The organism is Vulcanisaeta sp. JCM 16161 (genome assembly GCF_001316285.1).
Map to the genome: position 1 here is coordinate 1 of NZ_BBDO01000007.1, position 53,084 is coordinate 53,084.

Genomic DNA, 53,084 nt, shown 5'->3' on the forward strand with positions numbered 1-53,084 from the left:
CAGTTAGCCAGGCAAAGACCTGCCAAAGCTGGTTGGTGGACATCTCTGGGTAGCCATCCTCATTAATTGCACCATCAGTAAGCATTAACCCGCACTGCATTGCCCTCAACTTACCATCGCCGAATAGCTTGGGTACAGCAACATGAACACCCTTGAGGCCAGTGAACGACATTCGCATTGTTATGTTCCCTACCTTGGCGACCCTGGCTATCTCAATCGCCAAGTGCTTCGTGTATAAATGAACCGTGAATGACTTATCCTTATTGAGCGGCTCGCCGCTTATGATTATCCTTATCTTACCGCTCCTCAACCTCTCAATCAACTCCTCGAGCTCTGGCTTGTAGCCTTGAGCCACCTCTCCCTTGCCCGCTTTAGTAGTCTAAGCATCCTCCTCCCGGCATCGAGCATTGCCCTCCTCAGGTTGGTTATGCCATCGTCATTGCTTTCCCCAATCCTAGTCTCGATATTTCTTAACCAATCATTCAATGCATTGGTTGCGTTGTCGAATGGAATGGCTGATTCGTTGAGTAATATGGCTCTGTGCCTCTCCACTCGGTCTAGGAACTCGCTGATTAGCCTCATTACCTCCTCAATGACTCTTTCGTCATTGACCTCCTCGCCGCACTTGAGTCGGTTGGAGCCCCTTACCTTCCTGCCCCAACAAATCTCTAGAGCCATGGAGACATCCATTGATTGACTCCCAACAGAACTAATAAGCCACTGCCGAATCAGTACTAAAATGTTCAAGCCGTTAATGGTCGGCGATTGAGCCGACAGGGCTGTGGATTCGCCAACCACGTCCACGGCAGACGGCGACGGGGCAATCACGTACTCAATCGAGGGGAGGAGAGCAATGAGGACGGCACCAAGCCCAAGGCACGCGTTAGGGAAGAACCACCCAACGAATGCCCATTCAACGACATAACCGCCTAAGGAGACAAGAATCCTAAATCAAGGCATAAAAACCACACCCTCAACCATTGTTCCCAAACCCAGGCGCTAGATTTATAAGCTTGTACCTGCCTTAACGAAGAAGCTCAGGGAGTTACTTAAGAGGTGAGGGATTAATTTATGGAGCAATGGGTGGAGGTCAGGGAGGGCTTAGCTTCAATAATTGTTCCAGACCTATCTAAGTACGTCGTTGGTAATAGGCCTGAGCCAGCTCACGCGCCGGTGTTTTATAACCCTAGGATGGAGGTTAATAGGTCATTATCAACGGCAATAATCAACGGATACGTAAGTTATACAAGTAAGACCGGCATTACCGTTTGCGAACCCTTGTCAGGGACTGGGGTTAGGGCTGTTAGGTATGCCAAGGAGGTTAATGGGGTCTCCAGGGTAATAGCCAATGACATTTCCGAGAAGGCCTATGAGTTAATAAGGCTGAATGTGGATAGGAATGGGCTTAATGACGTAGTTAGTGTATATAGGGATGACGCCAATAACCTATTATTAAGGATCGCGCGTGAGGGTGGTTGTGACGTAATTGACATAGATCCATTTGGATCTCCACAACCGTTTATAGAGAATAGCCTTAGGGCGATTAAGGATGAGGGACTACTTTGCGTAACGGCGACCGACGTGGGTGTCCTATCGGGTAAGTACCCAATTAAGTGCGTTAGGCGTTATGGGGCGTTGCCACAGAAGTTTCCATATAGGTTTGAGGTTGGTATTAGAATATTGATATCGCTAATTGCACGTCACGCATTATCAATGGACTATGGAATACAGCCGCTAATATCATTCCTCGATGGCCATTACTACAGGGTGTGCGCATTAATTCTTAAGGATAGGGCGTATGCCCTGGAAACGCTCAAGAACCTTGGCTATGCTTACTACAGGCCAGGCACACTGCAGAGAGGCTTCATTCCTGGATATCCAATACCAACGAGTGCTAGGTATAGGTTAGCGGGTCCATTATGGATTGGCAATCTGTGGGATGCGGAGTTCCTGATGGGTCACTTCATGAGGAATATTAGGGATTACTTCAGTGATAGGGCTAAGGAAATTAGTAGGTTAATTATTGAGGAGTCACTCGGCCCCAATATACCCTATGCATTAACCACGGAGATTAGTAAGGACCTGGGCCGTGAATTACCCATTAATGACGTGATAGGTGTGATAAAGGGGCTTGGTTATCAAGCCGTGAGGTCCCACTTCCATATTAAGGGGTTTAGAACAAACGCGGATTTACTTAGGGTTAGGGAGGTCATTATGGGTAAATAAAATAAGCCTAGATAATCCACAGCACACGTGCTGGTAATAGTAATAACGGGCCTACCTGGTTCGGGAAAGACAATAGCGTCTGACGTGGCGAGGGAGTTGGGGCTTCCAGTGGTGACTATGGGTGACGTGATTAGGGATGAGGCAGTGAGGAGTGGTATTTCCTCGTCAATGGCATCCGTAACCCTGAGATTGAGAGGAGGCACTAGGCAATTGCCTACAGAACCCTTGAGAAGATACCCAAGCAGTCAAATGTGGTCGTTATTGACGGGGCCAGGAGTATTAGGGAGATTGAAGCCATTGAGGAGGCGCTATCAACAAAGGTTGTGCTAATTTACGTGGTGGCGCCGTGGAGGGCAAGATTCGAGAGATTATTAAGGAGGGGTAGGCCTGATGACCCAAAGACAATCGAGGACTTCCTGATGAGGGATCTTAGGGAATTAAGGTATGGGTTGGGCGATTTAATAGCCAGGGCGGATTACATACTCGTTAATGAGTCATCAATTGAGGAGTTCAGGGAGGGTGTTCGAAGAATACTCACTTCATTAATATCCCAGGCCAAGTAATGGCATTACTTAGTGACCACTCTCTGTCGCTCAGCCAGATTCCTTAAGGCTGTTAATAACTCCTCAATTGTATTATTAACAATAGCCAATGGTATGCGCTCCCTCCTGGCAATCTCGATACCCAGGTAATCAGGCCTATCGACACCGTGCATAACGACTATGGCTGGTCTCAGACTCGTGAATGCCAGCATTGACTTTATGGCTATTAATGGTGACCTACCATACCTAACATTAGTGAATATGGCGGCCCTCTGCGTGGTACTTCCATAGAGCTTTAAGTATTCATGAGATGGAACGTCAAGGACGAGCTTCAAGCTATCAACCACGGTATAGCCGTGAATATCAACGTAACCCTCAGGGCTAACGGCTAACGTGGCGCCTATTGACTTAACAAAGTCGTTGATCTCAATTGGCGTGTCGAAATCCCTCATATCGAGAATCGCCTCCCAAAACCTCTCACCGCCGAGTTGCCTACTCAGTATGTATAGTTTTTGACCACCCCTCTCAAGTTCATAATCAACTAATGCCTTAACAACCCTCTTAATGAATTGGGAGCCCGGTGACTTCCTACGCCCAGACTCATAATCACTAATCACGCTTGGTGACGTGCCAAGCCTGGCGGCAAGCTCTGCCTGAGACATCTCAAAGAACTCACGCCACTTCCTAATCCCCTTACCAGGGTTATCGGAAAGCACTATATCGCCGGCTATCCTAATCATAATGTCCGTTATAAAACCCTCATACTCAACCATTAAGAAATAGACAAAAGTCTAGTATTTATGCATTTTATCGTAATGATGCTCCGTATAACCACGTTAGAGTGCTCATTAACTATTTCATTTTATTCTTTTCCAAGGAAGAACTTATAAAGACGTCATTATCAATAGCTAAGCGTGTCTTCTCAACAGACCGGCACTGCATTACAGACAGCGGTTGCCGCGGAGAAAATAGTGATTACAAAACCACCGCTTGGCTCACCCATTAAGCGTACTTATGTATTTAGGGTCAAGAGGTATGACAGAAAAGGGGAGGTATTATTGGCATGAGTATAAGGTTGAGCTTACAAACCACGAAACCGTGCTTGACGGGTTAATAAAAATCAAGTGGCATCAGGATGCGACATTATCCTTCAGGTACAGCTGTAGAATGGGTATTTGCGGTTCATGCGGCATGATAATAAATGGAGTACCAAGGCTTGCCTGTGAAACGAAGCCCTATGACTTGGGTACTGAGGTGATAACCGTTGAACCACTTAGTAATTTTGAGCCAATAAAGGACTTAGCGGCTGACTTCTCCGACCTCTTTAGGAAGCATAGGAGTGTTAAACCCTGGTTAATTAGGAAGGATGAGACTGAACAATTTGAGAAGTTAGACTCTTATTACCCACAGACAGAGGAGCAATTAAATGAGTACTTGGAATTTGCCTATTGCATTAAATGCGGTCTTTGTTACTCGGCCTGCCCAATGGTCTTTCTGAATAGGGATTACCTCGGTCCTCAGGCCCTTGCCCAGGCGTATAGGTGGAGTGCGGATAGTAGGGATGAGGGTGCCGTGCTTAGGCTCAGGATCGTTGATAGCGAGAACGGCGTCTGGTCATGCCACTACAGCGGCACCTGCAGTAAGGTCTGCCCTAAGGATGTTGATCCAGCCCTGGCAATAAACCTTTTGAAGAACTGGTTACTAACAGGTAGGCGTAGGAGGTGATGGGGATGGCACAGCAGAGGCAGGTCAAGAGGGTTCCACCAAAGTGGTCTCTTTGGCTTAGTGGTCTTGATGAGTGGTTACTGATTTTCCAGAAGGTCAGTGGCGCAATACTGGTGATATACCTAATCGCGCACACCCTGGTAATATCCACCGCACTTGGGTTTGGGCACCCATCAGAGCTGACGTGGAATACCGTAATAGGCTTTGTGGAGGGGCCTCACGTAGCCGGGCCTGCGCATGTTGGTACAATAATTGAGTACTTAATAGCATTGTTAGCTGCTGTTCACGGGGCCAACGGATTTAGGCTAATACTGACGCAGTACTTCGGCGTTGGATTACCAAGGCCCGAGAGACACACATTCCCAAGGGCAGTGCCTCGGTTAAGAAGACAGGCCAGGCATGGCTTAAGTACATAGCAGTGATTGTAGTCATTATATTCCTCATATTAGCAACACTGGTGGCCTTCGTGTGGTGATGGGTATGGTGAGCGCATCAACATTAAGAAGGTGGCAATACATCCTTGGAATAGTGCTAATCGTGGTCCTAGGCATACACCTAGCCTTTAGGTGGCCGAGTTATGAGCAATCAATCTCCTACCCAGTCGTTGTTAATCAAATACTTAATTACGGATATATAGCCGCAATATACGTACTACTCTACGCAGCGTTGGCGCACGGCCTAATAGGCTTTAGGACATTACTCCTTGAGTTGTGGCATTGGAAGTATGCGAGGATAACTGTTGACGTGGTATTAATAATAATAGCGTTGCCGTAGCCGTGATAGGCACAATAGCATTAACAGGCGCAATACTAACCCTCGCCCACTGATAACTGTTCAGGTTCCCAGTAATTTAAAACCTCCCTGAATGCATCCCCTATTGCAGTATTATTGGCATTACCACCGTTGATTAGTGAAACGGCTATCACACTCGAAACGAGCGTAAGCACATCCCTCCTAGTTAAATACCCCATATTGCCCACCCTGAACACCTTACCCTTGACCTCATCCATGCCGTCCGAGATGGATACACCAAGCCTATAAATAGTCCTCCTAAACTCGTCAGGGTTAACACCAGGTGGATACCTAAATGAGAGTACTGTGGTCGATCTATGATAGTCATTCCTTATGAACGGCTCTAGGCCAGCCCTGGTGAACGCGTTAAGTATTGCCCTACCCCTCTCAATGTGCCACTTAATCCAGTTCTCAAGGCCGATCTCCCTAATTATGCCCAGGGCCTCCCTAACCGCGAATAGGTAATTAACGGCTGGCGTGAATGGCGTCTCGAACTTCTCACCGAACTTCCTCATCAACTTAATGTCGAAGTAAATACTTGGGTGATTTATGGATTCTGCCTTGCGGTAAGCCTCGCCTGAGGCCACGGCAATGAATGACATGACGGGTGGAGCCGCAAGGCACTTCTGGCTGCTTGATACGGCAACGTCGATCCCCCAGGAATCAACCTCAAAGTAATCACCGCCGAGCTGATACATTGTCAACAAGCACCAGGGCACCATAGGACTTGATCCACCTGGCGACCTTTGGCAAGTCCCTAAATACTATGCCTGGGCTTGTGTCATTATAGACCGTGGCAAATACATCAACTTGCTTAATACCCATGGACTCAACCTTAGCCCTTAAATCATCATAGGTGGGCGCCCTATCCCACCCATAGTCAATCTCGATAACCTCAGCACCAATCCTCCTGAGGTGATTAACCAATCTCCTACTGAAACTACCGAATACAGGCACGAGAACAGTATCCCTAGGCTTAACGAAGTTCAACACCATGGTCTCAACGGCGCCAGTACCGCTTGCGGTTATTGGGTATACGTCGCCGTTAGTCCGAAAGACGTACCTCAAGCCCTCAACCACGTCCCTATATAGCCTATGGAAATGGGGCGACCTATGATCGACGGTTCTCATCAACGCCCTCATAACCCTAGGTGGTATTTGTGAGGGTCCCGGAACAACAAGTAGCGGGTCTGGTGCTAGGTCTAGGTCCACGCCTCCGTGGTTACTAATCCTTATTTAAGCTTTATTTATTAAATATATAAACCACACTATACTCCAATATACTTAATATATCGTAATACACATTAACCATGAAACTCAACATTAATAAATAACGCCTCAGCGCAATGTCGTGTTAATAACAAGGCTGGGCATTAAGGGGTTCTATGGAGTAAATACTAGTATTGAGCTTGGGCCTTAACGGTGATTACCGGGTCGCCTGGTTCGGGTAAGTCGATGATTATTGAATTAATATGGAGGGTCTTCAGGGGTATTAGGGATAGGTTATTCCTTGAGGATTTGCCCAGGATTGGTGATGCTAGGTTGATATCACGATATTGCTGGATGACAGGGTTAAGAAGAGACTTGAAGAGTTGGGTTATTCAGGTGATTCTGTGACGATCAGCGTTGGATTTGACGATGGTTATACCAGCGTAATTAAGGTTGGCGAGAGGGAGGTTATGGTTACTGAGTTCAGGAATGGTGTTAGTAGGGTTAAGTATCCACTGGATGTTGAGGTTGTTGATGCATCAATACTTCTAAACCCAGATGGGCTATCACCCAAGGAGCAGGCACTACAACTCGTGGGTAGCGCCTCGGAGGACTATGAGGCAGCGCTGTCAGTAATTAAGGCTCTTAGGGAGTACCTATCCTCGGTTGGTATTTATAAGGTGGGGCCGTACATAGACTTTAGGGGTCGTATTAAGAATGCGGATACCTCACAGGCAGACTTCATCGGCGAGCATGGTGAGCACATAATTGAGATCCTATCCCAATTATTCACCGACCGAGGAGGGATACGGACGTTAGGTTCCTTAGGAAGCTCCTTGGTGAGCTTGGCTTTAGGAATTTCAGGGCTGGCTGGTATGGCGGCGAGCTAGTCCTGTCCTACGTGGATAGGAGGGGCCTTGTTCATATTGGTGATGAATTACCGTGCCACATGAAGACAATACTCGCATTAACAACTCAGTTAATAGTGGCTAAGAAGCCATCATTAATACTCCTAGAGAATGCTGATTACTGCCTTAGTGAGGGTCTTGGTAACGCGATGACTAAATTATTGAGTAATTACATTGATAGTAAGCAGTTAATAATGGAGGTTAGGAATAAGTGGTTTATTGATGAGTTGAAGATGCCTCACGTGGTTCTCTACAACATGGATTAGCATTGAATGCCTGCCGTCTTAATGAGGTCCCTAATCACATCCCTAATCCTATTCCTATCAACCTCATTAAGTACGTCCCAATTATCAATTATGTACCTGGCCAGCGATACGAAGTCGTTAACTGCGGCCGTAGTCTTATCAATACTCGGAAGGCCTATGAAGGCCTTACCGCTGTCTGTTATCTCATAGTACTTCTTGGTACCCTCAACCCTTGCCACCTTAATCAAGCCGTCAGCCTCAAGCTCCTCAAGCTGGGTAGACAGATCCTGGGCTTGGTCTCCAGAAGCCCATCGATAGTCTCTCGATCTCATCAATAATCTGGGCACCGGTCATCGGGCCCCTACTACTGAGTAAGTAAAGTATCAAGTACTTCAGGCCCCTCCTCTTTATGAACCACTGTGGCGGCGGCCCGAAGCGGCCCTGTTCGTGGTGCATTAATTATCGAATTCAATAATAGCAGGGATTTATTTAACTTATCTCACAAAATCCTGAACTGAATTATGGGTGCCAGGGGGCATGGCGGGTATGGGTGGAGGTATGGATTAATCGACATGAGTTCGAATATGAATCCACTGGGGACTCCAAAGGAACTGATTGAGTTGATTAGGGAGGGTGTAGATAAGGGTCATTACTCACACTACCCAACGGAGCTTGGTGATGAATTAAGGGATTCATTGGCCGGGTTTGAGGGTGTTGGGCCTGGGTTTACATACGTATTTAATGGAGCCACTGAGGCCCTGCAACTACTATTCATGCATTTGAGGCCCCGCCGAGTATTAATACCCATACCAAACTACGGTGATTACCTGCGACTTGGTAAGCTTGTGAATGCCGACATCAGGTTAATTGAGTATTGGGGACGTGGAGACCTAGTGAGACTGCTAATTAATGATGCAACGCCAGGCGTCATCGTCGTCCTCTCAAACCCAAACTCACCAATGGGTTACCTAATCAAGCGTGAGCAACTACTTGACTTAACCGAGGAGCTGGGTAGGCGTAATGGCGTGTTAATCATTGATGAGTCCTTCATGGACTTCGTGAGGACCGACGAATCATTAATTAGGGATGCATTAAGGTATGACAATGTGTTTATTGTAAAGTCATACACCAAGTTCCTAGCAATACCGGGGCTCAGGGTCGGTGCAGTATTCACCAAAATCGAAATCGAGGACCTAGTGCCCACGTGGCCTGTAAACTCAATAACCGAGTACGCAGTGTCCAGGTACATGAAGCACGCCCACGGGTTTAAGGAATTAACGATCAAGTACGTTGAGGAGGAGAGGGTAGGGTACTGAATTCATTAAGGGGGCTTGGCATTAATTACTATGAATCAACAACCCACTACTTCGTGATAAGGCATGAACCATGGCTCGGCGAGGAGCTTGTAAAACATGGATTTTTAATACGGGATTTATCAAACATACCACCACTAATGAAGGGCTACTTCAGAATTAGCATTAAGACGAAGGAGATTAATGACTTGTTCCTCAATATATTATCAAAATTAAGATAAAATATTCTTATTTTTAATGTATTGCAAATCTCTCATAGCAATTCTTGTGGTGTTAATTTACTCGAGATCTTTATTTTAAGGGCTTTAATTATTGCATATCCTATTAACATCACTATTAGGTTCAACACTAATCCTAGGAATCCTACGTAGATGTTGTAAAACCAGGGTAGTAATGACGATGAAAACTTCACAGTTGCTAAGCCGTAAGTTACAAATGCTGTACCAACGGCCCAGCCAGCCGCAACGCTGTACTTATCTAGGTCGTACCAGTACATTGATAGTATTATTGCGGGTAATGTCTGTAGTAACCATGCGTAGGAGAACGTTAATAAATAAAATATTAACCCACTGGCTGCTGGTGTTATTGCAAATATTAACGATGCTATTATCATTATAAATACCGAAACCCTTCCCCAAAGCACTTGTTGTTTCTCTGTTGCCTTTCTATTTATGAAGTCCACATATATATTCCTAGTTATTAAGTTTGCAGCTCCAAGACTTTGCAAACCGGCAGGTACCATACTACCTATTACTATACCTGCAAATGCAAGTGCCACGAAGTAAGATGGGAAGTAAGTGCTGATTACTGATGGAAATGCAAGGCTTGATATGCCATGCGGCACCAAGTTCTTAGCCAATGCTATTAAGCCCATAATTGCCAGTAGTATTAGCCATACTTGATAAAGCGGTAGAAAGACTGAGTTCTTTCTAATTATATCCTCACTTTTAGAACCAAGCAAGCCAACCAATAAGTTTGGGAATAATAACCATGATATACCACTAGCAAATGCCAATGTTATATAACCAATCATTAACTTGCTTGGTATTAAATAATGACTAGGCCCCACCTCACTAAATATAGACCCAAACCCAGCGAACCTTATGCCCAGGGTGATCACGATCGTTAAGATAACGGCCCAAAGTAGCGCATCTTTAATTAATGAACTCAAGGCCGGTCCCCTAAGCCCGCTTATCGCTACGAATGCTGCAACAATTATGTAAGCTATTACGAAACTTGGAATTACTGGGAACCCCATAGCATCGAGAACATATCTAATACCAACTATCTGAAGGGCTATGTAGGGCAGCATCGCAATTATACCTGTCAATGATATCAGTAACGATAAAACCCTACTATCAAACCTATCTCTTACGTAATCCCCAGCCGTTATGTAACCCTTACGCTTAGCTATTCTATAAAACTTCGTAGCTACAATATATAAGAATGGATACGATATTGAACCATAAACTACAGCATATAGTATAAAACCGCCTAATGCATATGCACTACCTGGTATCGCAATAAGAGAGTACGCTGTGTATATATCAGCACCCATTAGGAACCAGACGATAAATGTGCCAAACTTCATACCACCAATACTCCATTCAGAGATCTTTGAGAAATCGGGCGCTCTCCACTTTGCGCCAAGAAAGCCAACGATTATTGTTAAACCAACTAACGTGAAGAATATCGCGTAATCAATGAATGCAAACATCATGACTTACCACCCTTATCAATGAACTTATATACTATATACGTTATGATAGGTTGAATGAAAACCCACGCAAATAAGTACCACCATAAAAATGGCCATCCACCAACTTGAGGATAAGGTCTGTTATATAGTGGTGCAAGGAACACTATAAACAACCATGGTACAATAATTAACAATATAACTTTAATTATGCTTTCTTTACTAGTTTTTGCTGTCATACAAAAGCAATTTTATCTATAAGTATTTTATAAATTTTTCGAGATATTGCCACATTCAATTACCTTATATACATTAAAAATAAAAACGCCTTAATTAATAATATTGTTTAATGGCAAAGGTAGAAAATCAAATAATAGACTTGACATCACGCTTAATACAAATACCTAGCGTTAATCCTCCTGGTTATACTGTTAACATCGCCGGTTTTATTAAGGATTGGTTAAACAATCTGGGTTTTAGAAGTGAAGTTAGGGAGTATGCTAAGGATAAGCCCAACGTGATTGCCAGGGTTGGTAGGGGTAAGCCAGTACTCATACTTAATGGTCACATGGATGTCGTTCCTCCCGGTGATGAGACTAAGTGGGTGTATCCGCCGTTCTCGGGGAAGGTGGTTGAGGGTAGGGTATACGGTAGGGGTGCCACGGACATGAAGGGCGGATTAGCGTGATTATGACCGTGTTTGCTGAGTTGGCGCCATTGGTCGAGAGGCAGGCTCTGGAACGCTGATATTCTCGGCAACGGCTGATGAGGAGACCGGCGGTCACCCAGGTGTTGAGGCCTTGGTGAGGGACGGCGTGTTAATCGGCGATGCCGCAATAGTCGCTGAACCGTCTGGTGGTTTTAGGTATTATATTGGGGAGAAGGGCCTTTGCCAGGTTAAGCTTGTGGCCGTGGGTAGGCCTGCCCATGGTAGTTTGCCAATCCTCGGTGATAATGCGATTATGAAGTTGGTTAGGGCGATTAATAAGGCTGAGGAGTTAATTAATGAGTTCAATAGGGGCATTAAGTTACCCAGTGAGTTGATTGATGCAATTAAGAACTCGGCTGAGGTTTACCTGGAGGCTTCGAGGGCCTCGGGCCTTAATTTAACGCTCAGTGATTTTGAGAGGGTTGTTGGTACTGTGTCCTTTAATCCAGGCGTTGTTAGGGGTGGTTCGAAGATAAACATGGTCCTGATCACGCAGAGCTTGAACTGGACATGAGGGTTCCACCGGGGGTCTCTCCGAACCAGGTAATCGATTATTTAAGGAATGGGTTGGGCGGTATGGCGGATGTCGAGGTCTTGGACATAAGCGAGCCGAACTACACAAGCCCTGGTGAGACGATTGTAAGGCTTATTCATGAGGGCATTGAGAGGGTTCTTGGTGTCACGCCGAAGCCTATAATAGTGACTGGGGCTACTGACGGTAGGTACCTGAGGGCCAGGGGCATACCAACGGTTGTTTATGGCCCTGGCGAGTTGGCATTGGCCCATGCATATAATGAGTATGTTACGGTGGAAGACCTACTGAGGACCCACGACGTGATGGTTTACGCGGTGAAGAGGTTCTTCGGCCTTGAGAAGTAGCGCAATTGTTAAGTAATTACTAGTAGTCAAAAGATCATGCCAACCAAATTCCTCTATTGGTGGGACTCGTATAAGAGGGAGTTTGACGCGACCGTGGTTAGGATAGATGGTAATAGGGTTTGGCTTGACCAGACGCTCTTCCACCCAAGGAGTGGTGGGGTTGCCAATGACACGGGCAGGCTCGTTTGGCAGGGTGAGGAGTACGTGGTCAGGGAGGTGGTTAAGGAGGGTGAGGATGCGGTGCATATTCTCGATAGGGAGCCCAGGTTCAGGGTTGGTGATACGATTCACGGAATAATCGATTGGGACAGGAGGTATAGGTTGATGAGGCTTCACACGGCAACGCACATAATAGCGGCATTGGCCTATAAGAAGTACAACGCCCTCGTGACCGGCGGCGACATAACCCCTGAGTACGCTAGGGATGATTACAACCTAACCCTGAGCGGTGATGCGCTTAGAAAGGCGTTTCAGGACTTGATTACGGAGGCCAACGAAGTCGTTAAGAGGGGTATACCAGTGAAGATTTACTTCCTAAAGAGGGAGGAGGCGATGAAGATACCGGGCATTGTTAAGTTGGCCGAGAGGGAGCCACCGCCTGGTGAGGAGTGGAGGATTGTGGAGATCGAGGGTATTGATATTCAGGCCGATGGTGGACCGCATGTGGCTAACACGAGGGAGATTGGGGAGATCGTCTTCCTGAAGTCCGAGAGTAGGGGTAAGGATAAGAAGAGGGTTTACTACACGGTGAAGCCTGATTAAATAAACTACTTCCTCCTCGACCTACTCCTCTTTAGCTCAATTGAGGACCTCACGTAATCAATCATTGAGTATATACCGGAGACCTCCTCGGAAAACCCCTTCCTAACCCATAAATTTGCCGAAGCAATCATGTCCTCATTAATACTGCCCAACTCATCGATCAACCTAACCGTGGCCAAACCCCTCGACCTAAGCAAATTGCTTACCTTCTCCATTATTAACGCCCTGGCCGCATTAACAGTGTCTCTAAGGCCTTAGATACGAAGGATCTGTCCGTGGGCCTAACGAAGTATGTGGCTGACCTGGCATCCTTATACAGCATCGAGTTCAACTCCCCAACTAATGAAACATCGGGCAGTAGGTATGTGGAGTTATCAACCCTTGGGCATAGAAGTAACGTTGCCCTCTCCTTAATGAACGAGTATATATGGGTCTCATAACCAGGTATGTCGAAGGTCCATATTACGAGGTCATCCTCATTATTCGTAATAACGAAGCTATGAAGCACATGATTAATCCTAGGAACCTCACTCACATGAACATCCCTAACATCATTAGGCTGCTTATACCTACCCTCAAAACTCCTTGAGGACATCCCACTCGTTACACCAAAGACCACGTACATCGGGGATTAAATAATCCAGGGGTTTATAAGCTTTACTCTAATAAAAAAATAGAAATAATGCCAAGAATTATGTTAAATCAACTAATTAAATATAAATAATGCCAATACTACATGGGAGATGCCGTGCTTTGGACCTGGAGAGTCGCCGTAGTTATATAATCACGGCGACTCTGCATACCCAAAGACGAAAGTTAATAATCAATTATGCGGGCATGTGGTTCAGCACATATTGATTGATTTTGCCAGGATTATCGGTGTTGCGTAACTCTCTATTACGGCTGCAATGATGAGTAACGAGGCGCCTAGTACTAATTTAGTTGAATTCGCCTTATTGCCTTGCATATACTCATTGCCCGACATGGCGATGAGCGTGAAGCCCATTAGTTCCAGGACCCGTGAGGGAGTGTGCCCAGGATTGCAATGCATGGGTTTGCCGGCGCAATCATTATTCCGGACACCAGCATTGACATGAATAGGGCGATGTATTGAGCGGAGGGAGAAATACCGAGTAGGAAGAGTATTACTGCGAATGAGGAGTTCCTGATTAGTACGAGCCTGAGCAGCGGTAGGCCATAAAGGCCAAGTGAGGGCTTGTAGGAAAACCGCGTCCCGAGCACGGCGTGGTAGGCATAACCAAGCATTAATCCGAGCAGTGCCGATAATGCGTAGGCCCAAGACCTGCCTAGGCCGGCCATAGGTGCGTTAGGAGTATGAGGGCGTTTACGGAAATAAACACGGCATAAACCGCCGCAGTACTCATCAATGCCCCACGCCCAATGTAGTGCCTAATCACCAGGTAATTCACCACGAAGCCCACGGCATAGATGACGTAGGGGGCGTAGGGCTTATGAGGAGGGAAGCCGCGGAGGACGCTACGGAGAGTATGTAGATCCCCGAGACGAGCGTGGATAGGTTCATCAAGCCCCTACTAAGAAGTTGGGGTTTAGCTATTGCCCTAATGATGGGCCTAATTATCAATCCGAGGAGGAAGATCACGACGAAGGAGGTGAGTATCGAGGTGACGGCGACTACTGGCGGTAGGTAATCACTCAAGAACCAACCAGGCACCTTACCAAGCAAGCCCCTATCAAGCAATGCCACGCTAAATACGTAGAGTGGGGCTGAGGATAATAAACCAAAGACCAGGGGGAACTCCCAGGGAGCATGAGGGGCGATTGGATCGCCATAAACAAGCACCAAGTCACGCCTACCAGTATGAGTAATGCGCGAGTACAACTCACGTAACTCACGTATGGGATGCGGGAATGACGCCAGCATCATACCCTTAAGCCTTAAATATGCATCCCAAGCTCTAGGACCCATCGCCTTATACGCGCCATAATCTGCATGAACCTCAAAAACCCTCAACATCATGATAATGAAGGCCGTGATGGCGAGTAACAGGACAGTCGACATTGTAATAACATAAATAAACAAGTTGCTCCTGAACTTAATTATTGTAAACACGATCAGGCTCATCGGTATAGTTAGTAATGAAAATACAACCCAAAGCTTCGCATTAGCTTTATCATTATAATGGGTTAATTCATGATTGTAGATGAGTTCGTAGATATCGCCATCACCACCAACAATGACTCTGGCAAATGTAAGTGAACCAATTACCATACCTAAAGGAGCATTAACACGTATTAGCCAGGAATCCTCATTAAATAAGTAACTGAGGTATCCAGTTAATTTATTAATAAGGCGAAGCATGGCATCCGCAGTAAATAACCCCATCAGGAAGATAATGGGTGATGATAATGAAGTAACTATGGCTGTTGTTAAATTATTATCGTAGTAAGTTAAAAATAACCATAGAGCAAGTCCGTAAATGGTTGATGCGATGGCAGTAATCAAGATCACGGTTAGCATCGCCTTAATGGCTATTTGATCATTCCCAGACAATCTACTTGGAATCCCTTTCTGAACTCCCTTGTCAATCATTACTTCTTCTTGTCCATAGGATTTTGTGATATTGCGGGTTTTTAGGACAATGTCCATGATAATACCGGCGAGTATAAGGATGACGCCAGTTATGATTACGTAGTTTAAAAGTACCTTATGCCCAGTCTCATACATTAGAAGGGCGATTATGATAATTATGGGGATAACGTAACGAATCACTTGAGACAAAATGATTAAGGAGGAACCACCTTTTCTATTTTTAATGGTATTCATCACTTAGTACACCACCTTAATTAAGCTGCACCAATGCCCGTGAGTATTAATGCGGCAGTAAGAATAATAAGCGCAGTCGCTAATTGTTGATTTCCGCTCATGACGGCCATGCCATCAAGTAAGAGCATGTACGGCATAAAGTAATCTATGAAAACAGCCACAACGGCAGCCGCATAGGACGCCCACAAGGCTGCGGCTATCATCGGCATGAAGTTCGCTAGCACCACTATTAATACCAGCGCTAGTCCCGCTGTCGTGATTTCCCTTCTCACTTCGGTTTTCATTATCTCACCTTAATTACTTATTCTTAATCGATATATATATTTCGGCCTCGTTCTACGTAGTATATTGTTTAGTCTTTATTACCTATTTAGTAAATATTATTTTGTATTATTTAGAGTTAATTGATTATTGTTTATTCATTTCTGCTATTTATGCAGCATTTATTCTATTTACCTGGGCATTACTGTGATTATTTTGTAATCGTGAATTAGCCTAAATCACGCATCATTGGGCAAGGTTTTTAATCCCTGACCCTTAATTACCCTGTGGATGAGTATTTCCTCGAATTGATTAGGAAGCGTAGGATGGGTATGAGGAAGCTTGGCTACATGAGGAGGAAGGCTGTGTTGGCTAGGTTGGTCCCGGTGGAGGAGCATGGCGGTGAGGGTGAGGGTAAGGCTGAGGAGCGGGGATAGGGAGGTCGTTACGTCTGCCGTGATTAATACGGGCTTCGAAACCGATACCCCGGACATTGCAATACCCACACCGCTAGCTAGGTTGCTCGGTCTATGGCCTCCCAGGGATGGCGAGTTGGTGAGCCTCGAGACTGGTGGTGGGGATACGGAGGCCTACCTATTGGGCAGCGCCGTGGCGCTGAGCCTCGTGCTTGAGGATAGGGCCGTGGGGCCCATAATCGTTAACGCCATTATAAACCCAAACATAGGTGAGGTACTCATTAGTGATTATGTAACGGCCCAACTCGGCATTGTGATACTAAATGCAAAGGAGGGCCTATGGAGATTAATGGACGAGGATAGGGTAAGGAGGAGCGTGGAGCCAACCTACTGGTTGTAACCGTCCTCGTTTAGTGAGCCTGGTCGTGCTTTGGGTGTGTAGAGTCGCGTAATTATATAATTACGGCGACTCTCCAGATCCAAAATATGCAAAGTATGTTATGTTTATGTTAATAATTGTTTCATTACTGCTTGGTAAATGGGTAATTGCCATGCGTAGTACTCGCCTATTCCGAGTTCCTGGTCTTTGGGTATTTTTACATTTCCGATGGTTTCAACCCATTTGTAAATTATTAGGTTATTTCTCGTTAGTATCTCACTTAGTTCCATTAATTTGGCGGTCGGTTCCTGTTGAATTATGTCTGAGTCATTTACTACCTCCATTAATTCTCTCGTTAATCCCCTACCCCTGATCTCACTAATTACCGGCATGAGCTTTCCATAACTGAATTCTTATATGCAGTTAGGTTCCAATTGAAGGTGACGGCCAATTCCCAAAGCGCCCTTGGATTACCACCCTGCAATGACCAGACCTCCTCAAAATCCAGCCCAGTTGGTGGGTTGAGGGATTCGTATAATTCCCTAAAGGGTTCCTTATCGAGATTCCAAATCAACCTGGTGACCAGGTAATTATGCCTAAACAATAGTCTTAGGCTTTCACCTTCCGATGTCGTGGCGATAATATTTATGGCTCTGGCTTATACTCACTCATAAACCTCTGCATGTACTCATAAAGCCACTTAATATACCATTCAATGTTCCCAAGGCCCATCGACCTAGCAACATCATCGATTGCCAGAAGAACGTACTTACCATCAAATCTACTTCTCACAGCCCTCTCGATTATTAAGGTAATGACCCTAGCCAACGCCTTACCAACACCCTCACTAATGAAGCCGCTTACCAACTCCCTAACAACATCCATGATTAGCTCAACATTTGAGGAAACAAGCAATGCCTTACTCAAGTCAATACCTTCGGTAACGTCGACATAAATTGCAATGCCATCATCTCTAAAGCAGTCTCGTCTTACCACAACCCTCGGGACCATAGGTATATACGAGGCGCGTATCTAAAACTCGAAGCCCAATCCCTAAGCCAGGTAATTTCCGTGACCCTATCAACGAACCTAGCTCCACAGTCCCCAAATAATCCTCATCAACGACCCCTTAAAATACATTAAATAAGTCATATTTTGGATCTGGAGAGTCGCCGTAATTATATAATCACGGCGACTCTACACACCCAAAGCATGGAATAAATTAATATATCAGGGTCTCGCATGCAATTATTGATTTAGTGTTATGTACTCTTTATTATGGCTTCGGTGTGGCTTTTAGAATTAGTCTGGCTATGCCTAATTTTACCGTTGCGAGGAAGATAACTACGTACCGCATTATTTAATGGGATTCCAAGTAGAAGGCGCTATGTTTGCTATGAATCTAAACCCTGCATCATTATTTAGCTTAAATTACGTATCATTGGGCAAGATCTGTGGATGAGTATTTCCTTGAGTTGATTAAGAGGCATATGAGAAAGCTTGGCTACGTGAGAGAGAAGGTCATGTTGACTAGGTTGACCGGGTAGGGGTGTGCTGTGGTATAGGGAATGAGTAGGAGAAGAGTCCTTGTTGGTACTTGGTCTTTGATTTAATTTCAATTACTAATTAAGTTTCAATCACAAAACAAAATGCGGATAAGCACTCCGTGAGGTTTCACGTCTGTTTCACAATTCAGTTTCACAAAAGCCCTTAAAAGATCATTAGGGCTACGGCAAAGTTGATGACATTCACAGAGGAGATTAGGGTTGGTAGGGGGGTTTACCAATAGATGACTTACCGTACTCAATCAAGGTTTACATAAATAACCAAGTACTAGTACCAGCAAACCTAGTTAGGTCCCTAGGGCTTGACAAGGTTAAGTACGTTGATGTGGTTCTTGAACATAACGGGCAAAAGATAGAGATTAATAACGTCAAACTCCTGAGGACTAGGCACACCGCATCAAGGCAATTCACAATACCGAGGGAGGTCAGGGAGAGGTACGGGATAAAACCATTCGATGATGTGATAATACACATGATAATACCAAAGCAGGTCTCACCACAATTTAAGAATTAAAATAGCAGCCAAAGCCCTAAATCAACGCTCAAACGCACCTCATTCATTATCATCATAATGGTAATACCATGTGGTTTCGCCGCATTTGGACCTGGAGAGTCGCCGTGTATATAGAATTGCGGCGACTCTACATATTCAAAGCATGGCCAAGCCTACTAGGTAGAGACGGCTATGACCACACATCTATCAATTTCCTCAGGTTCTCACGCATTTAGTGTCATAATGCCGAGTTTGGACGTTACGTAATCATTAATGAGAGTCTTGCCTATTTTTTGAGTTTATAATGGCGTTAACGATTATAGACTTAAAAGTTGGTTCACTCAGTAAATCATTGATGATGAGGCGGTTGGGTCATGAGTAGTGATTGGAATCGCATGGTCTGAAATAACTTAATAATCGGTGGCTTCCCAGTAATTGTGTCCTTTAGGGAGGACATCGAGTTGATTAGGGGTTCAAGGAGCAATTTACTACGTGGTAAGAGGATTGTGCTTGCCCTAACGGGTGGTGTTTCGATTTATAGGGTTCCGGACATTGCCAGGGAATTGATTAGGCATGGCGCTGACGTAATCACGTTCATGAGTAGGAAAGCAAGTAAGTTACTTGGTCCGAGGGTCATGGAGTGGGCTACGGGTAATCCCGTGTACGTTGAGCTGAGCGGCTATGCTGAGCATGTTAATATCTGCACGACGGCTAACGCCGTGGTTATTGTACCAGCCACGGCAAACACGATAAGTAAGATCGCCAACGGCATTGGCGACACTTCGGTAACACTATGCGCAATGACCGCCCTGGGTTCAGGGGTACCATTACTACTTGTTCCTGCAATGAATGAATCAATGTGGAGGAACCCAATCATTAGGGCGAATATTGAGAAACTACGTGGCTTGGGTGTTCGTTTTGTGGAGCCCATCATTGAGGAGGGTAAGGCGAAGTTGGCGCCTAATCAGGAGGTTGTTGAGTCGGTGATTGATTTGTTATCGCCGAGGGATATGGATGGCTTATCCGTCCTTATTACGTCGGGGCCAACCCACGAGTATATCGACGCCACGAAGTACATAACCACACCAAGCAGTGGCTTAACGGGTTACTACTTTGCAAGGGAGGCCTCTGCCAGGGGTGCCAGGGTAACACTGATAGAGGGGCCAGTGGGCATTAGCGATCCACCCGGTGTTGAGGTTTACAAGGTCGAGAGCGTGCTCGAGATGTACGATACCGCCATTAAGTTGGTTAGTAAGCGTCATTATGACCTGGCCATACTCACGGCAGCGCCGCTTGATTTCTACGTTAGGGATCGGGTAAGTGGAAAGATAAGTAGTGACCTGGATAGGGTGGTGATAGAGCTTATTCAAGCGCCAAAGATCGCTAGGGACCTGAAGAAATTCTCGCCAAATACGTTCCTAATAGCCTACAAGGCCGAGGTTGGGATCATAGAGGAGGAGTTGATCGCCAGAACACTGAGGAGGGCTAGTGAGGGTGATTGGGACTTGGCACTGGCTCACCTGGTTGGTAAGGGTAGGGGTTTTGGTACCGAGAGGGATGAGGTTATCGTCCTTGATAAGAACGGGGTTACCAGGAGGATAGGCCCATTACATAAGCGTGAATTGGCGAGGGAAATACTGGGTTTATACCTATCCATGAATGGGCCACGTGTCAAGGGTTAGAAATGTTAAATAGCCATATATATTGCTAGGTAATACTTTAAATACATTTTTAACTCGATAATACGCTATGGGCGGGCCGGAGGTTCCCGAGCATGTTAGGAGAAGGGGCTTAATGCTTGCGTCAATATCGACCTTCTTCGCGTGGGCCCTTGAATACTACGACTTCCTGGTATACTTCTCATTAATACCATACATAAGCGAGCTATTCTTCCCCAAGTCAAACCCATTAGCGGCACTCCTATATACACTTCTAGTCTTCGCAGTCGGTTACTTCGCGAGGCCCCTCGGTGCGATATTCTTCGGTCACATAGGTGATAAGTACGGTAGGAGGAATGCATTACTTGGTGATGCGATCACGATGGCCGTTGCAACAATAGTCATTGCCCTACTACCAACATACTCGCAAATAGGGATTTGGGCGCCGACCCTACTTACCATATTCAGGTTTGTCCAGGGATTTGGATATGGAGGTGAGGCTGGTGGTGGCGTTGTGTGGGCCCTAGAGTTTGCATCACCGAAGTGGCGCGGTCTCGTTAATGGCGTGCTTAACTCCAGTATGTCTGTTGCCTCATTACTCGCCACAGGCCTATTACTCCTTGTTAGCGCTTACTACCCAGTAGGCACGATTGGTTGGAGAATACTGTTCCTAAGTGGTGCGGTTGTCGTTATCATAGGCCTAATCATAAGGTTCGCGGCCCCGGAGTCAATACTTTGGGAGAGGAAGAAGGAGGAGGGTAGGATCGTCAAGGTGCCGTTGGCTACAGCAATTAGGAGGTATTGGTTTAGCCTAGTTCTTGTAATACTGATTAACCTCGGCCTAACCTTCGTGTTCTATGCGGGTTACGGCTTCGTAACGACATTCACAAAGTTATTATCAAGCTACATGCCACAGCTTCAAAGGGCCTTTGTCCAATTGACGTATTTGCCGTTAATGCTTGGCAGTATTGGCGGTATAATAGGTAACACATTTGGTGGTTACCTGACCGACCTCTTCGGTAGGAGGAGGATGCTGATAATACCAACCGCAATACTCCTCATAACGATATACCCACTTTACCTAGCTCTAACGACACTCTCAATACCGATAATGGCCACCTCACTGGCTCTCATGTACTTCATATTCACCTTAAGCGCCACCGTGCAGACGGCGTACTTCTCGGAGATATTCCCAACAGAGGTCAGGTGGAGTGGGATTGGCTTTGGCTGGAATCTAAATGCGGCAATAGGCTCATTGGCGCCAACCTTCGCATTACTACTGTATGCCAACCTAAAGGGTGCTGTGAACCCAATAATTGCGGCTGCCCTGGCACCATCAATTGTTGTAATGATTGGGGCGGCAATGACTATAGTAGGTGCCTCAATAGGGCCTGAAACCGTTAGGAAGCAGCTCGATTGATTATAAGCAATTGAGGAAGAATTTTAAGTTAAATTATGGCGTCTTCCTGTAATTCCTCAACAGCTCTATTAACTCCTTCACAACATCCCTATAATCACCAACTATTCCATAATCCGCGTACTGGAATATTGGTGCGTTTGGGTCACTATTTATCGCCACTATTATCTTGGACTCCTTCATACCAAAGACATGCTGAATAGCGCCACTAACACCAACGCCTATGTATAGCGTGGGCCTTATGGTCTTGCCAGTCTGCCCAACCTGCCTATCGGCCGATAACCAACCCGCATCCACGACCTTCTTGGTGCCTCCAATCGTGCCACCAAGCATCCTGGCCAATTCTGTGAGTAGCTTAACGCCGTCTGTACTACCAACGCCACGCCCAGCCACAACCACGATGTCAGCCTTCTCAACCGGTGGTAACTCCTCACCCTTGATCACGGACTTAACCTCAATTAGTCCCTGCCCATTAATGCTCGGTATCGACTCGATGGTCTCAGCTATGATTTCGCCCTTCCTGCTCGTATCCCTCGGTGGTGTTGGGAATACATTGGGCCTAACACTGGCTAGTTGCGGTCTCCTGGTCGGCGTCCTTATGTGGGCTAGTATGTTACCACCATATGTGGGTCTTACCTGGTCAAGGTCTCTAGTCTTTGGATCCACATCTAGTTCTGTACAGTCTGCCGTTATTCCTGTCCTTAATGAATTAGCCACGTAAGGTGCTAGCTCCCTACCTCTCTTTGTGGCTGCAAATAGTATTATCTCTGGTTTGTACTTGTTCGCTAGTTGTACTATTACGTTGGCATATACGTGGGGTACGTACTTAGTTAGGGCCGGGTGGTCTACGTATATTACCCTATCGGCTCCGTAATAAATAGGTTCCTTAACCATATCACCAAGATTACTGCCTATCATTATTGCTGTAACATCTGTGCTTATCTTACTGGCCAATTCCCTGGCCTTTCCTATGAGTTGTAGACTTCCATCCTTGATGACACCATTTACATACTCTACGTATACCCATATGCTTATAATCACTCTTATTAACGGGGTTCCACTCACTGCAAATCCTTTGCTGGGCCTGGGCCGCGCTCATGGCTTGATCACCCCATCCTTAACCAGGTTATCAATCAACCACTTAGCCGCCTCCTTTGGATCTCCCTTGAATATTTGCCTCTTCCTTTCTATGGGTTTTGCGTCCTCTATCTTAGCGACTATCGTCGGTGAACCCCTAAGACCAACACACTCCCTCTCGAGCTTAAGTGCGTTGTTATCAACCATCTTTACTAACCCATTCAACTTAGCCTCAACCTTCCTAACAAGGCTTATGTCCCTCGGCGGGTTACTATTCTTATAAACACTGATTATTATTGGCATTTTATACTCATAAGTCTCATAGACACCCTCATCCTCCAGGTACCTAGTGACCACTATAAGCCATCCTCAAGCTTAACCTCTGCATCAACTGCGTAGTAAACATAGGGTAGGTTTAGCCATGAGGCTACCTGGGCCGGCATGTGGGCTGTTGATGAGTCCGTGGTCTCCTCACCAAACACTATAAGGTCGAAGTTCGGGAATAACCTCTGTATACTCCTTGCAACGGTGTATGAGGTAGCCAATGTATCAGCGCCTGCGAATACCCTATCAGTGATTAGGTATGCCTCGTCCGCGCCCATGCCAATTGTTGATTCTAGGAAGTCCTTGCCGCTTGGTGGTGCCATTGATAGTGTTATTACCTTACCACCATACTTGTCCTTAAGTCTCAATGCGAATTCAAGGGCGTTTCTGTCATATGGATTAAGCATCAGTGGTACTCCCTCACGCACGAGGTTATGCGTTACTGGGTCAAGCCTGACCGCCGTTACGTTGGGTACCGCGGCCTTCACAGGGACTATTATCGTTAATCCACCCATCAATTAAAGGCAAACATTTGACTTAATATGTATTTCTGAACTTTGACATATATAGCACTATATAGCATTCACGGTGCCTTAACCAAACCTATACTGAACGCCGAAACCACTCTTCGGGTAATTCCACTCAATGTTATTCTCTGGGCAGACCACACGGCACGTACCACACTCTAGACAGCCCTCGTGCGAGAATACCACTGTGCCGTCAGGTCCTGGTGTGTAGCACCTGGCTGGGCATAGGTATAGGCAGGGCTTCTTATCGCACTTCCTACATTGGTCTGGGTCTATGATCCTAATGTGGGGTCTCTGATCAACATCCCACGCATTACTGTTCAATCTCTCCTCAATTGGGATCTTCCTGTCCAGCTCATAGGTTCATCACCAACCTAATGGCATCTTTAGCTAAGTCAATTAATGTTAATTTGCCCTTACTTTCAAGGAATGTTGAGCCCAACCTCCTTGGTACTCCATCAACCTCGAAGTACCTCCTAAGTAGGTTGTTGATCATCATCACGTAGTCACTATACAACCTCGGCTCTATTAAAACCTTGTGTGCATTCCTAAAGGTCTTAAGTTCCCTAAGTACGAAGGAGTCCTCAAGCAGCTTACCATAGACCGATAACGCGTCCTCATCGTACTTACCCAAGTCATGCGCCTTGGTAACGGCCTCCGCGGCTAACCTACCGCTCTCCATTGCGAAGTCCACACCCCTAATTATTATGCCAAGGTGCAGTAGGAAACCGGCCGCATCACCAACGACTAGGTATCCATTACCGTATAGCTTAGGCGGCGCCGCATTAATGCCGGCAACAGGTGTTAGGTGGGCTGAGTACTCAAGGAGTTGACCACCCTTTATTAGTCTCTTAACCATTGGGTGTAGCCTAAACTCCTCGATTAGGTCGTGAACCGGCACGTCGAGTTGATACCCATAGCTTAGGTATAGGACTATGCCCAGGGTAATTGCCTCCTTGTTAGTGTATATGAAGGCGCCACCAGGTAGGTAATGCGTTGGATACCCAGCGATCACCCAGGCCAATCCCTCATCCTCATCCAGGTTAAACCTCTCGTTAATCTCCTCCTTACTCAACTTAATGACCTCCTTAACACCAAGGGCCACTATCTCCGGGCTTAACTTAGGGGCTAAACCACTCCTCTCCAGGACGAGCCTGTTTATTCCCTCGGCTATTATCGTTACGTCACCATAAACCTCATCGTTACCAGCCCTAACACCGACAACCTTCCCATCCCTAATTATTAATGAGTCGACAGGTACCTCGGAAACCACAACCGCACCTGCGGACTCCGCCTTCTTATCGAGCCACTCAACGAAGTTCGTTAGGTATGCGGTGAAGGACCTATGCTCAACCTTAGTTGTTTCAAAGTCCACGGTTGTCCAGGAGTCCTCAGTCATCATTGTTATCCTCTCCCTCCTAACCCAGCGCTCCACAGGGGCCTCCTTAACGTACTCCGGGTATAGCCTATCTAGGACGTGGGCGTAGATCCTGCCGCCAAAGACATTTTTACTACCCGGCTTCTTGCCCCTCTCAATAACGAGCACCCTAAACCCCCTGCTTGCCAGCTGCTGGGCTGCCGTGAGTCCCGCCGGTCCGGCACCAACCACTATCACATCGAATTTAGTCCCCACGAGTCAGGAATTAGACATACACCTTATTAAGTATTAACGCTAAATAGATTTAATTAATTCAATTGAATTCTCTTTTCAGAGGTGATGAGGGCGAACCCAACGGATTGAATGACATGACTCTATCCTGGCTGATGATATGAAAAAGAGTTTACCCTCTCGTGAAGCCACATAAGGAGTTCACGGTGCTTCTCGAGTAAGCAGGCTTAATTGATATCTAAAAAGATATTACTAGTATGTCATCATTAGGTGAACATATTGATAAATTAGTGGAGAGGAAGATGGAGAATTCAGGAAGTGGTGCTGGTGCGTTAATAGCTGCGATTAGGTTATTGAATAGGGGTATTGTTAGGTGGGCATTGAGGGCGTTAACAAAGGAGATTGAGTTCAATGGTGAGAGGAAGCCATTGATGGAGTGGGTATTGGCAAAGTACGCCGGTGAGTCTCAGTGCCCAACCGTGGCCCACTTTGTGGCGCCATTCTTCGAGATGGGCATGAAACTCGCCATGGCCTGGCTTCACGCGGATGAGGAACCAATTAAGGAGCTACTGAGCGATCCAGCGATTAGGAGGGGCATAGTCACGACCCTGAGGGGCATAGCACTCTTCGGCGTTACAACACCGCAGAAACTACCTGCCCCATTCTTCATAGTCTGGAACTTCACAAACGCCTGCAACCTAAAGTGTATTCACTGCTACCAAAATGCCGGTAAGCCACTGCCTAATGAGTTAACGCTTGATGAGAAGCTTAGGGTTGTTAAGGAGCTTGATGAGGCCGGCGTACCGGCAATCGCTCTGTCAGGCGGTGAACCAACAGTCCACAGAGACTTCTGGCCAGTGTTGGCGGAGATAAGTAGGAGGGGCTTCTACCCAGCCATTGCGACAAATGGAACAACATTCGCAAACATGGAATTCGCGGAGAAGGCCAAGAAGCTTGGGCTTAGGTATGTTGAGATAAGTATTGATGCGGCCGACCCCAATGTTCATGACAAGTTCAGGGGCGTGCCTGGCGCCTGGGCTAAGGCGGTACAAGGCCTTAGGAATGCGGTTAAGCTTGGCTTTAGTGCAGCCCTTGCTTTCACGGTTACTAAGTACAATATTCATGAGGTTGATAAGATACTCGACCTGGCCCAGGAAATCGGCGTTAAGAGGGTTGTTTTCTTCAACTTCGTCCCAGTGGGTAGGGGCCGTGAGAACCTGGAGATCGACTTATCACCCGAGGAGAGGGAGGAATTCCTTAGGCATATTTATAAGGAGATGAAGAGGAGGAAGATGGAGATAATAAGCACGGCGCCCCAGTACGGCAGGGTCGTTAATCAACTAAGTGGTGGTGAGGATGTCTCACCAACACATTTCGTAATCGCCAACGACCCAATAACCAGGGAGTTGACGGAGTTCATCGGCGGTTGCGGCGCTGGCCGCGTCTACGCTGCCATTGAGCCGAGGGTACGGTAACGCCATGCGTCTTCCTACCATACCCAGTGGGTAATCTTAGGACCAAGTCCTTCTGGGACATTTGGATGGATCCATTCATGGAGAACTTCAGGGATAGGGATAGGCTTGAGGGATTCTGCGGTAGGTGCCCGTATAAGCTGATTTGCGGTGGTTGTAGGGCCAGGGCATACAACTACTTCGGCGATGTACTCGCCCCAGACCCAGGCTGTATATATAACTCGGCCGAGTGGAGGAAGTTGCAGGAGGACATACGGAGGATTAAGGTAAAGATATCACCATTAACCTTCAAGTAAGGTGATGAAAATGAAAGTCCTACTCGCAGTTCCTCCAGGAATTGATAAGCTAGAACTGTATAAGATACTTGGTCTTAAGGCACCACCACTCGGCCTTGCCTGGATCGCGGCTGTGCTCGAGAGGGCTGGGCATAAGGTTAGGATAATTGACTCGCCAACCGAGGGCATTGACCTAAAGGCATTCATGGGTGAGGTTAAGTCTTGGCAGCCCGACATTGTTGGGATAACCGCGATAACACCAACGATTTACAAGGCCTATGAAGCCGCCAAGGCAATTAAGGAGTATGATAAGGACATACCGATTATAATGGGTGGTCCGCATGTAACCTTCATGTATGAGGAGGCATTGAGCAATAATGTCGATGTCGTTGTTAGGGGTGAGGGTGAGTATACAACGCTTGAGCTCATAAACACGGTGGAGAAGTACGGTTTAGACCCTGCGCGGCTAAAGTCAATAAGGGGATTGCATTTAGAGATGGTGAGAATGTCGTTAAGACGCCAGACAGGCCACCAATTAGGAACCTTGATGAATTGCCACCACCCGCCCGCCACCTGCTGCCCATGGATAGGTACACATTGTTTGGTAAGCCGATTAGGATAGTCCACGTGATGGCCAGTAGGGGATGCCCATACGGCTGCTCCTTCTGCTCCACATCATACTTCTGGGGAAGGATGATTAGGTATAGGTCGGCTAAGACCGTGGCTGATGAGATTGAGGACGCCGTGAATACGTATAAGACTAACATAATCGTGTTCACGGACGACGAGTTCACACTCGGTAAGAGGTTTGTGTATGAGTTCCTCAGGGAGCTCGAGGAGAGGAAGCTCGACATAAACTTCTCCTGTGGCTCCAGAGTCGACACAATAGATAGGGAGATGATGAACGCGCTGAAGAGTCATGGGTGCACGGCGCTGTACTTCGGCGTTGAGTCCGGGAGCCAGGACACGATTAATAGGATTGGTAAGAGAATAACCCTTGAGCAAGCCGTCAAGGTATTCCAATGGGCTAAGGAGGTTAGGATTGATCACGTGGCTCCTTCGTGATAGGATTCCCATGGGAGTCAATAGACGACATGAAGAACACCGTCAAATTCGCCATGAAGTTAAACCCAACCTACGCCCAATTCACGGTCGCCACGCCATACCCAGGCACGCCGCTTTATTACCAGGCACTTAGTGATAACCTTATTGAGGATTGGAATTGGGAGCACTGGACTACCCTCAAGGCCGTAATGAGGGGTTACAGGTTCACAAGGGAGCAGGCCCAGAAAATGCTTCAGTGGGCTTACGTGAAGTACTACAGTAGGCTTGGCTTCCTAATTCATGAATTGGTGCATGGTAGGTTGGGTACGATAGTGTCCGCGATAAAGAACTCCCTGGTTCCCTGGTTCACAGAGAAATTACTTAGACGTAGTGAATGAATTATGCTGTGCTGCTCAGTATTTCCCTTAAAATCAGCAGATTTTTTTCTGCCTGGTAATGTGGCGTTAATGAAGGAATCCCTACTCAAATTCACGCCCCACTTACTAACTATCTCAAGGACTTTATCAAGGTCATCGCCAAAGGTGCCATTCTCAACATAACTATGCACCATATTCAATGTGCTATACACCGTATCTAAGCCATAAACCCTTGCCAACCACATGATGATGTCAGGCACATTAAGGACGACTATGTTCTTATCACTCAACCTAATGATTAACCTCATGTATAACGTGGTGACGTTATTCACAGTAACGCACTGAACCTTATCACAATCGTCATTACTCACCATGAAGTTGCCATGGACTTTAATATTGCCGGTCCCAAACTCAATAGCCAATGATGCGCTTAACTTGCCAAGCCTAAAAATTTCAATCTCATTACCAATCCTCTCCACGATCCTCCTCATGCGCCTAAAGAACTTGTGAACATCATTCCTATCGCAATTCCTAACGGTGAGTGGTGTTGTTGCTAGTACGGGTAGGTCCATGCAGTTAAGACCGAGGTTTCTGCAGAACTCGGTCCTTTTATAAAGTATGAATAGTATTAGGTGTAATGTGTCTAGGTACTTAATTGGGCATTCATTAATCGGTACCTCCCTAAAGTCCATAAATATACCACCAATTTACTGGCTATTCGCTTAAAAATCTATTGATTTACACAGGTGTAGATTTATACACGTAAATTACTACTTCTTAGCCGCGGCCTTCTTCTCGGTCTTCCTCTTCTTCATTTCCTCACGTATCTTCTTAGCCTCCTCCTTAGGCATGTTCCTGAGCTTTATATAAAGTGGTTCTACCTTCTCACCCACGCCTGGGTCGTCATACACGTGGGCCTCAATAACGCTCCTATGCCTACCATACTCAGTAATAACCCTCACAACATACACCTGCTTAACGTCAACGCCCATGGCCTTCGCAATCTCTTCACGCAATTGAACCCTGCTAGGCGTTGGTAAGCCCACGTGCCACGCCTCGGCAGTGACCTCCTTACGCCCAATGACCTTATTCTCCCTAATGTTAAGTAGCTTAAAGACAAGCTTACCAACCTCAACACCCTCCGGCAATTTCGGCATTGGTATTGACATCAGCAATTGGCGTGGAGAAACCCCTTAATAAGCATTAAAGTTTGTTGTCTCTAGGATCATAGGACCTCAATCGCGTACATGCCGGCCTTTGTAATGCCAAGTCTCTTGGCGATGCAGGACTCCTCGGGCTTAAGTATTATTATTAGGCCCATCCAATCCTTCGTGAAGTCGGTACCACCACACACTGGGCACTTCTCAACGTCCTCGGGCACCACAGCCTTACAATTCCTGCAAGCCTTATAACCGGGCAATGGACTACGCCTAACCGGTCTCCTACCCCTCGCACTCATTACACGTGTTGCGCGGGTTTACTTTAATAAACTTATCCAGGCGTTACGCTCGGTAATGAACGAGGTCATAAACGAATTAATCAGGATCTTCGAGAACATTAAGGACGAGTTAGAGGGCGTGGGTTGGTATCCCGCTGATGCCTATTCAACTAGGTGGTGGGGTGGTGCGGAGACGCCTGATGAGGTCGTAATCACGGCGATACTCGTTCAGCAAACCCGCTGGGATGTGGTACATGAGGTACTCAATAGGCTTAGGAGACTCGGTCTAAACACCCTTGAAAACATAGCCAATGCAGACCCAAATTACCTGGCCGAGGCCATTAAGGGCGTTAACTACAGGTTCACGAAGGCCCAGAGGCTCGTTAAGCTCGCCCGCAACATCATGGCAATTGGTGGTTTAGGAAGGCTTAGGCTTAGGGGTAATGTTAGGGATTTCCTGCTTAATCAGGAGGGTGTTGGTAGGGAGACCGCGGACTCAATAATGCTCTTTGCCCTGAACATACCAACACTACCCATCTCACAATACACAAGGCGAGTGCTCGGTAGAGTGTTGGGCATTAATCCTGGTAATGACTATGACTCGTGGAAAAGGATTCTTGAGGAGTTGATACCGAGGGACTTATACACCTATAAGTTAGTTCATGCCTCGGTGGTAACAATCGGCAAGAGGTACTGCCTAATTGATAATCCGCTATGCGGCAAATGCCCATTGAGGAGTGCATGCCTATACGCCAGGAGCAGGAAGTAAATCATTAGTAGTCATTATTAATCAATGCCCTCATTAACCGCTCAAGCCCATAATCAACATAATCAATGCCAAGCAACTCCCTTTCTGGTGATAAGTCACCCACGGCATACCTCTCCAGGTACCTCTGATTAACGCTTATGAAGTTTAAGCCCCACTTATACAGCCTTAGGACATCCACCGCCTCATCCCTAAAGCCCATTATGTATAATGCAGCCGCCACGGCTCAATCGTGCTTAGGATGTATGGCTTACCGTAGTGGGTCGGGTTAGCCGCTATGAGTAGCGGTAACCTCCTCCTAATGAACCTACCCCTAACGAACTTTACATGAACATCCACCGCCCTTTTCCAGGAGCAATCAATTAGTGATAAACCCCTTGACACTGCGGCATCCCTATCACTGGGCATTAATGGTGTTTTGGCCGTTGGGTCAAGCATTATTGAACCACTCGGTAACGCCCTAATGCTATCCACTAATTGCGCAAACCCGAATCTGACTAGCTTAATTGCGGTGTTCTTCCTTGGGTCATCCTGTGGCAGCCTATAGATGAATATCCTAAGCAACACAACGCCCCTTAACATTAAATAACTTAATACTTTAATAACCAATCCCCAAATACAGAGGTTAATGAGTAAATTGCCTCATTATCGGGAGGGCCTTCGCGCAGTGACAGGTTCTGGCGAGTACATCGATGACATACCCACACCTCCAGGCACGCTCTACATGGCCATTTACAGAAGTCCCTACGCACATGCAAGAATACTTAAGGTAGACCTAAGCGGTGTTTTTGAGCATGGCGGCATTGCCTATGGACCGAATGACCTGGCCAAGGTAATACCAAACCCATTCCCACTGGCCGTGGATGCCCCAATCAAGTATTACCCATTCGCCCGGGATAAGGCTAGGTTTGTGGGTGAGCCAATAGCCGTAGTCCTCGCTGACGATCCGTACAAGGCAATTGACCTACTTGATTATGTCCAGGTTGATTTCGAGCCTCTGAAACCCGTGCTCACCTTCGATGATGCATTGAGGGGCGATGTCCTTGTTCATGAGGAACTCAAGTCTAACATAGCCATGTATAGGCACATGAAGTTCGGACCCGTGGATAAGGTCTTCTCGGAGTCCCCCATTGTAATAAAGCGTGAATTCTATTATCAAAAGCACAATGCAATGCCCCTGGAGACCTATGGAGTCCTCGCGCATTACACTGGTGGTGAGTTGAATGTTTGGGCCAATGTCCAAGGCCCATTACTAATAACGTACTTTGTAACGAGGGCCCTAGGCCTACCGACTGGTAGCCTTAGGCTCTTTGGCCCTAGGGACGTTGGTGGTAGCTTTGGCTCCAAGTACTCGCTTTATCCATACATAACGCTTGCGGCCGCGGCATCAATACTGAGCGGTAGGCCTGTTAAGTGGGTTGAGAGTAGGACGGAGCACCTAGTCGGTAGCAACTCAGGCGGTGCCAGGAAGGGCGTTGTGGAGGTTGCGTCGACCAAGGATGGCGTGATCCAGGGATTTAGGTTTAGGTTTTATGAGGATGTTGGGGCCTACCCAAGACCGCCAGATCCAGGTGTTCTATTTAGGGTTCATGGAAACATGAATGGGGCATACGACGTTAGGGCCATTGATGTTGAGGACTACGTGGTAGTAACGAATAAGTTACCAACAGGCCTTAATAGGGCTTACGGAGGCCCACCATTCTACTTCATGCTGGAGGTGGCCGTTAACGAGCTCGCCCGCGAGCTCGGCATAGACCCGCTGGAGCTCAGGATAAAGAACCTGATTAGGGAATTCCCGAAGAAGATTGGTGATGAGTACTTCTATGAGACGATCACTGGCGGCCTATACCCCAGGCAGGACTATGAGAGGGTTGTCAGGGCTATAGAACCTGAGTATAGGCGTTGGCTTGAGGAGAGGAAGAGAAATCCAAACATTGGCATTGGCATTGCCGTACTTGTTGAGCCGGCGGGCACGAATTTAGGCTACACGGATTTAGCAATTGAACCCAGCAGGCGTAAGTACCACACTCCGGTTCTGGTTCCTACGTAACCATTAGCGTCGACATGAGCGGCTACATTAGGGTCTTCGTTAATGGGTCTAATGAGGGGCTTGGTCACGAAACAACCCTCGCCGAGGTGGTAGCGTCAGAACTTGGTGTTGACCCCTCAATTATAATTGTTGAGAATAGGGTTGATACCACGAGGACGTGGGCGTTATCCGATGGTTCATACTCATCCAGGTTTGCACCAATAGTGGTTAGCGCGGCAATACTCGCGGCCAGGCAGTTGAGGGAGAAGTTAACGAGGGTGGCCATGGCGATTCTCGGCACGGATAAGGTTGGTTATGAAAATGGACAGTTCTATGACGTGAATAACCCAAGTAGGAGGGTTGACATTAGGAGGATTGCGTCGTCAGTTAATTGGGACCCAGGCTCATTACCTGAGGGCTTAGACGCATCATTGAGCGCCACCGTGTTCTACCAACCACCAACGGTTAAGGCCGCGGACGGCGATAAGATTAACTCATCAGCCACATACGCAATACAGGCGCAGCTAGCGTTATTGAACTGGACCCAAACACATACGATATTAAGGTTAGGAAGTACGTAATAGCCCACGACGCAGGTAGAGTTCTTAAGAGGGAGTTCGTTGATGGCCAATTAATGGGTGGCTTAATGCACGGTCTCGCCCTCACACTCTATGAGGAGTTGATGTATGATGACCAGGGCAACCCATTAACGACTAGTCTCGACATTTATGAAACACCAACACTCGCGGAGGCGGTTGGCATGGAGGTGGAGTTCATACATTTCGAAACACCCACGAAGCACCTGGTCTCTGGGGCCCATGGAGTTGGTGAGGGCGCAATGATGGGTGTACCGGCGGCGATCGTTAATGCCCTGGCCTCAATAATTGGTAAGGCAATAACGGACTTACCACTGAGGCCGTATAAAATTATGAGGGCTATTGAGGGGTGATGGGCATGGCCTACGCACTTGGTATTCCCAGGGGTTTCAAGTACGTTAGGGCATCAACAATTGATGAGGCTTTAAAACTGCTCAATGAGTATGGTGGCGACGCTAAGGTTCTCGCCGGTGGTATGAGCCTAATGCCCATGCTTAAGCTTAGGATGACCGAGGTCAAGTACTTAATTGACATACTCGGTATTAATGACCTTAGGTACGTTAAGGTTGAGGGTGATTACCTAAGGATTGGCGCATTGGTTACGCATAATGATATTGCAATGAATAGGCTCATTAATGATAATGCAAAAATACTGAGTGAGTCGGCATGGCATATAGCGGATATTCAGGTTAGGAACCTGGGCACAATAGGCGGTAGCCTAGCCCACGCAGATCCAGCGGCCAATTACTACCCAGCCTAATAGCCCTGGATGCGGAGGTCGTGATTAGGGGCGCCGGTGCCGAGAGAGTCGTTAGAGTTTCGGATCTCTATAAGGGGCCGTATATCACTGACCTAAAGCCCAACGAGTTGATTACGGAGGTCAGGGTACCACTTAAGGGCTTTAGGGGCGTTTATGAGTTCTTTAGGAGGGTGGTGCATCATTCCCAAGCGTTATCGTCGCCGTTACCTATCAGGAAAGGGAGGGCGTAATCACGGACTCCAGGATAGCCATTGGCGCCGTTTACCCAGAGCCCGTATTAGTGAGTGGCCACTTAAACGGGCTTGGGGTTAAGGAGGTTGGTGCTAAGGTCAGTGATATTGTTAATTCCATATTCTCATCAATTGATGCCAAGCCCCTTGAGGATACGCACGCACCCGGTGATTACAAGGTCAGGGTGGCCAGGAACTTACTAACTAAAGCCCTGACTGAGATAGCCAGTGGCTCTGTGCAGTACATTAAGGCGCCAGTTAAGGATGAGTTAATTAGGTGGGAGTTCAGGGATGGTGTTGAGTACGTCGGCGATCTTGTTAGGGTTAGGGTTAACGTTAATGGTCAGTGGATTGAGGACCTTGTCGAACCAAGACTCCTGCTCCTTGACTTCCTGAGAAGGCATGGGTTCAGGGAGGTTAGGAGGGGCTGTGATGAGGGTAAGTGCGGTGCATGCACGGTGCTTGTTGATGGTAAGGCCGTCAAGTCATGCATGGTGCCTGTGGTCAGGGTTTCAGGGCATTCAGTAACCACAATAAGGGGTTTGAGTAAGGGTATGGAGCTCCACCCAATACAGAGGGCATTCCTTGAGGAGTACGCGATGCAGTGCGGCTTCTGTACTCATGGCTTCATGATGGTGACCCAGGACTACCTCACCAACATAGACCCAACAGCCAATGATGATCTACTGAAACTAAGCATCAAGAATATCTGCCGCTGCACGGGCTACATAAACATAATAAAGGCCATCAAGAGAGCCGCCAAATACCTACAATCTTAACGATTACATCAATACTAAGTAAAAAGTCCTTCATAGCAATTAGGCAAAATCCAGTAGATTGTGAAAAACACCTAGGAGGTAATGAATTATGAACGTAAATGCACCACGGTGAATATCATCGGTAATCCATCCACGGGATGTATTACATGTTGTATTAAAATAAGCAGGGTGCAGAAAACCGCATGGCATTAGCTGGATGTATGGGTATTACTTGATTCCTTGCTTGAGGTGTTCATTAACGTCCTTGCCCTAGTTATGAAGGATTTAATTAATGCCATGGCCGTTTCGTCATTCGGTATCTTACTCCTAATGCCTTCCGGGTCTGGACCGTTGTATTGATACTCATGTAATTGTAGGGCCATGGCCGTTAACTCAGCCACGCCCGGAACAATTCTCTCAATCTCCGCACTTAGCTCAGTCATTCTATTAGTAGGTACTACTGCGGCTATCCATTCATGGAACGGTATGTTAACATTCCCAACACGTTTATTCCCGCGATACTTTTCCTGTAATAAATGCACATTCCTTAGTGCTAAATATGAGAGGAATGCCTTCCATGCCTGGAACGCCTTACCTGCCGCGTTCCTGACAAGACCCTCCCTTAGGAAAACCTCCGCCACATCAAGCTCCTTCATGGCCTCCTCAAGTCGTTCCTTAGCCAGCGCCTCAGTATCCAACCTTCTCATGCGAGCTTCCATAATTTGAACACACGATACTAATCAATATAAAACTAAGCCTTCGATTATGTTAGCTTAATAGGCATTAAGGGTTGGGGTATGAGTATATGAATTGACTTAGTTTTTCTTTCAATCTATTTTAATATTAAATTAACAACATTAATTATGATAACCCCATCGTCAATAATACCCTACTAAAATATTAAATACACTGCTGTAAATCTCTTTTAGTAATGAGCACTGCCGTAAATTCAACAGCAACGCAGGCTGAGGTATTTGGTTTTATTCCACAGGGTGTTTTTTTACACGGTGTTAGCTGCCGTTATCATAATTGCCGTGGGTTACGTGGTTGGGAGGCTCGTGGAAATACTAATTAAGAAAATCTCTTACACCACGGGCCTTGACGCCTTCTTCAGGAAGACCTCAGTGGGGCGTGCACTGCTTAGGAGTGGTTATACGGCCGGTGACTTCCTGGGCCTATTCGTTAAGTGGGTCATTTACATAGCGGCAATTTTCTACGCGCTCCTTGAACTATCATACACAAGTCCAAACCTCGCCTTCCTATACGATACCTCAAAGAGCGTATTGGCATACCTACCGTACTTGGTATCAGGCGTTATCATACTAATCATTGGTTTAATAATGGTGGATTGGATAAGCGATTATTTCAAACGTAGTTATCCGGCGAATGATCAATACGCACAGACACTGCTAAACTTCATTGGTGACGCATTTAGGTTCATACTCTATTACATGGTCATAACAATAGCGTTGAGTGTCATGAAGGTTAATGTCACGATACTCTACATCTTCGCCCAGGGACTCGCCTGGGCTGTGGCCATCGGCCTCGGGGTGGCCATAGGCCTTGTGTTGGCGGTACCATTGAGGGAGCCACTGAGGAGGTTCCTGGAGCGTGAGTGGGGTCAGTCAGGGAGTAGGGGTGAGAGGAGGGGTGATGGTGATGGCTAGGCCCGTCATTGGCGTTATAATGTACCAAACAAGCAATTCCAAGGGGCAGGAGTTGGTGGCCCAGAGGATGGTTAAGTGGTTCCTTAGGCTTGGTTATGAGGCCTACCTAATAACGAGTATTTATCATGATGGTAATGAGGTTGTTAAGAGGAGGGCTGTGGAGACGTCACTGGAGGGTTACGTATTCCAGGAGAAGGATACCATCATTGGATTGCCGACCATTAGTCGATAGTTACATAGCCAAGTGGCCTCCGAGGCGTATCATGTTCAAGAACTTCGTTGATGTGCTCAGGAGGATTGGGGAGGACTTCGGCGTGAACTCATTAATAACCCACTCCACGCTTTGGAATGGGCCTGAGGATACCGCTAAGTACGTGATGTGGAGGAGGATGTTGACGACATTCGGCCTTGAGGGTGGTAATGTGTTCTTTGGCCACATGAGTCATTACCAACCGCCAGACCCTACCAGGTATGACGTTGTTGAGAGGACCTATAGGCTCGCCTGGAATCACATGGCGTTTCCCGAGATTTTTAAGGCTGCGAACCTCATTCTCTGCGTTACGCCTATTGAGGGTGAGGAGATGGTTAGGATGGGCGCGAGGCCTGAGCAGATCTATGTGTTTCCAGGGGGCATCGATGATGATGAGGTGGCTGACCTAAACGCCGTTGACTCAAGCGACTTTAGGGTTAAGTACAGGATTCCCGATGATGCTAAGATAGTGGCTTACCTGGGCACGGTTGAGGAGAGGAAGAACCCACTCGCCGTCGTTAGGGTTGCCAAGATGCTCAGGCGTAGGCGTGATGTGCACTTCGTAATTGCGGGCAAACCTGGCGATCAGTGGGATGAGGTTGTTAGAGAGTCTAGGGGTCTCGGTAATGTTACCTTAACTGGCGAGTTGAGCGTTGAGGATAAGAAGAAGTTGATCAAGGAGGCGTACGTGAACATAATAATGAGTAAGATGGAGGCCCTTGGCTTGACGCAGCTGGAGTTCATGTATGGTGGCGTGCCAGTAATAACCTCCGCTGTTTACGGGCAGAGGTGGGTTGTTAGGGATGGCGTTGATGGCATACACGTTAATGGACCTGACGATATTGAGGGCGCGGCTAAAGCCGTGGAGAGGCTCCTGGACCACCCTGAGGAGAGGGATAGGATGGGGAGGAATGCCAGGGAGAGGGCTTCACAGTTATTAATGAGTAAACTCGTTAAGGAACTGGCCGTTAAGATCGAGGAGTACCTACGTTAGGGGTCCAGCAGGGTATTGTTGAATTGCTCAATTATTGAGTAGACAATCCAAGCCATCTCCACGGCCCATAGGAAGTAAATAAGTGGCGTTATGTTTACTGTAACGCCGTAGGCGCTTATCGTGCCTGGTATTGAGAGGAATATCGCCGTTATTAACGTGGCCTCTCCAAGGATGACGGGGTAAGCAAGTACATTGCCGGCCAGTAAACCACGGAGAAATGCGAGTAATGCAAAGGCTATGATTAGGGTAATGTACTCAGGCTCAATGCTATGAATGAGAAGGGTAGGCGTGACATGTATGTGCTAAGTAATGAGTATAGTATTAACATTAAAATTAGTAGTAATACATCAGTGGCGGCATTAACAGCGCCACTTATTAATCTATCCCTGACCCTCATGATGGCGTCACCGTGCTCGTCACATTGGCAATACCAGGTATTGACACTGTTATGTTTATTGGTAGGTTCAGTGACGTTATGGGCATCGTGATGTTCCCAAGGCCGTAGGGCTCTACGTAAATACTTCTCGAGAATCCTCCCTGCGTTACGGTTATCGTCATCGGTAGTGGCAGTGGGTTATGAACAGTGAAGACCAGGTAGTACCCACTTCCTGTCCGATAAATGCTGGCGCTAACGTACTTACTTAGGCTACCCACCGTTAATGCCGAGATGCCGAGTACGATTAATGTAATTACTAATGATAGTATTGCCAATGCAATGGCAACCCTCACATTAATACGTTGATGCATTAGGTAAATAAGTATTAACGTTTAAGTGGAGCGATGCTTAATTAAGGATTTACAGAAAAACTTATTTACTTCTTTACTCCATTAAGTTAATGAGGAAAATATGGGTAAGATAAAAACGAGTATTTACATAGACGAGGAATTATGGAGGGAATTCAAGAAGTATGCAACAGAGAGGGGTTTAGATGTCAGTGAGTTGTTGGAGGAGTTGATTAAGGAGGAGTTAATGATTGGACTAGATACACTCATGCCTGAGGAGTCGAATCCTGAACTCGACTTTGAGCCTATAAAGCCTAGGGGAATGGTTAGTAGTCTTGTTAGGGAGATGAGGGATGAGAGGGAGAGTGATTTATTTGGACAGTAGTGCCATAGTGAAGAGATATATTTCCGAACCTGGTAGTGATTATGTTAAGTCTATTTACCTAAGTTCGTATACGGGGAATATAAAATTAGCATTCAATATATGGAATGTGGGGGAGGTATTGGGGGTCATTGATAGGGCAAGAATGAGGAAATTAATAACGGACGACGAATATAGAATCGCTAAATTACGATTCTTAAGGGAGACCCTAAGGTTAAGTAGACTCGGCATCCTTACACTTATACCAATTAAATTCCCAATTCTAAGGGACGCATGGGCAATGATTGAGAAACACCATATATATCAGGCGGATGCCATACAGGTAGTGTCGGCAAGGTTTGTAAATGCCGATGAGGTAGTCACGGCTGATGAGAGGTTATACCAGGTATTAATTGATGAGGGACTGAAGGCTAGATATCTGGGTTGATAACGCCGTTATTACAATGCCTGTAGACCCTTGTGATGAGCATTGCCCCTGCCCAGGCTATTACGGCTATGAAGGCGACCTTGTACGTGACCACGGCCAGTACGTAGAGTACGCTCTCTAGGCTTGGTGGTTGTGGAATCGATACGCCCTTTAGCAGCTCCATGTACGCCAGTGCGGACGCCACCAGTAGTAGGGCAATCCCAATGCCGATAAGTACTAGCCCGACTTTATGCTTCGTGGAGTTTGAGGACATACAGTAATTAATTAGTAATCCCTTTTAATGCATAACCTAGATGTCGACCACGAACGTGAGCCTCCAGTAATTATCGGCCCTCCTAATATCCATCATGTTGTAAGTCATGGCCTTAACAATTAGGCCCCTATAACCATGCTTATTAATGTCGAAGTGCTCACCACCGACAGTGGCCTAATCCTATACGGCCCATTACCCTCTATGGCCACCTCCCTGAAGTAATCGCCATAGGCGAACTTCCTACCGTCAAATAGGTAAATGAACTCATCAATCCAATTAAACAATAGCTGCTCGAGGTCATCGCCCTCCACGTTCACGTCCATGAACTCCCTCGGCTCAACCCTATCAACGTAATACGTCAAGTCCGCAACACCGAGTGCCGCGTTCTTAAACGCCTCCTCAAGTGTGCAGCCATAGGCTATCACGGCGATGTCCGCCGTGTGCTCCCCATACTCATACCTGGCAGGTAATTGGCACTGCATTGAGGTTAACCAGTGTTAAACCCCTTTAACAACCTTACGTATTGTTGATTGTGGGATTAATTTTTAAGCGCTGGTGTGTGTCATTTATGTGCGTCGTTGGGTTTACGTGGTTGATGCCTCGATTAGGCTCTTCATTAGGGATATTAATTCATTTAGGTTGTTAATTATTAATGCGGCGATACCCATAATCATACTGACGACGTACGAATTACTAGTGAATATGCTCAACACGTATGTGGGCTCATTAATTATTACAGCGGCCCCATACTCAAGGCCCATAATAAGTAATGCGATCTACTTCATAAACTCCATGACGCATTCAATAATCACCGCCATTGTTATGATCTTCTTCGTAACATCAGTGTTCATGGTTAATGGCCTTGTTAGGAGTTTGAGGGATGACTTTAGGGCTGTAATTAACATATTTAGGTCAGGTGCAAGCGTTACTACATACATCACCCTGATAATGCTTCTCATCTCCGTATACTCCATTGCGTTGGGGATCTCTATATCAGTCGCCCTAGCCTTGGTACTAATGAAGATTCTAACAACGCTGAGCATAATACCAGTAATTAACTACGGCATTGATGTAGTAACGGCGTTGCCAGCCATATCACCACTGGCCTGCATTATATGCATCACATACATTACTGAGGGGATCATCTGGGTGCGTAGGTATGCCCCTCTACCCTAGGGGTTTGGTTGTAATCGCATTGTCCACTTACCTAGTGGCAATTGCGCTCGGCTTAGTCGTGTCCGCCGTATTAGCCATGTATTACCTACCGCAATTATTCCTCCTCAATATTGGTAACGCCACGATTAAGAAGGGCGAGTCAATCTCGATATTCACCAGTTGGGTACCGATAAGCCTAGCCTATTCGCTCAGGGATATGGGCATAACGGCTATTCCCGAGGTCGTAACACCATCGATTGTCAACGGAACGCCGGTGGTTGTTAGGGGTGTTGAGCCAGGCTACATTAGTTACTACGGCATAAACGCCACACAGATCGAGTTAGGTAGGGGTGTGTTGGTTGGTTATGAATTGGCTAGAGAGCTCCATATTAAGGTTGGTGATGAATTGGTAATAACATCCTTTAAGGGCATTACTAATAACGTGACAGTCACCGGAATAATATACTCAACTAAGTACCCGCAGCTTAATTACGAGGTGCTCATGAACATAACCATGGCCCAACACCTGGATTCCCTACCAACGCCAATAGTTAATGTAATTTACGCCAATGCGAGTAGTGAATTAATAAGCAGGGTGAACCAGGTCTATGAGCTTAGGGTAATCACCAACATGACCGGCGATTACCTAGCCGTATTGGACTCAATGAATCACACGGTATTTAATGGGCCCCTCACTAACATGACAATTGCGCTACCCTTCGGTGTGTACTACGTGATTGCATACAATGAGTCGGCAATTACCTGGTCCTCCCAAGTAATGTTGACTGAAAATACGACTATCCAGGTTGTGAGTATTTCCGTGCCCAGGTTCATGGGTGCGACCCACGTATCACCGAGTGAGTGGGTCGTTGTGGAGTGGCCCAATGGATCATTAGTGAGTAATTACTACCTATTGATTTATTATGGGAATGGTTCATTGGCATACTCGACAATGGGGAGCGGCATTACGCCGGTGCCATTGCCCAGTGGTACGTATAGGATTGTCGTGATTGCAGGCCCCACGTATTACTCCGTGAGCAGGCACCTAGTGCCTGGGTTGAATGTTACAATAGTTTTGACGCCATACACGGTCATAATGAGTGAGTTAATGACTCACGCCTACAATTACTTCACAAGGGTGATCTCACTAAGTCCCTATTCAGGGCCTGAGGCGTTGATTAGTGCCTTGAGGATTGGCGTTGGTACTTTCATCGGAATCATCATTAGTTTACTAACGGTAATCTCCATAGGCCTCGTGGGCATTAGTGAGTATTCAATTAATGTTAATAGGGAGTTAATCATGTACTTAAGACTAAATAGGGCGGGTGGTCAAGACATGGCATTAATACTTGATTTCCCAGTGATTATCATGTACGTAGTGTCCACAGCCTTCGGCTTCATGACCGCTAATTACCTATGGCCGCTCATGGCTAGGTTAATGGATTTAAGAATATTGAGTCAGCCTATTTACCTAATCACCGTGAGTAATTACTACCCGTACATTACCGCGTTTATCACGGTCTCATCACTACTAGCAATAATGTACTTAGTACTTAGGCTTAGGGTGGTGCGCATTGATTAATCCCGGTATTAATGTGGTTAATGTCTCTAAGTCCTTCGGCGACTACGTGGTTCTGAGGAACGTTAGTATTGATGCACCGCCAAACTCAATAACCTGCGTGGCCGGACCGAGCGGTAGTGGTAAGTCAACACTACTAAGGATAATAGCCGGTTACCTAAGGCCTGACTCCGGTAGGGTTTTAATAAATGGTGTCGATATTTACATGGATTCAAGGGCTCGTGACATTACTAACCTAGTCTCTTACGTGCCTCAGGACGACTTATTAATCAGTGGGTTGACGATTAGGGAGAATCTAAGGCTTGCCCTTAGGGTTCAGGGACTTAGTAATAGGGACATTGAGGAGAGGATTAGGTGGGTCAGTGAGTTGTTGGGGATTGAGCACGTCCTTAATAAGAGGCCTGGGCAGGTGAGCGGTGGTGAGAGGAGGAGGGTCTCGATAGCCGTCGCCCTCGCCAGGGATCATGAGTTCCTCATTATGGATGAGCCCACGAATAGCCTAGATAGGGCTAACGTGGACTTATTAATGAGGATTTTAAGGGAGGAGGCTGGGTCCGGCAGGGTCGTGCTCGTTGCAACGCATGATCAGTACTTAATTAGGAATTCGGATAGGCTCTACATGATTAGGGCCGGTGAGCTAACAACGGAGTTTTAAGGCCATGAGTACGCCCAAAGCGTCCTGCTTGAGTACACCAGGTCATCCCTGGCGATAGTGCTAAATAGGTAATTACTGGGTATGCTAACCATGCTATAGCCCGAGCCATATAGGAAGCCAACCCTTACGTTCCTCTCGGTAATTATGAGGAGGCCGGGCGGTGCCTCGCCATGGAGCAGGTAGGTAGTTGGGTCTGAGGCGTTAATCCCCATCATGAACATGATCATTGACTCATAACTAACCGATGAGTATAGCGTGGAACTCCTTGGTATCAAACCGCATATGGCGTTGAGCTCCTCATAATCAATCACTCTATAAACGGTGAGGGTTGATGATACCGGTAATGAGTACGTATATAGGGTAAGTACGGAGAACATGGGTAATGAGATCACCAGGGCCGCCACGATTACGTACGCAATGACCTTAAGGAGTGACCTGCGCCTCATGGCCGAGGTAATCACTAACGCCGTCGGTATCAGTAGGAATGGCATCACGAAATCCAGGGACTTGGAGAGGAAGAGTAGTTCCAATGGGTTATTACCCATGAGTAGTACATAGAGTAGTATGGCGAGTGATATCACCGTGGTGGCGGCGATTACTGGCTTCTCAAGTCCGTAAAGGGCTAGGTAGAGTACGGCTATGAGGATTGGCAATACGTAGGTATTGATGATAGAGCCACAGCCCTATTAAACCCCTCTAATACGTAGGGTAGGAACCTGCCCATGGAGAACATCACTATTAATGCGAGGGCAGGGATTGTTAATGATGCGTAAATCAATATTCGTGGTCTTCTACGCATTGCTGCGTAGTCAATTAGGAGTAGGGCTATGAGGATTGGCGTTGTTACTAGGCCTGGCGTTACGAAGGAGGTGACCGTATAAGCCTCAGGTAATCCATGTACCAGAGATAGGTGAGTAGCCTAGGGCTATTACCGTAATTACAACATAAAGCCCACGCCTAATGCCACCGCCGCTTAAATAATTACTCATTAACACCGTTATTGCCATTACGAAGGAGTACGCCAGGGCCATTAATAGCGTGAAGTGGTGGGCGAAGAGTATGGCTATGAAGGCCAGGACCATAACCACCAGGTTCTGCCTGAAGTGCTTCCTATCCATTAATGCCATGTACGTGGCTAATACATAGGCGTAGAATGGGTATTGGGCGGCCGTCTCCTTCATTACCGAGGAGTCGACGAGGAGCTTAACGCTTAATACCGCGAATAGTAGGCCCGTGATCAGGCCACCACGTCACTACCTGTCAACCTCCTCACGAATAATACGAAGGGTACTATGGATAGTGATGCGAGGATGCTCACAACGTAGAACGCCTCTAGAGGCCCTAGGCCAAGCACCGACTGTGATAATGCAAGTAGTAGGTTTACGGTGGGCCACTTATAATTGTAACTGACCATTGATGGGTTTTGTGACGGGCCAAAGAGGTAGCCAGTCCTCAGTATGGTTTCTGAGTGGGCTATGTGGACCCAGGAGTCGGGTATGTACGGTAAGCCATTAATTACATAATTAAGCAATACCAGTGATGTGAGTATTATGAGCGGCGCGATTATTGATGATGCCCTAATTACTTCTCTATCTTCCTCCATACCAACTCCTTATTCCACAGATTCCTAATGGCGGCCACCACGAGTATTACCTGGGTTATCACCCAAGTCCTGAAGAACCTAACGGACAGTAGGGCGAGGCCTATCAGCAATAATGCAATGGGTATTACGGCTCCGTGCAATGCCGAGACTACGAGCAGGGCGAGGCCGATAATGAACAGCCAGGGATTAATGAGGTGTAAATACGCCTCATAAAGCATTATTTGCCTATACTCCCTAGGTGAGTTCCTATTATCAATAAGCATGTACTTTAGGAACCTCGAGAAGTGCTGAATCAGGTGCTGGGCCCTCCTAACCCTCCACATCCAGTAACCCCTACTCGGCACATACTCAATGCATTTAACGTCCTCGGGAATAATGGCCCTATAACCCATCATAGACACGAAGCCGGCCGTGTGACTATCATCAGCACCAACATCCTTTGGAAAACCACCAATTTTCTCGAGCAACTCCCTCTTAAATGCCGCCAACTCGCCGTGGAATATTGCCGATGAGAATCTCCTACTCTCGGCAAGTCTAAGTAAGCCGTAGTAACTCCTGTACTCGGTCTCGATATCCCTGTTGGTCCTCGGTATCTTACTGCAGGAGACAGCCCCAACGCCATTGCTCATCAGCCATGCAATAGCGTTCCTAAGGGAATCAGGCAACCACAATGAGTCGGCATCCGTTACAACGATTATGTCACCCCTCGCGTATTTCAACGCCGTGTTCAACGCATGCGCCTTACCCATTCGAATGCCCTCCTCAATAACCCTAACATTGACGTCCTCATGACCCTTAATCCACTCATGGACCAATTCTACGGTCCCATCAGTACTCCCGGAATCGACAATGAGAACTTCAAGTCTATCCTTAGGGTAGTCCTGGGAGTAGATATTATTGAGTTTCTGAATTATTACCCCAGCCTCATTGTACGTAGGACTATCACCGATACAAATGGTGGGTCAATACCCAACCCAACTTTATGACCAACCTCATTACTAGACCTTAACCAGCGTACCGCCATTATGTAATAAATGCCTGGCATTAAAAAAATGAGCCACTATGAACGTAATGCCCAACCCCACAAACAGCATTAGTAGACTCATCATAATTACCGCCTATATCTATCGCAGGCTTACTTAAACGGATATGAATGTTATAAAATATTAAAATATTGCTATCAATTTAGAATGAAGGTTCATACGGAGATACATATTAAGCGTTCCTTAAAGACCCTGCATATTGGTTCCATGAACAGTCCCTGCCCAATAGTTATGATGCCCTCCCTAACAATATCCTTAATCCTCAATGGTATTGAGTACTTAATGCACTTAGTAAATCTGCATAATCGCCACCGCCGATTAACTTAATATTTAGGTTCTCTATTCGGCCCAGGATATTCTCAATAACGTTAAAGTAATTATCCCTATTAAGCGTGTAATTCGTGATCTCGCCATCCCTATTCACAGAAATAACCTCTATGCTTGGAATCCTAGTTAGTAACTCTGCGGTTAGGTACACGAGGACCTCCCCAACCCTATCAACCCACACAGGGCTTGATGCGTAGGAAAGCAGGATAATAGGCCCTGTTAGTCCCGGTCCTTGTAACAACTTAATGACCAATTTATTCAACTTAGCACTCTTCTTCCAGTGAATCCTTCTGATGGGGTCGCCGGGCATGTACTCCCTCACCTCACGAATGTCCTCAGCGCCCAATGCCAATGCCGACTGGGCCAGTAGGCCTCGGGCGAATTGAATTGCTGCCTTGGTCCTCGGTATCACCACAATACGTGGATGCCTAACAACCCTGCTCACCCTTACGAGCCCACTCACGTCAATGAATGTTAGTGTGATTCTCGGCCTCTTAACACCGCCAAGGTTATACCTGCTATTGCCTTAATGCTTGCCTCGCCATTCATGTAAAGCCTGGCGGGGTTAACCCTGAGACCCTTTGGCGCCCTAACCTCCATCAAAGCCCTCACTCTAGGCCTTGTGAGGACCGTCAATGAGTAGGCCAGTTCAGAACCGGCATCAACACGCAATTCCCTACCCGGCCTTAGCTCGATCGTGATTGTGTAAAATCTAATCACATTAATAAGCGATATAGCCAGGATATAAAGCAGCGGTATAGATAGTGAGGCGGCTATGTAAAACTGCCTGAGTATTATTGCGAGTAATATTGATGCTGAGAGGGGCGCTGCGTAAAACCACCAGGGCCTCTCATTACCGGTTTTAAGGGCGTTATCGATTAGTACCGTTGATATTGACGTTAATGCCATGTCCATGGGTGGCGTCACCAGTGATGTTAATGCAATTATGGCTAGGGATAGTGGTATTGGGCTCTTGCTCCAGTAGAGCCATGTGATTACCGCGGTGATTACGAGCACGGAAAATAGGGCGGTATTACCTAGGGATAGGAGTGCCGAGGCTATGAGTAATGATGCCGCGAGTATCCGCACCCAATGATCACTGCCTACCCGCATCGTTACTTTACCGGGGTCTCTACGTAGTGAGGAACGGGTACCTTACCTAGGCGTCGTTGATTACATCGATTGGCGTCACGGATCCCCTATACTCGGGCCTAAGGATTATCCTATGCATAAGGGCTGGGTATGCGGCTAGCTTAACATCGTCAGGCAGCACATAATCCCTACCGTCGAGGTATGCCAGGCTCTTGACAGCTTGAATAGGCTTATGGGCGCCTAGTGCTAAGCGTTACCTGGATCCTCGGGTCCCTCCTTATCTCCCTAATTATGTTCATGAGGTAGTTCAGGACTGAACCATCAATATAAACATTCTTAACGTCATCGATTAACCCAGTAATGTCACCTAGGTTTGTCATGCTACCTAGCGTTGAGAGTTCACGTTCTATCCTGTCAATATCCCTAACTATCATTGTCTCCTCGTTATCGCTAACGTAATTAACGTAAACGCTTGACATGAACCTATCAAGTATTGCCATTGGTAGTGCCTGGGTATAGCCTAGCTCAACCTCAACAATATTCATTGTGGCAAGGACTATGTGAGGCCTTGGTAGTTCGAGGGGCGTGCCATCAATTGTTACCTGCCTCTCCTGCATTGCCTCGATCAATGCGGACAAAGTCCTTGGTGGGGCTCTGTTTATTTCATCCAGAAGAACTACATTAGCGAAGATGGGCCCTTAACAAGCCTGGGCTCGGTGCTTGGTGCGTATATGATGAAGCCAAGTATGTCTGAAGGTAGAGTCTCATTGGTTACCTGAACCCTCTTAAACGTGCCTCCTATTATCGATGCTAATGCCCGGGCCAGGGTGGTCTTTCCAGAGCCTATTGGGCCGAGTAGTAGTGCGTGGCCCTCACTAAGTAGGGTGGCTAGGAGCGTTTGTATTACTGGTTCATTGCCGATGAATACCCTTGAAATGCCATCCCTAATACGCTTAATTATACTAAGCCACTTAACGTTCATACCTTCACTGCCATGCCTTGCCTCCTTATTAATAATACCATTATGGTTATTACGATTGGCATGACTATGGTGAGGTAATTAATTGGGTACGTAGATAGGTAGGCATAGGCTGTTAGTAACCATGCCCTAACAATGACCTGGGGATTACTAGCCAATGCACCTTCTAGGAATAGGGCGGTACCATTACCACATAAGCTAGCGAGGAACTCCGCATTATCTGCCTCATTAATCATCGAATTAATGAAAATACCTGGACTCGACACAAGCACTACATAGCCCCTACCAATGGGGACAGCCACAACTACTGGGAATGGCCCCGTGGAATTACCTAAAACACTGAATTCGCTGGTTACTGCAATAACAACGGCATTGGGGTCATTAATCCTTATGGCTGCCGCATCGTCTAGGGCTATCACCGTGGCATTCGTAGCCACCACAGGATTACTCACTATGAAGGCCAGTGGGAATTTCTCATTGATTATGTTTAGCACGGGGTCCTCAATGACGCCGCCCATGAACCTACTACCAACGCCCAACTCACTGAGTAGTTGATTGCTTAGTGTTCTATTGCCCATTATTACGACTAGCCTACCGCCATTAACTACGTAGTTAAGTAATGAGTTCACGAGGGGCCTACTGAGGTTTGTCTCTGGTATTATGAATATTGAGGATATGCCAGTTAGGTTGTTGGGTAATGTGTAGGTGGGTTTTAGGCATATTGATGATGCCGTTGAGTAGCCGTCCCAGTAGGTGTTGTAGGCGTCAAATGGCGTGAGCGATGGTCCCAACGCAATCAGTATAATTATTAATAGTAATAAGGCCGGGAGAGTAATGTCCATTTCATTGCATGAGTCTTTTTGCGAGCTCCCACGCCCTCCTCACCTCATCATCGCTTGGTACGTGCGGTGAGTATAGGGCATATTCACCAAGCCTAATAAGCTCCTCAAGCACCGCATACTCCTCATCACCTAACTTATCACGCACAGCCCTGAGGTACTCCCTAAGCGTATCAGTACTCCTGAGCTTAACCCCAGTCTTCGTACTAACTGCGTATACCGCGTTAGCCAGGGCATCGATTATATCCCTAACGTTCTTAATACTAATCTTACCACTTAACACCGACTTGGCGATTTCCTCCCTCAAGGTCTTAACCTCGGCATTTGGTCCGAGCTCGATACGTACTGGGCCTAAACGCGGTTGTAGCGCGCCGACGGTCCCGGCCTCCTCGCTCGATATCGAGATAACCCCGGACCTCATCACCAGGAGTAGTGCGACTATTATGATTATTGGTACGGCAACCTCAAGTATGTTCAGTACGAAGACCCCATAGGCGTAGGTAACACCCATTATTGGCGGGTTTGAACTTACGGATACTATTATTTGGTGCCTACCCATTCCCAGAAGTGGTGATGTACGCATTGATACCGTGAAGTTCGGACTACTCAGGTTAAGGAGAATAGTCTCGCCGCCCAGTGATAGTGATAGGGACATGTTACCAACCCAGGGAGACACAACCCCACTCACTATTATTGGTAAACCGGCTATTACCAGCGGGCTTGTGTTTATGGTCACGTTAACAACCACGGAATTCAACTCAACGAGCCCCTCAGCGTAAGCCGGCGAGTAGGGCCCCACTGGTGGTGCGTAGACCATTATTGAGTAATTGCCCGGGGTCATGTTTTCCGTGTTTATTAATGCTGAGAAGGCATTATTGCGCGTGTACGTGGTTATATTGAGTCCGTCAACGCTGATGATTACGGACCTGCTGGGCGGTCCACTTACGTAACCACTAATACTTATTGGTTCGCCCCACATGACCTCCCTAGTGTAGTTAATGGTGAGCGAGGTCGTGTTGAATACCACGTTTATCGGGGTCGTTGCTTCCGAGGGCAGGTAATCACTGCCCGGTGGCGGGTTGTAGATCGCGGTCACGTTAACCCTGCTTAGGTATATCTGGGGCATTGGGAACTCCAGTGAGTAATTGCCGTGAATGTTAGTCAATGCCCCGCCCATGTAGACGCCGCCAATGTATATGCTTACCGTGGCGTTGGGTATTGGTGTTCCATTAATCATGGTCAATGTACCGTACACCAGTACCTGACCTCCAACGACTACCGTGCTCGGCAAGGCCTCTAGCGTTAACCTAGTTCTTACGTAATTGCCCGCTAATACGTTTAGGAACGTTTCATTGAGATTAAGTAGGTACTGCCTAATTGATTGTGCGGCGTTGATTACCTGCCCACGTTACCAGGCGCTGCACTATTGAGTATGTTCAGTATTGCGTTCAATTCACCATTGGCTTCACCATCAATTAGCAAGCCCTCAAGGGCCAGGGATCTCGCACCACTGTAGTTACCCACTGATAGTGAGTTGATGGTTTCATAATAAATGCTCCTCAATTGGGCCAGGTAATTCGTGAGTTTAGATTCATGCACATGTAGCTGGCTTATTAATGGTGAGGCCTTGACCGCGGCAGTGATACCAAGGATCCTCGTAATGTTTTGAGCCCCTGCATAATTACCGAGGGCGTTTAACTCCAGTGCGGTTATGTAGAGTTGGAGGACTCCCTGGGTATTGACTGAGAGCTTCTCATTGAGTGGGTTTGGTATTAATAGTGATGGCCAGGTAATGACGTGACCAATGTATATCATGGCCATTATAACTCCCAGGGCAGCTAGGCTAGGTACACCACCCTCATATCAATGTCACGCCAAGTATTTGGAGTATCCTCATTACCGCGAAGTATAGGAATACGGCCACCAGCACTACCGTAATTGCGTTGGCCACCCTACGTGTGCCAGGTGGTAGTGGGTGGGCCGTTATCACCGTCACTAGGTAAATAAGCGTTACCAGCGATATGTAGATGGCGAAGTCATTAACACCTAGGTAGGCCAGGAACGCTATGACTGCCGCATATAGTATTAACTGCGTCGCCAATAACCGCTTAAGGACCACGTCCAACCACCCTAAGCCTAACAACCACATCCCTACCCCTAACCTCCTCAGACTCAATCATGACCGGCGAATTAAGGGATTCAGCAGTCACTGCAGCGACTAGGGAGGCCGTTGGTGAGCTAGGACGGCCCTAACCAACTCATTACCATACAACTCACCAACCCTTGGGTCCCTAACCACGACCGTAATGCCGCCTTCATCAAATGTCGTTGTCACCCCGCGAGCCACGGTTAGGTGGTTAACTAAGCAGTTGGTTAGGCTGGTGGCCGCATCGCCACTTATCGCACCAACGCCCAGGCACCTACTCACTGCCATTGAACCTGGCGTATAGAGCAGTAGCCGGTCTCACCCTCCTTACCATACCTAATGGCGAAGCCTCTCGGCAACCTAATGCTTGGTGGTTCAGGCCTTACAAGCGGTACCAGGGCCATGGGCGTCCTAGCTCGGTGGCTGAACTGGGTAGGTAAATGGCCCTACTCGCCGTGCCTATACTCTCAAGTAACGCATCAATGTTTAGCCAACCAGACCTGGCAAGCTCCAACTGAGTCCTCTCCAGGGATCCCTCGCTCCACGCCGCCAATAGGCCCATTATTATCACGGCTATCCCAAGCACTAGGACTGGGGTTGAATTCAGGATTAGGTAGCCAATGGCTGATAGGCCGGCCCCAAATATTATGAGTGAGATCCCTAGGTCGCTGTTCATCCCTGGCACCTCTCCTCACCTGCCTCGAAAATCCTAGCCTTCCTAACCAGGGCAATCGTGAGTAGGGCTATGGTAACGGCATTTGTGGAGACCACAATGGGTATGAATCTGATGCCCCACGGCGTGTAGTTAAGGACCAGGCCAATTAATGGCACAATGGCCAGGCTGAGGCCGATGGATAGGGCGAGCCTCTCCAGTGGGCTCAACTCGTCACCCCTTGGGTATAGGGCCTCAACAAGTGCGTAGCCGGGCATGAATAGGAGCATCAATGCGCCGAGGCCGTACCTAAGGTAGATCAGTGGCCCACTGCTTATTAGGGTTACCACGAGTATTGACGTAGCAATGAGGGATAGGGAGACCCAGTACCAAAGGCCCTCGATACTGAAGGTGTATGCCACGGGATTACGGGGGACTCCCTCGAGCTCAAGCTCGCCCCTCTTCCACATCATCATAACCTCATAGGCAACGACACTCCTCGGGACACCAAGCCTATTGGCAACCTCATTAACCAACTCACTAACGCTGGCGCATTGATTGGTGCTTAGGGCATTCCTAACGGCATTCCTAATGCCTGGCTATCCACTGGGCATCACCTGGGTAACGTTGACCCACAGCTGTACGTAATTACCGGTGTAGACGAGGGTGAGGTTGTTTGGGTCGTACATCCACAACTCGCCAATGATCCTATAGGTACCCGTCGAGTTAATACTAAGCGTTAGTGGTTCAACCCAGGACTCATTATTCATGAGGACCCTCTGAAAAATCATCACAGGCGTTTGGTTGAGCGGTGGTTGAACCACGGTGTTGTTTGTTACGAATACCTTAACCACGAACCACGTGGGGACGCCCATGTGGTTATACACGTATATGTACAGGTTTATTGGCTGTCCCGTGATAACCGTGCTTGGGTAATTACCGAGCTTTCCCGTGGGCCCGAGAAGCCCGATCGCGGAGAAGGACTGGGTATAGCCGCTGACCATGGATTGCGCCGTTAGGAACACGACCAGGATG

At 47.0% G+C, this 53,084-nt stretch carries 74 protein-coding genes and 11 pseudogenes (1 of these 85 running past the window's edge); 36 read left to right on the plus strand and 49 right to left on the minus strand.

The genetic code is table 11. From position 1 onward, the window contains the following. Positions 1–355 (minus strand): annotated as a pseudogene (locus tag JCM16161_RS09650) (hypothetical protein); the annotation flags it as partial. Further along, complete coding sequence (locus JCM16161_RS09655; protein WP_243671281.1) at positions 319–828, minus strand: hypothetical protein; 510 nt, start codon at positions 826–828, stop codon at positions 319–321. The gene JCM16161_RS09655 and the pseudogene JCM16161_RS09650, both read right to left, overlap by 37 nt. Before the next feature lie 243 nt (positions 829–1,071). Here JCM16161_RS09655 and JCM16161_RS09660 point away from each other — a divergent pair, with 243 nt between their 5' ends. After that, positions 1,072–2,226, plus strand: a complete 1,155-nt coding sequence (locus JCM16161_RS09660) for a tRNA (guanine(26)-N(2))-dimethyltransferase (RefSeq protein ID WP_054855711.1) — start codon at positions 1,072–1,074, stop codon at positions 2,224–2,226. 27 nt (positions 2,227–2,253) lie between these two features. Further along, positions 2,254–2,789 (plus strand): annotated as a pseudogene (locus tag JCM16161_RS09665) (AAA family ATPase). A 5-nt stretch (positions 2,790–2,794) separates the two neighbouring features. Here the strand turns inward: JCM16161_RS09665 and JCM16161_RS09670 are convergent. Next, complete coding sequence (locus tag JCM16161_RS09670; RefSeq protein WP_054855712.1) at positions 2,795–3,541, minus strand: helix-turn-helix domain-containing protein; 747 nt, start codon at positions 3,539–3,541, stop codon at positions 2,795–2,797. 195 nt (positions 3,542–3,736) lie between these two features. Here JCM16161_RS09670 and JCM16161_RS09675 point away from each other — a divergent pair. From JCM16161_RS09675 to JCM16161_RS09685, 3 genes and pseudogenes are all read left to right on the plus strand, one after another. After that, a pseudogene (locus tag JCM16161_RS09675) lies at positions 3,737–4,493 on the plus strand (succinate dehydrogenase iron-sulfur subunit). A 5-nt stretch (positions 4,494–4,498) separates the two neighbouring features. Then, complete coding sequence (locus JCM16161_RS09680; RefSeq protein ID WP_243671282.1) at positions 4,499–4,909, plus strand: succinate dehydrogenase; 411 nt, start codon at positions 4,499–4,501, stop codon at positions 4,907–4,909. A gap of 58 nt (positions 4,910–4,967) precedes the next feature. Beyond that, positions 4,968–5,267: a hypothetical protein gene (locus tag JCM16161_RS09685; RefSeq protein WP_243671283.1), complete on the plus strand. Its 300-nt coding sequence runs from the start codon at positions 4,968–4,970 to the stop codon at positions 5,265–5,267. 35 nt (positions 5,268–5,302) lie between these two features. Here the strand turns inward: JCM16161_RS09685 and JCM16161_RS17800 are convergent, their stop codons facing one another. Then, entirely contained in the window at positions 5,303–5,989 is a 687-nt protein-coding gene (locus JCM16161_RS17800) for a hypothetical protein (RefSeq protein WP_243671284.1), read from the minus strand. After that, positions 5,964–6,497 (minus strand): aminotransferase class V-fold PLP-dependent enzyme, encoded by a 534-nt coding sequence (locus JCM16161_RS17805; protein WP_243671285.1) that lies wholly within the window; start codon positions 6,495–6,497, stop codon positions 5,964–5,966. Before JCM16161_RS17805 ends, JCM16161_RS17800 begins: the two co-directional genes overlap by 26 nt. 210 nt (positions 6,498–6,707) lie before the next feature. Here JCM16161_RS17805 and JCM16161_RS17810 point away from each other — a divergent pair, with 210 nt between their 5' ends. Genes JCM16161_RS17810 through JCM16161_RS17820 form a run of 3 tightly spaced genes read left to right on the plus strand, consistent with a single transcriptional unit; the run spans position 6,708 to position 7,668 of the window. After that, the gene (locus tag JCM16161_RS17810; protein WP_243671286.1) at positions 6,708–6,902 is read left to right on the plus strand and encodes a hypothetical protein; all 195 of its coding nucleotides are present in this window, start codon (positions 6,708–6,710) and stop codon (positions 6,900–6,902) included. Further along, positions 6,842–7,384, plus strand: coding sequence for a hypothetical protein (locus JCM16161_RS17815; RefSeq protein ID WP_243671287.1), 543 nt, complete (start codon positions 6,842–6,844; stop codon positions 7,382–7,384). Before JCM16161_RS17810 ends, JCM16161_RS17815 begins: the two co-directional genes overlap by 61 nt. Before the next feature lie 11 nt (positions 7,385–7,395). After that, positions 7,396–7,668 carry a hypothetical protein gene (locus JCM16161_RS17820; protein WP_243671288.1) on the plus strand — a complete coding sequence of 91 codons (273 nt, stop codon included), beginning with the start codon at positions 7,396–7,398 and terminating at the stop codon, positions 7,666–7,668. On the opposite strand, the gene JCM16161_RS17825 is transcribed toward JCM16161_RS17820, so the two are convergent. Together JCM16161_RS17825 and JCM16161_RS17830 are read right to left on the minus strand one after the other, a co-directional pair. Continuing rightward, on the minus strand, positions 7,665–7,886 hold the full coding sequence (locus JCM16161_RS17825) for a hypothetical protein (RefSeq protein ID WP_243671393.1): 222 nt from the start codon (positions 7,884–7,886) through the stop codon (positions 7,665–7,667). The two genes, JCM16161_RS17820 and JCM16161_RS17825, sit on opposite strands and share 4 nt — an antisense overlap. A 28-nt stretch (positions 7,887–7,914) precedes the next feature. After that, on the minus strand, positions 7,915–8,103 hold the full coding sequence (locus JCM16161_RS17830) for a PadR family transcriptional regulator (RefSeq protein WP_243671289.1): 189 nt from the start codon (positions 8,101–8,103) through the stop codon (positions 7,915–7,917). Between the two features lie 65 nt (positions 8,104–8,168). Here JCM16161_RS17830 and JCM16161_RS09705 point away from each other — a divergent pair, with 65 nt between their 5' ends. After that, entirely contained in the window at positions 8,169–8,963 is a 795-nt protein-coding gene (locus JCM16161_RS09705; RefSeq protein ID WP_243671290.1) for an aminotransferase class I/II-fold pyridoxal phosphate-dependent enzyme, read from the plus strand. A 53-nt stretch (positions 8,964–9,016) separates the two neighbouring features. Continuing rightward, positions 9,017–9,181: a hypothetical protein gene (locus JCM16161_RS17835; protein ID WP_243671291.1), complete on the plus strand. Its 165-nt coding sequence runs from the start codon at positions 9,017–9,019 to the stop codon at positions 9,179–9,181. A gap of 32 nt (positions 9,182–9,213) precedes the next feature. Here JCM16161_RS17835 and JCM16161_RS09710 read toward each other — a convergent pair whose 3' ends face one another. Together JCM16161_RS09710 and JCM16161_RS09715 are read right to left on the minus strand one after the other, a co-directional pair. After that, entirely contained in the window at positions 9,214–10,680 is a 1,467-nt protein-coding gene (locus JCM16161_RS09710) for a sodium:proton antiporter (RefSeq protein WP_054855714.1), read from the minus strand. Next, the gene (locus JCM16161_RS09715; RefSeq protein ID WP_054855715.1) at positions 10,677–10,895 is read right to left on the minus strand and encodes a DUF3311 domain-containing protein; all 219 of its coding nucleotides are present in this window, start codon (positions 10,893–10,895) and stop codon (positions 10,677–10,679) included. Before JCM16161_RS09715 ends, JCM16161_RS09710 begins: the two co-directional genes overlap by 4 nt. A 110-nt stretch (positions 10,896–11,005) precedes the next feature. Between JCM16161_RS09715 and JCM16161_RS17840 the strand changes: the two genes are divergently transcribed. The 4 genes from JCM16161_RS17840 (at position 11,006) to JCM16161_RS09725 (ending at position 13,006) form a co-directional block, all read left to right on the plus strand. Beyond that, positions 11,006–11,344: a M20/M25/M40 family metallo-hydrolase gene (locus tag JCM16161_RS17840; RefSeq protein WP_243671292.1), complete on the plus strand. Its 339-nt coding sequence runs from the start codon at positions 11,006–11,008 to the stop codon at positions 11,342–11,344. A 115-nt stretch (positions 11,345–11,459) separates the two neighbouring features. Beyond that, the gene (locus JCM16161_RS17845; protein WP_243671293.1) at positions 11,460–11,879 is read left to right on the plus strand and encodes a peptidase dimerization domain-containing protein; all 420 of its coding nucleotides are present in this window, start codon (positions 11,460–11,462) and stop codon (positions 11,877–11,879) included. Further along, complete coding sequence (locus JCM16161_RS17850) at positions 11,876–12,244, plus strand: M20/M25/M40 family metallo-hydrolase (protein WP_243671294.1); 369 nt, start codon at positions 11,876–11,878, stop codon at positions 12,242–12,244. Before JCM16161_RS17845 ends, JCM16161_RS17850 begins: the two co-directional genes overlap by 4 nt. Positions 12,245–12,280: 36 nt before the next feature. Continuing rightward, a complete protein-coding gene (locus tag JCM16161_RS09725; protein WP_054855716.1) occupies positions 12,281–13,006 on the plus strand; it encodes an alanyl-tRNA editing protein in 726 nt (241 codons plus the stop codon). Positions 13,007–13,011: 5 nt separating this feature from the next. Here the strand turns inward: JCM16161_RS09725 and JCM16161_RS17855 are convergent, their stop codons facing one another. The 6 genes from JCM16161_RS17855 to JCM16161_RS09745 all read right to left on the minus strand — a co-directional run bounded on the left by JCM16161_RS17855 (position 13,012) and on the right by JCM16161_RS09745 (position 16,084). Continuing rightward, entirely contained in the window at positions 13,012–13,221 is a 210-nt protein-coding gene (locus tag JCM16161_RS17855; protein ID WP_243671295.1) for a hypothetical protein, read from the minus strand. Positions 13,222–13,223: 2 nt separating this feature from the next. Beyond that, the gene (locus JCM16161_RS17860) at positions 13,224–13,625 is read right to left on the minus strand and encodes a hypothetical protein (protein WP_243671296.1); all 402 of its coding nucleotides are present in this window, start codon (positions 13,623–13,625) and stop codon (positions 13,224–13,226) included. Between the two features lie 225 nt (positions 13,626–13,850). Beyond that, on the minus strand, positions 13,851–14,012 hold the full coding sequence (locus tag JCM16161_RS17865; protein WP_243671297.1) for a hypothetical protein: 162 nt from the start codon (positions 14,010–14,012) through the stop codon (positions 13,851–13,853). Beyond that, positions 14,012–14,326, minus strand: a complete 315-nt coding sequence (locus JCM16161_RS09735) for a hypothetical protein (RefSeq protein ID WP_054855717.1) — start codon at positions 14,324–14,326, stop codon at positions 14,012–14,014. Before JCM16161_RS09735 ends, JCM16161_RS17865 begins: the two co-directional genes overlap by 1 nt. Before the next feature lie 106 nt (positions 14,327–14,432). Then, positions 14,433–15,578 carry a M48 family metalloprotease gene (locus JCM16161_RS09740; RefSeq protein WP_243671298.1) on the minus strand — a complete coding sequence of 382 codons (1,146 nt, stop codon included), beginning with the start codon at positions 15,576–15,578 and terminating at the stop codon, positions 14,433–14,435. Positions 15,579–15,832: 254 nt separating this feature from the next. Further along, positions 15,833–16,084, minus strand: a complete 252-nt coding sequence (locus JCM16161_RS09745; RefSeq protein ID WP_243671299.1) for a hypothetical protein — start codon at positions 16,082–16,084, stop codon at positions 15,833–15,835. Between the two features lie 276 nt (positions 16,085–16,360). Here JCM16161_RS09745 and JCM16161_RS17870 point away from each other — a divergent pair, with 276 nt between their 5' ends. Both JCM16161_RS17870 and JCM16161_RS09750 read left to right on the plus strand, forming a co-directional pair. After that, a complete protein-coding gene (locus tag JCM16161_RS17870) occupies positions 16,361–16,510 on the plus strand; it encodes a hypothetical protein (RefSeq protein ID WP_243671300.1) in 150 nt (49 codons plus the stop codon). Continuing rightward, on the plus strand, positions 16,470–16,889 hold the full coding sequence (locus JCM16161_RS09750) for a hypothetical protein (protein ID WP_054855720.1): 420 nt from the start codon (positions 16,470–16,472) through the stop codon (positions 16,887–16,889). Before JCM16161_RS17870 ends, JCM16161_RS09750 begins: the two co-directional genes overlap by 41 nt. A gap of 104 nt (positions 16,890–16,993) precedes the next feature. On the opposite strand, the gene JCM16161_RS09755 is transcribed toward JCM16161_RS09750, so the two are convergent. Genes JCM16161_RS09755 through JCM16161_RS17875 form a run of 4 tightly spaced genes read right to left on the minus strand, consistent with a single transcriptional unit; the run spans position 16,994 to position 17,976 of the window. After that, positions 16,994–17,260: a hypothetical protein gene (locus JCM16161_RS09755; protein WP_054855721.1), complete on the minus strand. Its 267-nt coding sequence runs from the start codon at positions 17,258–17,260 to the stop codon at positions 16,994–16,996. Next, positions 17,251–17,472: a hypothetical protein gene (locus tag JCM16161_RS09760; RefSeq protein ID WP_054855722.1), complete on the minus strand. Its 222-nt coding sequence runs from the start codon at positions 17,470–17,472 to the stop codon at positions 17,251–17,253. Before JCM16161_RS09760 ends, JCM16161_RS09755 begins: the two co-directional genes overlap by 10 nt. Positions 17,473–17,513: 41 nt before the next feature. After that, entirely contained in the window at positions 17,514–17,864 is a 351-nt protein-coding gene (locus JCM16161_RS09765) for an ATP-binding protein (protein WP_243671301.1), read from the minus strand. Beyond that, positions 17,842–17,976, minus strand: a complete 135-nt coding sequence (locus JCM16161_RS17875; RefSeq protein WP_243671302.1) for an ATP-binding protein — start codon at positions 17,974–17,976, stop codon at positions 17,842–17,844. Before JCM16161_RS17875 ends, JCM16161_RS09765 begins: the two co-directional genes overlap by 23 nt. A gap of 633 nt (positions 17,977–18,609) precedes the next feature. On the opposite strand from JCM16161_RS17875, the pseudogene JCM16161_RS09770 reads away from it, so the two are divergent. From JCM16161_RS09770 to JCM16161_RS09780, 3 genes and pseudogenes are all read left to right on the plus strand, one after another. After that, a pseudogene (locus JCM16161_RS09770) lies at positions 18,610–18,947 on the plus strand (AbrB/MazE/SpoVT family DNA-binding domain-containing protein). Between the two features lie 416 nt (positions 18,948–19,363). Next, on the plus strand, positions 19,364–20,608 hold the full coding sequence (gene coaBC / locus JCM16161_RS09775) for a bifunctional phosphopantothenoylcysteine decarboxylase/phosphopantothenate--cysteine ligase CoaBC (protein WP_054855725.1): 1,245 nt from the start codon (positions 19,364–19,366) through the stop codon (positions 20,606–20,608). Between the two features lie 67 nt (positions 20,609–20,675). Further along, positions 20,676–22,004, plus strand: coding sequence for an MFS transporter (locus JCM16161_RS09780; RefSeq protein ID WP_054855726.1), 1,329 nt, complete (start codon positions 20,676–20,678; stop codon positions 22,002–22,004). A 33-nt stretch (positions 22,005–22,037) separates the two neighbouring features. Here JCM16161_RS09780 and JCM16161_RS09785 read toward each other — a convergent pair. The 4 genes and pseudogenes from JCM16161_RS09785 to JCM16161_RS09795 form a co-directional block, all read right to left on the minus strand. After that, positions 22,038–23,100, minus strand: a pseudogene (locus JCM16161_RS09785) (electron transfer flavoprotein subunit alpha/FixB family protein). Next, positions 23,097–23,917: pseudogene (locus JCM16161_RS09790) on the minus strand (electron transfer flavoprotein subunit beta/FixA family protein). Before JCM16161_RS09790 ends, JCM16161_RS09785 begins: the two co-directional pseudogenes overlap by 4 nt. Positions 23,918–23,995: 78 nt before the next feature. After that, positions 23,996–24,253 carry a ferredoxin family protein gene (locus JCM16161_RS17880; RefSeq protein WP_243671303.1) on the minus strand — a complete coding sequence of 86 codons (258 nt, stop codon included), beginning with the start codon at positions 24,251–24,253 and terminating at the stop codon, positions 23,996–23,998. 31 nt (positions 24,254–24,284) lie between these two features. Then, the gene (locus tag JCM16161_RS09795) at positions 24,285–25,562 is read right to left on the minus strand and encodes an FAD-dependent oxidoreductase (protein ID WP_054855727.1); all 1,278 of its coding nucleotides are present in this window, start codon (positions 25,560–25,562) and stop codon (positions 24,285–24,287) included. 233 nt (positions 25,563–25,795) lie between these two features. Between JCM16161_RS09795 and JCM16161_RS09800 the strand changes: the two genes are divergently transcribed. From JCM16161_RS09800 to JCM16161_RS17900, 5 genes are read left to right on the plus strand one after another with little or no spacing between them, the layout of a single operon-like run. After that, on the plus strand, positions 25,796–27,013 hold the full coding sequence (locus tag JCM16161_RS09800) for a radical SAM protein (RefSeq protein ID WP_243671304.1): 1,218 nt from the start codon (positions 25,796–25,798) through the stop codon (positions 27,011–27,013). 26 nt (positions 27,014–27,039) lie between these two features. Further along, positions 27,040–27,306: an SPASM domain-containing protein gene (locus JCM16161_RS17885; RefSeq protein WP_243671305.1), complete on the plus strand. Its 267-nt coding sequence runs from the start codon at positions 27,040–27,042 to the stop codon at positions 27,304–27,306. A gap of 4 nt (positions 27,307–27,310) precedes the next feature. Further along, positions 27,311–27,907 (plus strand): cobalamin-dependent protein, encoded by a 597-nt coding sequence (locus JCM16161_RS17890; protein ID WP_243671306.1) that lies wholly within the window; start codon positions 27,311–27,313, stop codon positions 27,905–27,907. Continuing rightward, complete coding sequence (locus JCM16161_RS17895) at positions 27,868–28,350, plus strand: radical SAM protein (protein WP_243671307.1); 483 nt, start codon at positions 27,868–27,870, stop codon at positions 28,348–28,350. The genes JCM16161_RS17890 and JCM16161_RS17895 overlap by 40 nt, the downstream gene beginning before the upstream one ends. Continuing rightward, positions 28,347–28,727 (plus strand): hypothetical protein, encoded by a 381-nt coding sequence (locus JCM16161_RS17900; RefSeq protein WP_243671308.1) that lies wholly within the window; start codon positions 28,347–28,349, stop codon positions 28,725–28,727. The genes JCM16161_RS17895 and JCM16161_RS17900 overlap by 4 nt, the downstream gene beginning before the upstream one ends. Here JCM16161_RS17900 and JCM16161_RS09810 read toward each other — a convergent pair. The 3 genes from JCM16161_RS09810 to JCM16161_RS09820 all read right to left on the minus strand — a co-directional run bounded on the left by JCM16161_RS09810 (position 28,628) and on the right by JCM16161_RS09820 (position 30,165). Beyond that, entirely contained in the window at positions 28,628–29,398 is a 771-nt protein-coding gene (locus JCM16161_RS09810) for a hypothetical protein (protein WP_243671309.1), read from the minus strand. The genes JCM16161_RS17900 and JCM16161_RS09810 overlap by 100 nt on opposite strands. A 78-nt stretch (positions 29,399–29,476) precedes the next feature. Further along, a complete protein-coding gene (locus JCM16161_RS09815) occupies positions 29,477–29,875 on the minus strand; it encodes a 30S ribosomal protein S24 (RefSeq protein ID WP_054855728.1) in 399 nt (132 codons plus the stop codon). Between the two features lie 56 nt (positions 29,876–29,931). Further along, positions 29,932–30,165, minus strand: a complete 234-nt coding sequence (locus JCM16161_RS09820; RefSeq protein WP_054855729.1) for a DNA-binding protein — start codon at positions 30,163–30,165, stop codon at positions 29,932–29,934. A gap of 55 nt (positions 30,166–30,220) precedes the next feature. On the opposite strand from JCM16161_RS09820, the gene JCM16161_RS09825 reads away from it, so the two are divergent. Continuing rightward, positions 30,221–30,913, plus strand: a complete 693-nt coding sequence (locus tag JCM16161_RS09825; protein WP_054855730.1) for a DNA repair protein — start codon at positions 30,221–30,223, stop codon at positions 30,911–30,913. Positions 30,914–30,917: 4 nt separating this feature from the next. On the opposite strand, the pseudogene JCM16161_RS09830 reads toward JCM16161_RS09825, so the two are convergent. Next, a pseudogene (locus JCM16161_RS09830) lies at positions 30,918–31,318 on the minus strand (DUF367 domain-containing protein). Positions 31,319–31,634: 316 nt separating this feature from the next. Between JCM16161_RS09830 and JCM16161_RS09835 the strand changes: the two are divergent. The 3 genes and pseudogenes from JCM16161_RS09835 to JCM16161_RS17910 all read left to right on the plus strand — a co-directional run bounded on the left by JCM16161_RS09835 (position 31,635) and on the right by JCM16161_RS17910 (position 35,304). Continuing rightward, positions 31,635–33,888 (plus strand): annotated as a pseudogene (locus tag JCM16161_RS09835) (xanthine dehydrogenase family protein molybdopterin-binding subunit). 5 nt (positions 33,889–33,893) lie between these two features. Then, positions 33,894–34,525: pseudogene (locus JCM16161_RS17905) on the plus strand (FAD binding domain-containing protein). Between the two features lie 50 nt (positions 34,526–34,575). Further along, the gene (locus JCM16161_RS17910) at positions 34,576–35,304 is read left to right on the plus strand and encodes a (2Fe-2S)-binding protein (RefSeq protein ID WP_243671310.1); all 729 of its coding nucleotides are present in this window, start codon (positions 34,576–34,578) and stop codon (positions 35,302–35,304) included. A gap of 188 nt (positions 35,305–35,492) precedes the next feature. Here JCM16161_RS17910 and JCM16161_RS09845 read toward each other — a convergent pair whose 3' ends face one another. Next, complete coding sequence (locus tag JCM16161_RS09845; RefSeq protein ID WP_054855731.1) at positions 35,493–35,990, minus strand: PaREP1 family protein; 498 nt, start codon at positions 35,988–35,990, stop codon at positions 35,493–35,495. Positions 35,991–36,257: 267 nt separating this feature from the next. Here JCM16161_RS09845 and JCM16161_RS09850 point away from each other — a divergent pair, with 267 nt between their 5' ends. From JCM16161_RS09850 to JCM16161_RS09855, 3 genes are read left to right on the plus strand one after another with little or no spacing between them, the layout of a single operon-like run. Then, positions 36,258–36,950, plus strand: a complete 693-nt coding sequence (locus tag JCM16161_RS09850) for a hypothetical protein (RefSeq protein ID WP_243671311.1) — start codon at positions 36,258–36,260, stop codon at positions 36,948–36,950. Continuing rightward, positions 36,943–37,182, plus strand: coding sequence for a hypothetical protein (locus JCM16161_RS17915; RefSeq protein ID WP_243671312.1), 240 nt, complete (start codon positions 36,943–36,945; stop codon positions 37,180–37,182). The genes JCM16161_RS09850 and JCM16161_RS17915 overlap by 8 nt, the downstream gene beginning before the upstream one ends. 31 nt (positions 37,183–37,213) lie before the next feature. Continuing rightward, positions 37,214–38,194, plus strand: coding sequence for a glycosyltransferase family 4 protein (locus JCM16161_RS09855; protein ID WP_243671313.1), 981 nt, complete (start codon positions 37,214–37,216; stop codon positions 38,192–38,194). A gap of 241 nt (positions 38,195–38,435) precedes the next feature. On the opposite strand, the gene JCM16161_RS17920 is transcribed toward JCM16161_RS09855, so the two are convergent. After that, positions 38,436–38,591, minus strand: a complete 156-nt coding sequence (locus JCM16161_RS17920) for a hypothetical protein (RefSeq protein ID WP_243671314.1) — start codon at positions 38,589–38,591, stop codon at positions 38,436–38,438. Further along, entirely contained in the window at positions 38,588–38,923 is a 336-nt protein-coding gene (locus tag JCM16161_RS09860) for a hypothetical protein (RefSeq protein WP_243671315.1), read from the minus strand. The genes JCM16161_RS17920 and JCM16161_RS09860 overlap by 4 nt, the downstream gene beginning before the upstream one ends. A gap of 118 nt (positions 38,924–39,041) precedes the next feature. On the opposite strand from JCM16161_RS09860, the gene JCM16161_RS09865 reads away from it, so the two are divergent. Both JCM16161_RS09865 and JCM16161_RS09870 read left to right on the plus strand, forming a co-directional pair. Further along, a complete protein-coding gene (locus tag JCM16161_RS09865; RefSeq protein ID WP_054855734.1) occupies positions 39,042–39,302 on the plus strand; it encodes a ribbon-helix-helix protein, CopG family in 261 nt (86 codons plus the stop codon). Beyond that, positions 39,283–39,726 carry a type II toxin-antitoxin system VapC family toxin gene (locus tag JCM16161_RS09870; RefSeq protein ID WP_243671316.1) on the plus strand — a complete coding sequence of 148 codons (444 nt, stop codon included), beginning with the start codon at positions 39,283–39,285 and terminating at the stop codon, positions 39,724–39,726. The genes JCM16161_RS09865 and JCM16161_RS09870 overlap by 20 nt, the downstream gene beginning before the upstream one ends. On the opposite strand, the gene JCM16161_RS09875 is transcribed toward JCM16161_RS09870, so the two are convergent. Together JCM16161_RS09875 and JCM16161_RS09880 are read right to left on the minus strand one after the other, a co-directional pair. Beyond that, positions 39,710–39,979, minus strand: a complete 270-nt coding sequence (locus JCM16161_RS09875; protein WP_054855736.1) for a hypothetical protein — start codon at positions 39,977–39,979, stop codon at positions 39,710–39,712. The genes JCM16161_RS09870 and JCM16161_RS09875 overlap by 17 nt on opposite strands. Before the next feature lie 36 nt (positions 39,980–40,015). Beyond that, positions 40,016–40,461: pseudogene (locus tag JCM16161_RS09880) on the minus strand (archease). 88 nt (positions 40,462–40,549) lie between these two features. On the opposite strand from JCM16161_RS09880, the gene JCM16161_RS09885 reads away from it, so the two are divergent. From JCM16161_RS09885 to JCM16161_RS09895, 3 genes are read left to right on the plus strand one after another with little or no spacing between them, the layout of a single operon-like run. Next, positions 40,550–41,155 (plus strand): hypothetical protein, encoded by a 606-nt coding sequence (locus JCM16161_RS09885; protein WP_054855737.1) that lies wholly within the window; start codon positions 40,550–40,552, stop codon positions 41,153–41,155. After that, positions 41,139–42,716, plus strand: coding sequence for an ABC transporter permease (locus tag JCM16161_RS09890; protein WP_054855738.1), 1,578 nt, complete (start codon positions 41,139–41,141; stop codon positions 42,714–42,716). The genes JCM16161_RS09885 and JCM16161_RS09890 overlap by 17 nt, the downstream gene beginning before the upstream one ends. Next, on the plus strand, positions 42,709–43,368 hold the full coding sequence (locus JCM16161_RS09895; RefSeq protein ID WP_054855739.1) for an ATP-binding cassette domain-containing protein: 660 nt from the start codon (positions 42,709–42,711) through the stop codon (positions 43,366–43,368). The genes JCM16161_RS09890 and JCM16161_RS09895 overlap by 8 nt, the downstream gene beginning before the upstream one ends. Here JCM16161_RS09895 and JCM16161_RS09900 read toward each other — a convergent pair. The 17 genes and pseudogenes from JCM16161_RS09900 to JCM16161_RS17950 all read right to left on the minus strand — a co-directional run. Further along, positions 43,365–44,021 (minus strand): hypothetical protein, encoded by a 657-nt coding sequence (locus JCM16161_RS09900; protein ID WP_054855740.1) that lies wholly within the window; start codon positions 44,019–44,021, stop codon positions 43,365–43,367. The two genes, JCM16161_RS09895 and JCM16161_RS09900, sit on opposite strands and share 4 nt — an antisense overlap. Beyond that, complete coding sequence (locus JCM16161_RS17925; RefSeq protein ID WP_243671317.1) at positions 44,006–44,167, minus strand: hypothetical protein; 162 nt, start codon at positions 44,165–44,167, stop codon at positions 44,006–44,008. The genes JCM16161_RS09900 and JCM16161_RS17925 overlap by 16 nt, the downstream gene beginning before the upstream one ends. Positions 44,168–44,252: 85 nt before the next feature. Then, positions 44,253–44,549 (minus strand): hypothetical protein, encoded by a 297-nt coding sequence (locus JCM16161_RS09905; protein ID WP_054855741.1) that lies wholly within the window; start codon positions 44,547–44,549, stop codon positions 44,253–44,255. Between the two features lie 56 nt (positions 44,550–44,605). Continuing rightward, positions 44,606–44,971, minus strand: a complete 366-nt coding sequence (locus JCM16161_RS09910; protein WP_054855742.1) for a hypothetical protein — start codon at positions 44,969–44,971, stop codon at positions 44,606–44,608. Beyond that, the gene (locus JCM16161_RS09915) at positions 44,950–45,864 is read right to left on the minus strand and encodes a glycosyltransferase (protein WP_243671394.1); all 915 of its coding nucleotides are present in this window, start codon (positions 45,862–45,864) and stop codon (positions 44,950–44,952) included. The genes JCM16161_RS09910 and JCM16161_RS09915 overlap by 22 nt, the downstream gene beginning before the upstream one ends. Positions 45,865–46,276: 412 nt before the next feature. Next, on the minus strand, positions 46,277–46,804 hold the full coding sequence (locus JCM16161_RS09920) for a DUF58 domain-containing protein (protein WP_054855743.1): 528 nt from the start codon (positions 46,802–46,804) through the stop codon (positions 46,277–46,279). Between the two features lie 11 nt (positions 46,805–46,815). Then, entirely contained in the window at positions 46,816–47,430 is a 615-nt protein-coding gene (locus JCM16161_RS09925; RefSeq protein WP_054855744.1) for a hypothetical protein, read from the minus strand. 70 nt (positions 47,431–47,500) lie between these two features. Beyond that, positions 47,501–47,614 (minus strand): hypothetical protein, encoded by a 114-nt coding sequence (locus JCM16161_RS17930; protein WP_243671318.1) that lies wholly within the window; start codon positions 47,612–47,614, stop codon positions 47,501–47,503. Between the two features lie 49 nt (positions 47,615–47,663). After that, a pseudogene (locus JCM16161_RS09930) lies at positions 47,664–48,415 on the minus strand (AAA family ATPase). Next, a complete protein-coding gene (locus tag JCM16161_RS09935; protein WP_243671319.1) occupies positions 48,412–49,254 on the minus strand; it encodes a DUF4350 domain-containing protein in 843 nt (280 codons plus the stop codon). Before JCM16161_RS09935 ends, JCM16161_RS09930 begins: the two are co-directional and overlap by 4 nt. 1 nt (position 49,255) lies before the next feature. Continuing rightward, positions 49,256–50,542, minus strand: a complete 1,287-nt coding sequence (locus tag JCM16161_RS09940; RefSeq protein WP_243671320.1) for a DUF4129 domain-containing protein — start codon at positions 50,540–50,542, stop codon at positions 49,256–49,258. A 104-nt stretch (positions 50,543–50,646) separates the two neighbouring features. Continuing rightward, entirely contained in the window at positions 50,647–51,072 is a 426-nt protein-coding gene (locus JCM16161_RS17935; protein WP_243671321.1) for a hypothetical protein, read from the minus strand. A gap of 37 nt (positions 51,073–51,109) precedes the next feature. Beyond that, a complete protein-coding gene (locus JCM16161_RS09945) occupies positions 51,110–51,370 on the minus strand; it encodes a hypothetical protein (protein ID WP_054855745.1) in 261 nt (86 codons plus the stop codon). A gap of 99 nt (positions 51,371–51,469) precedes the next feature. Further along, positions 51,470–51,679 (minus strand): hypothetical protein, encoded by a 210-nt coding sequence (locus tag JCM16161_RS17940; RefSeq protein WP_243671322.1) that lies wholly within the window; start codon positions 51,677–51,679, stop codon positions 51,470–51,472. A 100-nt stretch (positions 51,680–51,779) separates the two neighbouring features. Then, a complete protein-coding gene (locus tag JCM16161_RS17945; protein WP_243671323.1) occupies positions 51,780–52,082 on the minus strand; it encodes a hypothetical protein in 303 nt (100 codons plus the stop codon). Next, positions 52,070–52,585, minus strand: a complete 516-nt coding sequence (locus JCM16161_RS09955; RefSeq protein WP_243671324.1) for a DUF1616 domain-containing protein — start codon at positions 52,583–52,585, stop codon at positions 52,070–52,072. Before JCM16161_RS09955 ends, JCM16161_RS17945 begins: the two co-directional genes overlap by 13 nt. A 63-nt stretch (positions 52,586–52,648) precedes the next feature. Further along, positions 52,649–53,084: the 3' portion of a DUF1616 domain-containing protein gene (locus tag JCM16161_RS17950; protein ID WP_243671325.1), read on the minus strand. The gene runs 29 nt beyond the window's last position; the window shows 436 of its 465 coding nt (coding positions 30–465); its start codon lies beyond the right edge, outside the window — the gene reads right to left on this strand; it ends in the stop codon at positions 52,649–52,651.

Coding starts and splice junctions, on each gene's coding strand:
- JCM16161_RS17890 (WP_243671306.1), top strand. CDS start 27,311: ATGAAAATGAAAGTCCTACTCGCAGTTCCTCCAGGAATTGATAAGCTA.
- JCM16161_RS09890 (WP_054855738.1), top strand. CDS start 41,139: ATGCCCCTCTACCCTAGGGGTTTGGTTGTAATCGCATTGTCCACTTAC.
- JCM16161_RS09855 (WP_243671313.1), top strand. CDS start 37,214: ATGTTCAAGAACTTCGTTGATGTGCTCAGGAGGATTGGGGAGGACTTC.
- JCM16161_RS09905 (WP_054855741.1), bottom strand. CDS start 44,549: ATGAAGGAGACGGCCGCCCAATACCCATTCTACGCCTATGTATTAGCC.
- JCM16161_RS17830 (WP_243671289.1), bottom strand. CDS start 8,103: ATGCACCACGAACAGGGCCGCTTCGGGCCGCCGCCACAGTGGTTCATA.
- JCM16161_RS17915 (WP_243671312.1), top strand. CDS start 36,943: ATGGCTAGGCCCGTCATTGGCGTTATAATGTACCAAACAAGCAATTCC.
- JCM16161_RS09815 (WP_054855728.1), bottom strand. CDS start 29,875: ATGTCAATACCAATGCCGAAATTGCCGGAGGGTGTTGAGGTTGGTAAG.
- JCM16161_RS09820 (WP_054855729.1), bottom strand. CDS start 30,165: ATGAGTGCGAGGGGTAGGAGACCGGTTAGGCGTAGTCCATTGCCCGGT.
- JCM16161_RS17850 (WP_243671294.1), top strand. CDS start 11,876: ATGAGGGTTCCACCGGGGGTCTCTCCGAACCAGGTAATCGATTATTTA.
- JCM16161_RS09875 (WP_054855736.1), bottom strand. CDS start 39,979: ATGTCCTCAAACTCCACGAAGCATAAAGTCGGGCTAGTACTTATCGGC.
- JCM16161_RS09750 (WP_054855720.1), top strand. CDS start 16,470: ATGGCGGTGAGGGTGAGGGTAAGGCTGAGGAGCGGGGATAGGGAGGTC.
- JCM16161_RS17925 (WP_243671317.1), bottom strand. CDS start 44,167: ATGCGTAGAAGACCACGAATATTGATTTACGCATCATTAACAATCCCT.
- JCM16161_RS09680 (WP_243671282.1), top strand. CDS start 4,499: ATGGCACAGCAGAGGCAGGTCAAGAGGGTTCCACCAAAGTGGTCTCTT.
- JCM16161_RS09780 (WP_054855726.1), top strand. CDS start 20,676: ATGGGCGGGCCGGAGGTTCCCGAGCATGTTAGGAGAAGGGGCTTAATG.
- JCM16161_RS09710 (WP_054855714.1), bottom strand. CDS start 10,680: ATGATGTTTGCATTCATTGATTACGCGATATTCTTCACGTTAGTTGGT.
- JCM16161_RS09740 (WP_243671298.1), bottom strand. CDS start 15,578: ATGATTGACAAGGGAGTTCAGAAAGGGATTCCAAGTAGATTGTCTGGG.
- JCM16161_RS09810 (WP_243671309.1), bottom strand. CDS start 29,398: ATGGACTTTAGGGAGGTACCGATTAATGAATGCCCAATTAAGTACCTA.
- JCM16161_RS17935 (WP_243671321.1), bottom strand. CDS start 51,072: ATGGCCATGATATACATTGGTCACGTCATTACCTGGCCATCACTATTA.
- JCM16161_RS17920 (WP_243671314.1), bottom strand. CDS start 38,591: ATGAGGGTCAGGGATAGATTAATAAGTGGCGCTGTTAATGCCGCCACT.
- JCM16161_RS17865 (WP_243671297.1), bottom strand. CDS start 14,012: ATGGGCTTCACGCTCATCGCCATGTCGGGCAATGAGTATATGCAAGGC.
- JCM16161_RS09910 (WP_054855742.1), bottom strand. CDS start 44,971: ATGGAGGAAGATAGAGAAGTAATTAGGGCATCATCAATAATCGCGCCG.
- JCM16161_RS17855 (WP_243671295.1), bottom strand. CDS start 13,221: ATGGAGAAGGTAAGCAATTTGCTTAGGTCGAGGGGTTTGGCCACGGTT.
- JCM16161_RS09660 (WP_054855711.1), top strand. CDS start 1,072: ATGGAGCAATGGGTGGAGGTCAGGGAGGGCTTAGCTTCAATAATTGTT.
- JCM16161_RS09800 (WP_243671304.1), top strand. CDS start 25,796: ATGTCATCATTAGGTGAACATATTGATAAATTAGTGGAGAGGAAGATG.
- JCM16161_RS17895 (WP_243671307.1), top strand. CDS start 27,868: ATGGATAGGTACACATTGTTTGGTAAGCCGATTAGGATAGTCCACGTG.
- JCM16161_RS09670 (WP_054855712.1), bottom strand. CDS start 3,541: ATGGTTGAGTATGAGGGTTTTATAACGGACATTATGATTAGGATAGCC.
- JCM16161_RS09845 (WP_054855731.1), bottom strand. CDS start 35,990: ATGAGAAGGTTGGATACTGAGGCGCTGGCTAAGGAACGACTTGAGGAG.
- JCM16161_RS09735 (WP_054855717.1), bottom strand. CDS start 14,326: ATGGCCGGCCTAGGCAGGTCTTGGGCCTACGCATTATCGGCACTGCTC.
- JCM16161_RS09935 (WP_243671319.1), bottom strand. CDS start 49,254: ATGGACATTACTCTCCCGGCCTTATTACTATTAATAATTATACTGATT.
- JCM16161_RS09725 (WP_054855716.1), top strand. CDS start 12,281: ATGCCAACCAAATTCCTCTATTGGTGGGACTCGTATAAGAGGGAGTTT.
- JCM16161_RS09715 (WP_054855715.1), bottom strand. CDS start 10,895: ATGACAGCAAAAACTAGTAAAGAAAGCATAATTAAAGTTATATTGTTA.
- JCM16161_RS09705 (WP_243671290.1), top strand. CDS start 8,169: ATGGGTGCCAGGGGGCATGGCGGGTATGGGTGGAGGTATGGATTAATC.
- JCM16161_RS09825 (WP_054855730.1), top strand. CDS start 30,221: ATGAACGAGGTCATAAACGAATTAATCAGGATCTTCGAGAACATTAAG.
- JCM16161_RS09865 (WP_054855734.1), top strand. CDS start 39,042: ATGGGTAAGATAAAAACGAGTATTTACATAGACGAGGAATTATGGAGG.
- JCM16161_RS09685 (WP_243671283.1), top strand. CDS start 4,968: ATGGGTATGGTGAGCGCATCAACATTAAGAAGGTGGCAATACATCCTT.
- JCM16161_RS09755 (WP_054855721.1), bottom strand. CDS start 17,260: ATGCCGGTAATTAGTGAGATCAGGGGTAGGGGATTAACGAGAGAATTA.
- JCM16161_RS17840 (WP_243671292.1), top strand. CDS start 11,006: ATGGCAAAGGTAGAAAATCAAATAATAGACTTGACATCACGCTTAATA.